Raw genomic sequence first — 57671 nt, forward strand, 5'->3', positions numbered from 1 at the left:
GGTGCGGGTGGCTAGCCGGCGCGGCTCAGGCACCAGCGCTTCGAACCCGCCACCGCGGTAACGCCGGATCCAGCGATCCAGCGTCGCGCGGGCGATCTGGACCTGGGAACCGAACGGATCGATATGGCGGCGTTCGGCGATCTCACGGACCACCCGGCCGCGCTGGCGGGTGGAGACGCCGTCTTCCAGCGCGGGGCAGATCACCTGATAGCGGAACAACCCGATCGCATTGGCCCGTTCCCGACGCTTGTGGTCCTCCAACGACACCGCAGTGCCCTCCTCGCAGTCGATGGCCCCACCCGAAACCGGTGCCGGACAGGCGCCCTGGCGAGGATCACCGATCACCTGACAGCGCGTCAGGGGCAACTGGTGTTGTGTGGCACCGCCGATGACATCGGCGGCCACCCGGGCGCCAACAACCGGCCGCCGCTGACGGCCACCATCACCAGCGCCGGCGTCACCACGCCCAGCAACCCGGCCGACCCGAACCGCTGCCCGATCGCCGACGCGGCGACCAAGACCGCCGCCTCGACGTCACGCCAACCACAGCCGAGTCCGTCGGGGATCGTCACATCGATCCCCGTACGCACCGCCACCGTGACAAACCACGCCCGCATCGACTCCAGACGCTGCCCAGCCCGCCGCAGCCAGCCCCGCACCGTTGACGGCGGTACCTGCAACCGGGCAGCGATCCCGCGATGCCCTACCCCTTCAGCCCGCGCCGACAGCGCCATCCAAATCCGCTCGGCTGCATATGCTCTGCGCAACAGCATGGTGACCGGCAACAACACATGAGTGACCAGACAAGAGCGGCACCGGGCCCGGCGCGGCCGCACCGGATCATCGAGCCCCTCGACGTGGCGGGCGCGGGCATACCCCCAGCCGCCGAGCACACCGTCCAGGCAAGCCGGACAGGCGATCGCCCCACCAGCCAGCCGGGACTCGACGCGGACAGAATCGACCTCTACCGTCACCATCAGTGCCTCCGAGCACTACAGCGCGGCACCTCGCAAGCCCGCCAAGACTTCAGCGAGGTGCCGCGCACCCATCAGTTCCTCGTCACACTGACGGTGCACACGAACAAGATCAATTCGACAACGGCGGCACAGGCCACATCAGCACGCTCAATGACGTCCACATACCCCGTGATCGTCATCCCGAGAGACGGTCAACAGTCGGGATGGCGGGCCAGGATCTCTCGCGGCTGTTCGGGACTCGCAAGGATCAGGCCCGCGAGTATCACCGGTTCGAACGGTGGCTCACCCGACGACTGAGCCCCCTGGACTCACAACCCGACCAGCCCGCCCGACGGATCTCCAATGCCGCCCACCGCGCCATCGTCAATAGCCGCACCCCACAGCAACACCAGGACAACGCCCAGGCCGCTGAGCGATTGCGCATCGTGATGAACAAAATGAACCGCCCCAGGTTCTCCGCCGCTTCTATACGGGTTGCGGCTCTCGGTTGAGGGTCGCGTAATGGGCTTGCTCGAACTCCACGGGGGTCATCATCTCAAGGCTGCTGTGCAGGCGCCTGGTGTTGTACCAGTCGACCCAGCCGGCGGTGGCGTACTCGACGTCTCCGATGTTGCGGTAGGGGCCGGCGTGGAAGATCGTGGTGCGGATGCACTCGGTCTTGTACAACCCGATTACGCACTCCATCAACGCGTTGTCGTAGGCTTGACCGGCTAATGCGGGCTCAGGGAGCTGTGTTGGCGTGCGGAGTGGTTCATTGTCGGGGTGGTGTGGTGAGTTTGCGGAGTTGTTCGTCGTGGCGTTTGACGCGTGCGGCGAGTGCTTCGACGGCGGTGCGTAGGTGGGCGACGTCGGTGGCCAGGCCGGTGAGGGTGCGGGCGTCGGTTTGTCGGGTGCGGTGTTCGTCGACGATGGCGCGGAGCTGGCGGTCGCGGTAGAGGGTGGCGCGGCTGATCTGGGCGTGCTCGGCGACGGCGGTGAAGGTGATGGGCTGGCCGGCGGTGGCGAGGTTGGCGCAGACCCGTTCGACGCGCAGCAGGGCGGGTTCGTTCATGCGGATGCCGCTGCGGTGATGAGCGCGTCGAGTCGGGAGACGAGCTTGCGGTGGCGGTCGGCTTCGTTGATCCATCCCCGTTTTTCTGCGTCTACGGCCAGATCGTGGGCGTCGATGCGTTGGGCGGCAAGGACAGCGAGGTGGGTGGCGTCGGTGTGGAAGCTGGGACAGTGTTCGCAGATGTTGGCATACGGGCAGGACCCTTGCGCGGGTGCGCGTAGGCAGTATCCGCCGGCCAGGCGGGATTTGATGGCCGGGGTGTCTTTCCAGCCGGTGCCGGTGATATCGGTCAGCGGCAACCCGACTGCGGTGGTGGTGGGCAGCGCTCCGATATGACTTTTGGCCAGGTCCAAGGCGCGTTCGTATTCGGTGCGTACGGTGTGGTCGAAGAGGTGGGCATATCGCAGACTCATCTGGGAGGAGACGTGGCCCAGCAGTGCCATGAGGGCCTGCAGCGATACTCCAGCGTTGATCAGTGCAGTGGCATAGGTGTGTCGCAGTTGATGCGGTGTGATGTGTCCTAGGCCAGCAGCTTGGGCTGCCCGGTTCAGTTCTTCGCGTATTGCGTTCTGGGACAGTCTTTTCCCGTGGTGAGTGAACAGGAAGTCGGCGGGGGCGCCGGTGCGGGGATGGATCATCGGTCGCCCGCAGGAGCGGGTTGTGGTGATGCGGTCCACGAGGGTGAGGACCTCGTCGTCGACGGGGATCATGCGTTCGGAGTTGAGCTTGCCGAGGGGAACTTTGAGCCACGATCCCTGGCCCGGGATCTCGTGGATGCAGTCGAGTTCGAGGTCGAGCAGTTCACCGATGCGCAGTCCGCAGGCCCGCTGCACCAGCAGGGCGTCAGCGGCGAGTCGGTAAGGTGATTTCGCCAGGGCGGCAGTGAGTGTGCGGTCTGCATCGACCGGTAGATATCGGGGCAGACAGCGGGGTGGCCGCGGCATGTCGGTGCGGAAGATCAGGCGCCGCGGTGGGGCGTCGTCCCATCCCCATTCGGTGATTTCGGCCAGGAAGTTGCCCACCGCGTGGATGCGTCGGATCCGGTCGGCGATGGTGATCGGCTCACCGGTGACGCTGTTGGTGGCGGTGGTCAGCGAGGTGATGAACGGCTCGATGTGCCGGCGGCGGTCCAGTTGGTTCAGCGAGGTCAGGCTGGGGTCGGTGGCGGCGAGGTAGCGGCCGAAATGTGCCAATCGGGTGGCCAGGGAGCTGACCGTTTTGGGCACGCAGGTGGCGTATTTGCGGTTCAGATAGGCCACGAACTCCGGCCGCAGCGCCGCCGGGACGTCGGCCATGCGCTCCTCGAGGGTCAACGGGGCGACCGCCGGAGGTGCTTGGTCGTCGAGGATGCCGAGGTGGAACAGGATCTGGCGGGCACTGTGGGTGGTGCTGCGATAGTGCCTGGCACCGCGGCCGGTGCGTTCCTGTCGGCTATCGCAAGCGTGCAGCAACTCTTGCAGATCATGTTCCCGCAGATCGGCCAGGGGGCGGGCGGTCTGGATCAGCAGGACGGGCGATGATCTGCGAGCCGATCGCCGAAGCGACCCGCTGACTGAAACCCAATTCGGCTGCTGCGCGCAGGAACTGATCGAGGTCGGGTTGCAGGCAGCTGTCGGTCAGCTCGTGCCAGAGGCTGCAGAGTTTGCGGTGCACGAGGTAGTCGTAACCCGGTTGCAGCCGTCGGCTGACCATCAGGAACGTGATAAACGGCCGCGTCGAACAGTTCGCCGCCAACTGCTGCTGCAGTGGGATGTCGGCCCAGGTCTGGACTCGGGGCCAGCGCCGTAGAAACGATCGGGCGGCTTGGGCATAAGCGGTGTTGCCGCGGTCCCGGCGTTGTAGGTGAACCAGGTAGGCAGCGTAGATCTGCGCCGGTGTTTCAGGGGCGGGAACGTAATCGTGTTCGGGCAGCATCGTATTCCGCCTTGACGTGGATGGGTGCCAGATGGATGTAGCGGGCTGTGGTGTCGATGTGGGAGTGCCCGAGCAGAGCTTGCATCACCGCCAGATCCACCCCGGCCTCGGCCATCGCGGTGCCGAAGGTATGTCGTAACGCATGCGGGTGACCCGCGAGCACCCCGGTCTTGGCTCGGTGATACCGGAAGATTGTGCGTAAACCGGCCGCGGTCAAGGGTTGGCCCCGATGCGGGCCTTTCGCGACCAGGAATAGGAGGTTGCTGTCCGATTCGGGTCTTTCAACGAGCAGATAGGTTTGGATCAGCCCGGCGACCTCCACATCGAGAGGCACGCGGCGCTCCTTGGCGCCTTTGCCCATCACCTTCACCCAGCGGGCACCGATATCGACATCGGTCACGTTGAGGGTCAGCAGTTCTCCAGATCGAAGCCCGGACAACAACATCAGCCCAGCCAGTGCCCGGTCACGCCACGTCCGCAGGCTCGATAACAGCTGAGCGGTCTCGTGACGATTCAAGGCCCGCGGCAGCCGACGCGGTTCGCGCAGCCGCAGCGCCGATCGGCGTTTGGGCCGGACCAAATGTCCAAGCAAGCCGGTGCGTTCCTCAGCGCTGACCCGACGGGCTTCGCGGCCACTAGGGATCGGGCTCCGCAGCCTGGGGTCACGCAGTTCGCGGAACTGGTACAGGCCGGTCAATGCGGCAAGGCGGTGGTTGATGGTCGTCGACGAGTAGTGGTCGTAGGCCGCGCCGGTCATCGACACCACATTGGCGGGGCGCCCCGCGATCGGAGTCTGCCGGCAGTGCCGCATGAAGTCCAGCACCGTCTCGGTGGTCACCGCACTCAATGTGACATCGACGTCGTCGAGCCAACGGCAGAATGCCAGCAGGTCATAGCCGTAGGCCCGCAGCGTGCGGGGAGAATAATTCCGGTCGGCCAAATACCCCAGGTACTCGTTGACCAACGCGTACTTCTCACAGCCCGGACCGGACAACACCCAGGCGACATCGGTGCCTGGGTGCAGACGCAGCTGATGCTGAATCGCCATAAGACAAGTGCAACCCCGCCGCCTACCGCCAGTCAAGCATTTTCCTTGCTGGCGTGTCGTTTACGTGCCTGCATTCTCCCGGATTAGCCGGTCAACAGGCAGTCGGCTACCGACCCGATCGAGGGCAAGATGCCCTCCTCGGCAAGGTGGTCGGTGAAAGTGATCGAGGTGTATTGCGACCCGGCATCGGCGTGACCGATGAGCTCTCCGCGGACCACGGGGTGACCCTCACGGTCGCGCTGCCACAAGGCCATGCGTAGCGGCACGTCGACCAGCTCGACCGCCTTAGCCTGGATACACCGATTAGGTGGCGGCCTGGGTGGGTTGAAACAGCGAAATGCCCTGTCGTGGTGGGAGAATGAGATTTGTTCAGGATCCAATTCAGCCACTACGAAGGGCATCTCGTAGATGCAACTATCTCACACTCGGCCCGTCGCGGCGGCCCGCTTCGATGATCCGAACCTGGTGTCGTGCGCCGGACTGGTCCCGATCACCGCGTTGGCGCAAGAATGCGGTCTGGCCGCGTTGGCTGATGAGCACCTCACGGTGCCCACGGACAAGGGCTCCAACGCGGGGGCGAAGGTGAGCGCGCTGGTCGCGGGGATGGTCGCTGGCGCGGACAGCATCGACGATATGCGCCTGCTGCGCCACGGCGCGATGCGCACGGTGTTCGACCGTCCGTATGCACCCTCGACGCTGGGCTCGTTCCTGCGGGAATTCAGCTTCGGCCACGTCCGCCAACTCGACGCCATCGCGGCGCGGGTGCTGGCGAGCCTGCACGAACGCACCCCGGTGCTGGCCGGCATCGACGGCCCCGTGCTGGTCGATCTCGACGACACCATCATCGAAGTCCACGGCTACAGCAAGCAAGGATCCGGTTACGGCTACTCCGGAGTCCGGGGTCTCAACGCCCTGCTGGCCACGGTCACCACCGGTCAGTGTGCTCCGGTGATCGCCGCCCAACGCCTGCGCAAAGGCTCGTGTGGCTCCCCACGCGGAGCTGCCCGCATGATCAGCGACACCCTGTCCACTGTGACACGGCTGCGCTCACCCGAGGCCACCAGCAAGCCGCTGGTCCGCGCCGATTCGGCGTTCTACGGTCACCGCAGCGTGGGCGCGGCGCTGCGCGGTGGCGCCGAGGTGTCGATCACCGTGCCCCTGGACTCGAAAGTCAAGGCTGCGATCGCGGCCATCAACGATGATGCGTGGACCTCGATCGAGTACACCGACGCCGTCTACGACGAAAACACCGGCCAATGGATCTCCCGGGCCGAGGTCGCCGAGATCGGATTCACCGCGTTCAGCTCCAAGAAAACCCACCAGCAGGTCCCGGGCCGCTTGGTGGTACGCCGCATCCCCGACCTGAACCCCACCAGCGATGGACAGGCCACCCTGTTCGACACCTGGCGGTTTCACGCCTTCTTTACGACCACCGATCTGGACACCGTCACCGCCGACAAGACTCACCGCGGCCACGCGATCATCGAACAGGTCCACGCCGACCTGAAAGCCTCCGCGCTGGCCCATCTACCGTCAGGCCGGTTCTCGGCCAATAGTGCATGGTTGGTGCTGGCGGTCATCGCGTTCAACCTCACCCGCGCCGCGGCCACCCTCACCGGCCCCACGCTGGCCAAGGCCCGCACCGCCACCATCCGCCGCACGCTGATCACCGTGCCCGCACGCATCGCCTCCTCGGCACGACGGCTGACGTTGCACCTGCCGCGCAACTGGCCCTGGGAACACGCATGGAACTTGCTGTTCGGCAACCTCTTCGGCCGATATCAGCCGCTCACGGCCTAATCAGACCACTCCCTACCGGCCTTCGACGCGAAACACCAACAGGAACAACCCGATACCGAGATCGGGCGATCAGCCACGCCCACTGGGACCTATACATCAGCTCAAAGCCTCACAACCAGATTCAACCCCACACCAACCGCCGATCGGTGTATCCAGGCTTAGTGGGTGCCACGTTCCACGCGATGATCTTCTGGGCGAACACGTCGAGGATGAACGCGACGTAGACAAATCCAACCCAGGTGCGGGCGTAGGTGAAGTCCATGACCCAGGTGCGGTTGGGTGCTTGGGCCGTGAAGTCCCGATCGAGGAGATCACCGGCGCGCTTACCGTCCTTGGCCGCGATAGTGGTCCGGATCCCCTTTGAGCGTCGGACACCCTGCAGGCCAAGCAATCTCATCGCTCGGTCCACGCTGCCCGGCGACGCGTTGGGGGTGGTGCGCTTCACGAGCGCTGTCATTTTCCGGCGGCCGTAGAGACCTTCTGGGGTCATCCGCCGCACTCCTGCGTGATCGACCGTCCAGACCAGGTCGCGAACCTGATTGGTGACCATGGCGTCGGTGATCGTCCGGTCAGCGACAGGCCGGTTGGCCCGTGCCCAGTCACGGTAGGTCCGCGCGGCGATCTGCGCGCCCTGCTCACGCAGGACTCGACAGATCGACTCGACCGCGTGGCCCTGGGCCCGCAGCTCGTCGATGAACGCGACGATCATCGGTTGCGGGGGTCGAGTTCCCCCGCGAAGAAAATCGAGGCCCGCCGCAGAATCTCGTTATCCTCCTCAAGCCGGCGCACCTTGGCCTTGAGCTCCTTGATCTCAGCGAGCTCCTCGCTCGTAGCGCCCTGACGCTGACCCCCGTCGATCTGAGCCTGCACGACCCAGCGGCGCACCGATTCCTTCCCAACGCCCTCACGCCGCGCGACGGCCTCACACGCGGCAGTCACCGACGGGTACAGCGGCAAGGTATCCAGCACCTGCCGCACACAGCGCTCCCTGACGTTCGGGTCGATCTTCTTCGGCATGGTTTGCATCCTTCCAACTCAGAAAGATGCGGCATCAAACCTGGGGCGCTTCAAAATCGTGGCCGGATCGATCCGCGACCCTCAACCCGAAGGAGCCTGCGGCGACATCGTCGCCGACGAAACGATCTTCGACCTCGCCGGACCGTCCAGCGGGCTGGGAGCCAAAGACCACCTCAAACGTGGCGCCTGCTACTGATCCGCCCCGGCGTGTCCGGAGAGTTCTTCTGTTGGGAAGGATGGGCACGTGGGAACGAAGTCATCGAAGCGGTATCCAGACGAGCTGAAGGCGCGAGCGGTGCAGATGGTGGCCGATCTGCGCAGCGACACGGTCTCGGAGTGGGAGGCGATGGGCCGGGTTGCTGATCTGCTGGGCGTCGGTACCGCCGAGACGGTGCGCAAATGGGTCCGCCAGGCCGAGATCGACGCCGGAGATCGGGCTGGGCAGACCAGCGAGGAATCCGAGGTCCTGCGCAAGCTGCGCCGGGAGAACGCCGAACTCAAGCGGGCCAACGCGATTTTGAAGGCGGCGTCGGTTTTCTTCGCTGCCGAGCTCGACCGGCCGTCTCAGTAGTCGTGGAGTTCATCAGCGCCCACCAGCACATGCGTGTGGGCGCTGATGGTCTCAAGTGGGGTGTCGAGTCGATGTGCGCCGTGCTCTCGGAGTTCGGCGTCGTGATCGCCCCGTCGACGTATTACGCCCACCGCGCCCGCCGTGGCCCCTCGAAGGCGGACTGGACTGATGCGCAGGTGATCGACGCCATCTGGCGGCTGCGCCGATCCAACAAGCTGTTCGCGGTTCTGGGTGCCCGTAAGACGTGGATTGTGTTGCGTACCAACGGACTCGATGTCTCACGGTGTGTTGTGGAGCGGGTCATGCGGGAGATGGGTTGGCGGGGTGCGTGCAAGCGCCGCCGGGTGCGCACCACCATTGCTGATCCGGCAGCAACGCGAGCTCCGGATCGGGTCGCGCGGCATTTCGTCGCCGGCGCGCCGGACCGTTTGTGGGTGGCCGATTTCACGTACTGCCGGACCCGTGCCGGCTGGGCCTACACAGCGTTCGTGACCGACGTCTACGCCCGCAAGATCGTAGGCTGGAAGGTGGCCACCGAGATGACCCAGAAGCTGGTGACCGATGCGATCAACCACGCCATAGATACCAGGAAGCGTTCTGGTGCAACATTTTTGGATGATCTGATCCATCACAGCGATGCGGGCTCTCAATATACGGCGGTAGCGTTCACTGAACACTTGGCCGCTGAAGGGATCCTGCCCTCAGTCGGATCGGTGGGCGATAGCTTCGACAACGCCTTGGCCGAATCGGTGAACAGCAGCTACAAGACCGAACTCATCGACCACCAGCCGCCGTATCCCGGTGCCGCCGACCTCTCGCTGGCAACCGCCGAATGGGTGGCTTTCTACAACCGGCAGCGACCGAATGGCTACTGCCAGGACCTGACTCCGGACCGGGCCGAAGCCCTCTATTACCATCGCCAACGGCACCCTCATACCGAGGAGGCACTCAGATAAGAGAACCTCCCGACATGCCGGGGTGGATCATACTTCGGGGCCTACTACGCCCGCGACGACAACGCCAAAGGCCCGTTCAGTGAAGACGCCAAAGGCACCGGCAAACGGGGATTCGGGGTCGGTGTCACCGTCGCGGTGCGCGTCGGACCACCACACAAACTGCACTCAGTCGCGCCGGTCATCGTCGGGATGGACATTCACGCTCCCACCTCGGGCAGCCCCGAAGCTCTCGGCACCTGTATCGAGCACATGAAAGCCAACGGCCTGGACACCCGAGCGACAGGCAAAGATACCTACCCACGCGTGACCGTCGACATGGGCTACAACCCCAAACGCGAATGGGTGCCGTTCCTGATCAAGCACGGTTACAGCCCCGTCGTGCGATACCCGAAGCACTGGACCCTGACCGAAGCCTCGACCAACCCACCCGGATCATCGGCGACCGCGCCACCAGGGCCGATCCAGTTCGCGGGCTCGTTCTACTGCCCGGCCGCTGAGCAGCTTCTCCGCGGTCACACGGTCCCCAAGACCCGAGAGCTGCTCATGAGCGGCCGCTGGGCCGAACACGACCGCAAGCTCGCCGCGGTGCTGCCGTTCCTCATGGGCACCAACTCGCGACCGATCGTTAACGGCCGACCCGGCCGCCCCCGCCTGGGCGATGAACCCGCAATGAACGTCAAAGCAGAGCTAGTCTGCCCTGCCGTCCAAATGCGCGTCCGATGCCCACTCAAACCCGCATCGATGCAAAGCGCCGCCTTCGGCGTCCCGCTAGCAACCCCGACCTGGCAAGCCGACGAGCGGACCTGCTGTCGGCAATCCACACTGCGCGTCACCCTTACCCAGCCGCAACTTCAGAAGGCAACATGGGGAGGACCGGTCGTCACCAGCTGGGAACACGCGCTGTACTTCGAGGCCGCCCGCAGCGCGACCGAGCAGCGTTTCTCGCTGCTGAAGTCGCCGCACATCACCAACCTCGTCCAGATGAAATCCGGGCCCAGGCGCGAACCCATGGTCAAGATCCTGCTCGCACTGGCCATCGCGGCGACCAACCACAACATCCAGCAGCACTACTCAGCCCCCAAGCTGCGCGAAGAATCGATCGACATCCGGATGAGACAACTGCGCAAGAGCCTGGGATACGAACCCACCCGAACACCACCGCGAACCTAAGGGAACCGTCTTCACGCGAGCGGGCCGACGCCAAGTGCGTCGGCCCGCTTCGCGCTGTGTGCACCCGAAGAAACTCTCTGGCAGAAATTCCCCATCACAGGTAAATCGCGCCACACGCCCCTCGGCGCCCCATCCGTGAGCGGCCCAGAGCAGTGCAGAACGCAGGACCGCCAAGCCCTCACCAGCTCCTGAGCGGCCTCCTACACGGGCACTAGGACCAGCACGATCAAGCCAAAAACTCTCTGGAGAATTCCGGGAAACTCTCTGGACGGCCCGGCAGATAACCTGGTCTGACCAGCCAAAATGAACCACACACAGTGAGCGGTTCTGCGAACTGCGACCGCAAAGGTCACGAACCAGAAATGGTCCGTGACCTTTGTGTTTGGTGGGGCTAGATCACACCAGTTCGACCTCGGCCGCTTTGGGACCGGATTGTCCAAGTCCCGACGGAGTCGAGGCGGACTTGGCAGGGGAGAAGTTGCTGATCGACCCGCGAACCAGACGCACGATCCCAGATTCGCGGCGTGTCATCTAGGGTCGTGCTTCACGGATTCCAATACGCACGCGGGGGCGAGATTTGTCGTACGAAACTGCAAAGGCGGTCGAACATGTCCTCCGGCAGATCCACGCTCGGACTTACCTCATGCCTGCCATCCAGAGGGAGTTCGTGTGGGGTCCGCGCCAAATCGTGAAGCTCGTCGACAGCCTAATGCGGGGATACCCAGTCGGCTCGTTCCTGTTCTGGAAGGTGGAGCCGCATACAGCCGCCGACTACACCTTTTACGAATTCCTTACGAGGTACCACGAGCGAGATCATCCATTTGCGCAGAAGGCCGCGGTTCCGTCTGGGCAGGGAATCACCGCGATCCTGGACGGACAGCAGCGGTTGACAGCACTGAACATCGCGCTTTACGGAACTTACGCGGACAAGAAGAAGGGAGCCTGGTGGAACAGCACCAACGCGTTCCCGGATCGTCGGCTGTACCTGAATCTTGCAGAGGACCCTCCCGAGGAAGAGCTCGGGCTGAAGTATGACCTCCAGTTCTTGACGGACGAAGATGCCAAAGCGTCTACGGGCGAGCCGGACAGGTGGTTCAAAGTCGGTGATGTCCTGAAGTTGGAGGACGATGCGGTCGGCTTCATCGATGTCATCAAGGCCCGTGGAATCGTCGATGACCGCGAGGGTGTGCGGCGCTTGGCCACACTCCGCAAGGCAATTCGTACAAGCCCCGTCCTCAATTACTTCGAGGTCACGGACCAGGATCCTGACAACGTGCTCGAGATCTTCGTTCGGGTGAATAGTGGTGGCACACAGCTGTCCTCGTCCGACTTGTTGCTCTCGATGGCGACCAATCAATGGAAGGACCTGGACGCACGTGAAGAGGTGCGGGACCTCGTGCGTGAGCTCAACAGCAATGGGCGGGATTTCAACTTCTCGAAGGACCTCGTCCTTAAGACGGCACTCGCGATCGCCGACGTCGATCTTCGCTTCAAGCTCACGAACTTCACTACAGAAAACATGGCGAAGGTTGAGAGCATGTGGGCCTCGATTGAAGACGCCCTCGTTCGGGCTGCATCCCTGCTGAAGAGCTTCGGATACACCGATCGAAATTTGACCGCCGACAGCGTTCTTCTCCCGATCGCGTTCTATCTTCACACCCGGGGTGTTTCAGACACCTACCTGACCTCTTCGAAGGACGCGGACGATCGGCTTGCAATCCAGCGATGGGTGGCGCGTTCTCTAATCAAGAGAGGTATCTGGGGTTCTGGTCTGGACACGGTTCTTGGACGGATACGAGAGGTGCTGAAAACCGCGTCTGCGGAAGGCTTTCCGGTTGCCGACGTCGAGAGGGAGATGGCTGCAGTTGGGAAATCTTTAGCGTTCGATGCGACTGAGATCGACGACCTGCTCGCCTTGGAATACGGCAAACCGCGCACTTTCACCGTGCTCTCGATTCTGTATCCCGGGCTCGACTTGAGTAACGAGTTCCACGAGGATCACATCTTCCCGAAATCGCGCTTCAGCAAGGCAAAGTTGAATGCTCAGGGTATCGCGAGCGAGAAGATCAGTGAGTATCTGAGCTCCTTCAACCTACTGCCTAACCTGCAACTTCTTGCAGGAGTTCCCAACGTCGAAAAGCGGGCGTCAATACCAGCGGACTGGGTGGCTTCCGACCGTGTCTTTCCGACGGAAGCCCGGAGAAAAACGTACGTCGACGCCAACGATCTCGCCGGACTCCCACTAGAAATGGATTCCTTCTTGGACTTCTTCGATGCGCGCAAATTGCGAATGCGTGAGCGACTCAAGCGGGAGTTGGGGGTGTAGAGCTCGGCGCAGACCCAAGGCTGTCCACAATTCTCATCGTCTCGACTGCGACCGTGGTGACTTTGGCGATAAGGTCGACAATATATCGAGGGTCTTCGTGCTCGTCGCACCAGTCATTCGGGTCGTTGATGAGGCCGGACGGCTTATCTGTCCTAATCTGGTATCGGTCGATGATCCAAGCCAGCGCCGAACGGGAGCCAATCATGTACCGCTCAGCGGCCTCGGGGATGTCTGCGATGGTCACCTTCTGGTTGTAAATTAGCTGAGTGACGTCGTCGACGCTCTTGCCGGTCGACGGGTCCTTCTTTTTCGCCCACCTCATCCTCTTGTCCGTCACACGCCAGGTTTGGGGGTCGTGATAATCCGCGCCGGGCTTGAGCTGTACATCAACGGGGAACGGCGAGGCGGACTCGTAGTTGACGTGGAGATCACTAGGGCGTGTCTGCTTAATGTGAACGATGTTGTGCCTGATGCTGTTTAAGTGTTACGGACTGATGTGATTTCTGATGACTTGTGGTCGGTGATTGAGCCGGTACTGCCTTCGGGTCGACGGCGCGGGCGGCCGTGGAACGATCATCGGGTGACGCTGGAAGGAATTATCTGGCGTTACCGGACTGGATCTCCGTGGCGCGATCTGCCCGCGCAGTTCGGCGCCTGGCAGTCGGTGGCTGAACGTCACCTGCGGTGGTCCACCGACGGCACCTACGCGCAGATCTTCGCAGCGATCTCCCGTGACATCGATGTCGATGACGCTGACGCTGAGCTGGTCGAACTGCTGCTGGCGGTGGATTCGACCAGCGTGCGTGTACATCAGCATGCCGCTGGTGCCCGCCCTGGTCGCCACACAGGGGGATCTGTCGAATTACAACAAACACCCCGATGAGCCCGATGACCATGCCATCGGCCGTTCACGCGGCGGGCTGACAACGAAGATCCACGCGCTGGCCGATCAACGCTGCAGCGCGGTCACCATGGCACTGTCGCCGGGGCAAGCCGGCGACAACCCGATGCTGTGGCCACTGCTGACTGCCCATCAGGGCCCAAAGTTTCGGCTACTCGCCGATAAGGCGTACTCCCATGACTCGACCCGAGCCCGACTGCGCCAGCTCAAAATCGCCCACACCATTCCCGAGCGCAGCGACCAGATCGCCCGCCGAAAGAGCCGGGGAAGCAAAGGCGGACGGCCACCGGCGTTCTCCGGGCGAATCTATAAGCACCGCAACACCGTCGAGCGATCCTTCAACCGCTTCAAGCACTGGCGAGGTATCGCCACCCGATACGACAAATACGCGCTGAGCTACCTCGGGGGCGTCACCCTAGCTGCGATCATCATCTATCACCGCGTCCGCAATTAACAGACACTACCTAAGCGCTCTGCCGGCAGCGCCGATCTGATCGAAGCGCTCCCCCGACTCGGGGACGATGATGTGCGGCAGCATCTTCTTAAGGTCTGCCGCGAAGGTCTCACGATAATGCGGGTCGTGTAAGAGTCCGTAGACGTAGAAGAAGATGTCGTCTTTGGTGACCTGATCGCCGATCGTATCCCGGAACAACCCGAGCAATTCGCCGGTGATGTTGTCCACGCGGCGGTAGCCGTGCTCGTCAATCTCCTCCAACCCGTGGGGCCCGGTATCCAGGTCGAGCGCGGGAGCCCCCACGCTTTTAGCCGCAACCTTTTCGTAAGTCCAACGCGGGAAGAACTGGCCGCCGCTGCCTGCTCCCGTAAGGTGCAGATCGGGGATTCGGTTCACCATGAGTACGGAGAACGGGACGGCCGATCCGAATCCGACGACATACATCCCGATGTTCTGATGACGGGCGGTCGGGAAGATCCGATCCAGAGTCCCCCTACGGTGAATCAGTGTCGGACCAAAGTACGCATGCTGGGCGAAAAACGGACGGTACATGCTCGATTGGAATGCCTCCTCGACCGTCGACTTCTTAAGGCGCGCGAGCTGCTGCTTGAGGCTGGATGACCATTTGAGATAGCTGGCAGCGGTCGTTTCGGGATGCTCGCCGAGGTATTTATCGGCATCCGCCTCGTCCAACTTGGTCAAGCCGCGCTTTGCAGAGTAGTCAGCGAAGCGATCGACTTCGTCGTTGTAGTGAGCGACGAACTGCTCAATCGACCGCCGTAACTTTTCCGCGGAAGAGTTGTAAATCCACAAGTCACGACTTGTGTTGAGCCCCAACGAATGAACCGAGAACACCTTGGTCACGCCTGCCGCCGGCTTCTTGTCTCCGATGACTGGCAACGCCGCGAAGTCGCCGCTTCGCTGATGTACCCAATCTCCATGTTCGTTCGGCGTAATTACCTGCCATTCAACCGTTTCAAGGTCGCCTCCCGCGACGATCTCCAGCTTCTGCTCGCGGGTCAGATAGTCGCCGACGTCGCGATAGAGGATTCTGCATGGTTCGCTGCTGGCGGGGTCCTTCACTCCGATGAGGATCGCGACGGTGCTGCGGCTCCCGGAACCGAACACCTTGCCGCCCTCCTTGCGGGACAGCTCGCCGGCAGTGCGCTGGTTGCCTCGGAGGTTGTAGACGTAAATCCGGCTGTACTCGCCAGCGAGGGTCAGGCGAATGCCGTCGGCGGTGTTGCCGTCGATCCATCCGCCATTGGAGACGAACGCCACGACCCCGTGATCACCAACTCGATCGGTTGCCCACCGGAAAGCCCGCAGGTAGGAGTCGTAGAGGGTCCGCTGCGTCTTTGCCGTCGACAGCTTTGCGTACGTGTCCGCGATCCGCTTGTCTAGGGTGGGGTAAGCCATATTGGCGTTCAGGTCGTTGGCTGATTCTTGACCCACAGAGTACGGGGGGTTCCCGACGATTACGTGGATCGGTGCGGCCAGCTGCCTCACGATCCGAGAATTGTTCTGCGGGAATATCTCCGCATCCATCGAGTCGTCGTCTTCGGTCATCTGAAAGGTGTCGGTCAGCACGATGCCCTCAAACGGGCTGTACTCAGCTTCAGTCGCGAGTGCGTGGTACGTGCTCTCAATATTCACCGCGGCGATGTAGTACGCAAGCAGCATAATCTCGTTCGCGTGCAACTCGTTCGCGTACTTGCGGGCCAAGTCTTCTGGCCGGACGAGACCCGACTGCATCAGTCGGGTGATGAAGGTGCCCGTCCCGGTAAACGGATCGAGGATGTGAACTGCATCGTCAGTAAGGCCGCGACCGAATGCTTCCCGGGATGCCTGGTCGGCGGCACGGAGGATGAAGTCAACGATCTCGACGGGGGTGTAGACGATGCCCAGCGCCTCGGCCTGCTTCGCGAACCCCACTTTGAAGAACTTCTCGTACAGCTCAGCTATCACCTGCTGCTTGCCGTCCGCGGTGGTGACCTCCGAGGCGCGGATCCGCACCGAGTCGTAAAAATCTTCAAGGTGCAAGGTCTCGGCCTCCAGACCGGCCCCGCCGAGCTGTTCGACCATCGCCTGCATAGTGCGTGACACGGGGTTGTGCGCGGCGAACTCGTGGCCGGCAAACAACGCGTCGAACACGGGCGCCGTGATGAGATGCTGGGCGAGCATCGAAATCGCATCATCACGAGTGATGGAATCGTTGAGGTTGTCACGCAAGCCCTGGAGGAACTTGTCGAACGCCGTTCCAACCTTGGGATCGGCGCCATCGAGGAGCGCTCTGATGCGCGTTATCAGTGCCGCGGCGATGTCGGCGACGTCTTTGGCCCAGTCCTCCCAGTATGTGCGGGTGCCAACCTTGTCCACGATGCGGGTGTAGATCGCTTCCTGCCACTCCGACAGGGAGAACAGCGCCATTTGTGACGCCAGGCCACCACCGTCAGATCCATCGCCGTCAGCGATACCGGCCGCAGGGGCCCCGGGGGCAGTCGCTGTGGATGTTGAGCTGGCAGCGGCGAGCGTCTCCGGGTTGTCGGTGGTGGGGCCGATGTGTGCACCGAGCAACCGGTCCGAACCCTGTCCGGTGACTGCGCCGGGGTTCGCGGCGTTCAAGGCGATTGAGTTCACCATGGCGTTGAACCGGTCATCGTGAGCGCGGAGGGCGTTGAGGACCTGCCACACGACCTTGAATCGGCGGTTATCGCCGAGGGCCTGTGACGGCGAGATCCCAGCCGGTACGGCGACCGGCAGGATGATGTACCCGTAGTCCTTATCCGGGGCCTTACGCATCACGCGACCGACGGACTGGACAACATCGACGACGCTGTTGCGCGGGTGCAGGAACATCACCGCGTCAAGGGCGGGGACGTCCACGCCCTCTGACAGACACCGCGCGTTGGACAGGATTCGGCACTCGCTCTCCGGCAGCGGGGCCTTGAGCCACTGCAACTCGCGGTTGCGTTCCAGGGCGTTGAAGGTGCCGTCGACGTGACGGACCTGCACAGCGAGGTCGAGGTTCGTTTCGTTGATGTCGACACCGTCGTCTTGGCTTTCGGTGAGCATTTCGCGGTATGCGTCAACGACTTTCGGGAAGAGCTCGGCGACCTTCTTGGACGCGGCGATGTCTTTGGCGAAGGCGACGGCTCGGCGCATGGGGGCCTCGCCGGGCACGAAGCCCTGCCCGTCGGGGGTCTTGCCGGCGCGTTTGGCCAGACCGTTCCAGCAGCCGACGATCTTCGTGGCGTCGTCGAGGCGAAGCTCGCCGTCACCGCCAGCGAGCTGGGTCTGCAGGGGAGCGGCGACCATTTCCTCATCTACGGTGAGGACGAGGACCTTGTAGTCGGTGAGGAGGCCGCGCTCAACCGCTTCCCCGAAGGACAGGCGGTGGAACTCGGGGCCGAACTTTGTCTCGTCGTCCATCGACGTGATCTCGGCGGAATGCTCGTCGGCCTTCGCCTTGACGGTCTCGTCGTAGATTCGCGGTGTGGCCGTCATGTACAGGCGGCGGTCGGCGTGCAGGTAGGCGGCGTCGTGGACCTTCACGAAGTTCGACTCGTCGACACCTTCCAAGGTCACGCCGGTGGTTCGGTGCGCCTCGTCGCAGATCACAAGATTGAAGGGAGCTACCCCGAGGTTCTGGGCGTCGGCGACGACCGGCAGCGACTGGTAGGTGGTGAACACCACCGTCAGGCCCTTCGCACGCTTGCGGTGCTCCATCTCGTGCACCAGCTTGGCGGCGTTCGCTGTCACCGGGATCGCCACGTCGTAGGTGTTGATGTCCTCGGCTGCGCGGGACACCTTTGTGTCCGAGCAGACGGCGAAGGCTCGCAGGTCGAACTGAGTCTGGGCGGTCCACTCTCGCAACGTCTGGCTCAGCAGGGATATCGACGGTACTGCGAACAGGATGCGGGCGCTGCCGCCCTTCTCGGCGGCCGTGCGCTCCGCGATTTTCAAGGCGGTGAACGTCTTGCCGGTGCCGCAGGCCATGATCAGCTTGCCGCGGTCGTTGCCGGCGGCGAAACCGGCGAAGACCTTGTCGATCGCGGTTGCCTGATGCGGGCGTGGTTCGTGACGGGTCGCTTCGGAGACGTCGATCCGCAAGTCGCCGTCGACCCAGGCGATATCCCAGTCGATCGGCGAGTCTGCGATCTCGGCCAGGCCGATCCGCTGGACCGGCACGGACTGATCCTCGAGGGCGTCCTCGGCGTTGCGGCCCCACCGGTCGGTGGTTGAGATGATGATCCGGTTGGTAAATGGGTTTTTGCCCGACGCGGTGAAGAACGAGTCGATGTCCTCTTTGCGGAGCTGGTGTGTCGGTTCGTAGAACTTGCACTGGATCGCTGTGTACTCACCGCTGTCGCGTTCGCGGGCAACGAGGTCGATGCCGGTGTCGGGTTTGCCCTTTCGGCCGGGCCAGTCGATCCACCGCCATACCTCGTCGTACTGCTGCGACAGCAGTGGGTCCAGGTCGAAATAGCGCACCATCAGCTTCTCGAATTTCGTCCCACGCTCGGAATTCGAGGGTGCTTTTCGGAACGCCTCCATCACCTCGTGGATCGAACCCATGCTGTGCCCCTGTCCGTCAACGCACGTGTCAGACGAGCGTAGGCGTCGGCGAAGTTGAGGTGCTTGCTGGTCCGTATGCGTGTTGTCACACACGGGGGCTACCTGTCCAGAAGCTCCCACCGCCTCTCCGGAGCCGCGGCGAGGTGACCATCCGTGTCTGTCCTGGTCGATACGCTGCGCATTGAGGGGGAGGAGCGCCAAATGATGCACGTGACCGCCGTCGGCCATCGGGTGAGATGGAGGCCTTGAGATGACTCGCAAGGAGGAATTGCGCAAGCAGGTCGACTACCAGTCGGACCCCCACACCCGACTCAAGCACGCGTTCTATCGGCGGTACATCGCGTGTTGGATGGGCAAGGTCCTGCAGGGCAGGTGGGCAAAGCCAGCGACGATCATCGACGGGTTCGCCGGTTCGGGCATGTACTCCGACGGCCTCGACGGCAGCGCGATCATGATCGCCAAGCTGTACCGCGATCACATCTGCCGCCCGAACTTCCAACCGCTCACCCACGTGACAAACGACCTAGATCAGCGGCGTACCGAAGCTTTGGACGAGCGAATGAAGGCTCTTCCCGCAGATGACCGAATCAGTCACGTTTCCCTCGGGCCGAAGAAGTTCGAGGACGTCGCGGGCGAGGTGCGCCAGAAGCACGCACCGCCGGGAAAACAGACGCTATGGATTATCGACCCATACGGGCTCAAGCAAATCCCGTGGTCCGTCGTCTCGGAGGTCGTGAAGCTCCGCAAGAACGACGCGGTGATCACGTTAATGGTCGACGAAGCCCACCGGTACCGCACCAACCCCGCGATGGTGTCGGTGATGAATAGCTTGTATGGGGACGACTCCTGGAAGGACATTGGTGCCGAACTCAACACCGCGCGGTCCAAGGCTGCGCTCGTTAAGCTCTACTGCGACCAACTCGAGGCGCTTGGTTGCCACACCTCGTCGTTCGACGTGGATGTTGCACGTCGGTACACCCGGTACTCGCTGATTTTCGCGACACATCATCAGGCTGGCCTTGAATGCTGGAACTCTGCCAAGTGGTCAGCGGACCCTACGAGCGGCCGCGGGGCCAGTGCTGCCACTGCTTTTCAACCCAGCCTGCTCGAGCCCGACATCCAGCCGTTGATCGAGGACTTCCGCAAGCGCATCGGCACCCACGACTTCACGACCTTGGCCAAGCAGGCGCAGGTCGCCGGGTATACGGAACCGCACGTGCGGACCGCGCTGACCGAGTTGTTCCACGAAGGGTTGGTCGTCCGACTGTCGCCACCCACCTCGCCGAAGAACTCACCGTGGCCGACCAGCAGTCGCATCCAAATCTTCGCGGCAGGCCCGGATGAAGCTGACGACGACTGAGTCGGAGTTCAACCGGTAGCCGCGGTAGGCATCTCGTCCCACAGCTGGCCGTCGAGCTCGCGACCGGAAGCCTTCGGGGTGCGGCCACCCCACTGTTTGAAGAAGAACGGCACACCCTCGTCGCGGCAGGCATCTCGGATACCGCGCGCCCAAGACAACTCCATCGGCCGATACCGGGGACCGGACTCGCCGCCGGCAATTACCCAGCCGATTCCGGTGAGGTCGATTCCGTCGAGCGGTCCGAGCAGCGGCTCACAGGACAAGAACCTCACAGCGGCCGGCACTTCGCGCAAGTGCTCCACCCGCGGCAGTGCATCAGCGTTCTCGACGGATACACCCATCCAGACGTTGTTCGGCCAGTCGAGTTTGTCCGCGACGCGGCGCAAGCGCAGGCTGCGTTTGGTCAGCACCTGGTAAGTGTGGTGCGGGGTGTCGCGGCAGACGGCGAAGACGTCACGGATGAAGTCCAATGGCACCCTCGCGTGGAACAGGTCGCTCATCGAGTTTACGAACACCACCCGCGGGTTCTTCCACCTCAGCGGTTCGCTGAGTGCCTGGGGGTGCACTGTCACACCGAAGCCGGGGCCTGAGGTGCGCGGATCGCCGTCGACCTGATATTTCGCCGAGCCCATTGCCTTGAGCCGCTTGGCTAGCGTCATCGCGTAGCAGTGATCGCAACCGGCCGATACGCGATCGCAGCCGGTGACGGGGTTCCAGGTGGCCTCGGTCCACTCGATCGCCGAACGATCCGCCAACGGAGCCTCCCCACCTGCGGTTTCCTACTGGTTGTTGCCACTCTATGGTCCGCCACCGACATGAATAACATCAATGTAATTCGCGATGGCGTGTCGTGTGCCGCCTGTTCAACCAGTGTGCGTTGACCGCTAGTACCCCCGTTGAATGACGGCGCCGTGTGCGAGGCTGCGTCCAAATCATGTTTTCGCGGACACTTTCGCTGCGGCCCTGCAAACGAATGTTCAATGGCACTAGTCCTGTTTTGCTCGCTGATCAGCTCGATGAGCGCAATCGTCAGCAAGCATCTGCTGGCGGATCTGGGCGACGCGTTCCGCGCGTTCGGGATCAGCTAGAACTCGATCGAGGTAGGCACTACCGCGGTCTTGGAACTCCATTGCTGCTTGCCTTTCCATGGCAAGCCCACCCTTTCGCGCGAGCCGCCGGGGACGGGGGTATCACATCGCATCGTTTCTCTACGGCGCCCTCTGTGCAAGCTCGTAGTTTTTGACGTCGGCAAGACTCCATGAGTAGCGGCCTGCGCGACACAGCACTGTCGTAGATGGGAACGCATTCAGATGGCAGAACAATCGGCTGAGCGGGCCTCCGAGATGTCCGACGATGACCTGCGTCAGGTTCGGACGTGGATGCTGGATACGTTCATGTTGACTGTTGAGGATTGTCAACGGCGGCCGAAAATTGACCCCTTTTCGTCGGTTGAAAATTGACCCCCTTGGTGTTCATTCTTCGGTTGTCGATCCCGGGACTCTCCCGAGGTCGCGGTCTTTGATGCGGTAGGAGTCGCCCTTGAGGGCGATGACTTCGGCGTGGTGGACCAGGCGGTCGATCATGGCTGCAGCAACGACGTCGTCGCCGAAGACTTCGCCCCAGCGGCCGAAGGGTTTGTTGGAGGTGACGATCAGGGAGGCACGTTCGTAGCGGCTGGAGACCAGCTGGAAGAACAGGTTGGCCGCTTCGGGTTCGAACGGGATGTAGCCGACCTCATCGATAACGAGCAGCGGGTAGCGCCCGAGCCGGACGAGTTCTTGTTGCAGCCGCCCGGCGTGATGAGCCTCCGCCAGGCGGGCCACCCATTCCGAGGCGGTGGCGAATAAGGTTCGGTGGCCGGCCTGGCAGGCCCGGATCGCGATCCCGATCGCCAGATGGGTCTTGCCGGTGCCCGGTGGGCCGAGGAACACGACGTTGTCCTTGGCGGCGACGAAGTCCAGGGTGCCCAGATGGGCGATCAGGTCCCGTTTGAGGCCACGGGCATGGTCGAAGTCGAACTCCTCGAGAGACTTTCGTGACGGAAATCGCGCGGCCCGGATGCGGCCCTCCCCGCCATGGGACTCCCGGGCGGAGACTTCGCGCTGCAGACAGGCCACCAGGAATTCCTCATGGGTCCACGATTCGGTTCGGGCCCGCTCGGCCAGCCGTGACACCGCTTCGCGCATCGTGGGTGCCTTCAAGGCGCGGGTCAGGTAGGCGATCTCGGCGGTCAGATCCCGGTTGGTCGATGTCGCGGCCCGGGTGGTCTTGGCGGTCATGAGGCGAACCCGCCGTCACCGAGGTCGATACCCAGGGCGGTGTCGTAGTCAGTCAGCGACCGCTGCTCGACACACAACGGGTCATCGTGTTCCCGGTTTGGGCGCAAGGCACTGACCCTGTTGTGCTGCAACTGGTTCGCTGCCTCACGGTGCTCGGGGTCGGTGATCGTCTGATGCCACGCCCACACCCGTTCGTGCTCGGCGACGGTCTTGCCGTCACAGAACACGACCACCCGGTCCAGGTCGGCGATCACCTCGATGCGCCGCCCGATCACCGCGGGGTGCACCGAGTAGTCGTTGGAGTCCAGCCGGATGTAGTGATCGCGGGCCAACCGGGTCGAGTTGCGCCAGCCCACCTCCGGAGCCACCGGCGGCAACGTGAGCATGGCCGCCAGGTCTGCTCCGATCCGATCGGTCGGCGCAACTGGCTGTGACAGCCTGATTTGGCCCCGGGTGGGCGGCTGAAAGTGGCCCCACCTGTGTGGTCGCGGGTGTGCTGTTGTGACGGTCTGAGTTAGCCCCACCTTGACGACACTCCGCGTCGGTTAGGACGACGTGAATTGGCCCCACCTGACAGTGATCACAGGCGGTTCCGGATGGCCCGGATCGCTGGTGAAGGGTTGGTGGCTGGAAAGGTGAGGACACGGGTGGAGCAGTTCGCAGCGATCCGCCGGGATCGTCGGGTTGAGGGTTTGTCGATCCGGGCGCTGGCAGATAAGTACCGGGTGCATCGACGCACGGTGCGCCAAGCGTTGGATTCGGCGGTGCCGCCGCCGCGCAAGACCGGGCCGCGAGCGGCGCCGCGGTTGGAGCCGTTCAAGGCGGCCATCGATGAGATGCTGCGTTCGGATCTGGATGCCCCGACAAAGCAACGCCATACCGCGCGACGGGTGTTGGCGCGGCTGGTCGATGAGCATGACGCTGCCGGGTTGTCGTATTCGACGGTGCGCGACCACATCCGCAAACGTCGCCCGCAGATCGCTGCGGAGGCGGGCCGGGCGCTGGAGGCGGGATTTGTGCCGCAGACCTACCGCCCGGGCGCTGAAGCCGAGGTCGACTTCCACGATCTGTGGGTGGTGCTGGCCGGGGTGAAAACCAAGACCGCACTGTTTACGATGCGGTTGTCGTTCTCGGGTCGAGCAGCGCATCGGGCGTTCGCCACCCAGGGCCAGGAAGCGTTCCTGGAGGGCCACGTTCATGGGTTCAACCGCCTGGGCGGGGTGCCGGTTGACAAGATCCGTTACGACAATCTCAATAGTGCGGTCAAGCAGGTGTTGTTCGGACGGTCCCGTCAGGAGAATGAACGCTGGATCGCGTTCCGCTCGCACTACGGCTTTGAAGCGTGGTATTGCCAGCCCGGTCACGACGGCAGCCACGAAAAGGGCGGCGTCGAAGGCGAAGGTGGCCGGTTCCGCCGCAATCACTGCGTGCCGATGCCGGTGGTGGACTCCCCGCGACGAGCTCAACGCGTTGTTGGCCGCTGCTGACGACGCCGACGATCGTCGTCGGATCGCCGACCGCGCCAACAGTGTTGGCCAGGACTGGGAAACCGAGCGGCAGTTCCTGCAGCCTGTTGCTGATCAGCCGTTTGAGACGGCGTTGACGCTGACTCCGCGGGTGGATCGGTACGCCCAGATCATGGTGCGCTGCAATCAGTATTCGGTGCCGGCCCGGTTCATCGGGCATCGGGTGCGGGTGAAACTGTCGGCGTCGCATGTCACCGTGTATGACCGCACCACGGTGGTGGCACGTCATCCCCGGGCAGTCGGCAAAGGCACCAAGGTGCTGGACTTGGACCACTATCTGGAGATCCTGGCCCGCAAACCCGGCGCGTTGCCGGGGGCCACCGCACTGGCTCAAGCGCGGGCGGCCAAACTGTTCACCGCCGAACACGACGCGTGGTGGACTGCAGCCCGGCGGGTTCATGGGGATGCTGGCGGAACGCGTGTGCTGGTTGAAGTCCTGTTGCTGCACCGTCACCTCGACCGCGCTGATGTGCTGGCCGGTATCAGCGCTGCGCTGTCGGTGGGCTCGGTCAATGCCGATGTGGTGGCGCTGGAAGCCCGCCGGGCCGCCGAACAGCGCGCCGGCCTCGGTTCAGCACCCGGCTGTGACGGCACCCAGGTGCTCCGGCTGGCTGGGCACCGCCTGATCGCCGACGAGCGGCCGTTGCCGTCGGTGGCCCACTATGACACTCTGCTGGGTCAGCAGAGCTCATGACCAACACGACACGTCACACCGTCACCGATCAGGCCGCGGTCGCGGCCATCGAACAAGGTGCCCGGATGTTGCGGCTGCCCACCATCCGTGACCGCTTCGCCGAGATCGCCGCCGCGGCCGAACGTGAACAGCAGTCCTATCTGGGGTTCTTATCGGAGCTGATGATCGCCGAATGCGAGGACCGGGATCGCCGCCGGGCGCAGCGCCGCATTCATGACGCCGGGTTCCCTCGGCCAAAGCGGCTCGACGAGTTCAGCTTTGAGGCCAACCCCGCGATCAACCCCGCAGTCATCGGCACCCTGGCCACCTGCGCCTGGGTCAAAGCCGGGGAACCCTTGTGCTTGATCGGCGACTCCGGGACCGGCAAAACTCACCTGCTGATCGGATTGGGAACCACCGCCGCCGAAGCCGGCTACCGCGTCCGCTACACCCTGGCCAGCAAGCTGGTCAATGAACTCGTCGAGGCCGCCGACGAGGCCCACCTGAGTAAGTTGATCACCCGCTACGGTCGGGTGGATCTGCTGCTCATCGATGAGCTGGGCTATCTGCAATTGGACCGCCGCGGTGCGGAGTTGCTGTTCCAGGTGCTCACCGAGCGCGAGGAACGCGCCTCGGTGGCGATCGCGTCCAACGAGCCGTTCTCCGCGTGGACCAAGACCTTCACCGACCCGCGACTGTGTGCGGCCATCGTCGACCGGTTGACCTTCGCCGGGCAGATCATCGAAACCGGCACCACCTCCTACCGACTCGCCCATGCCCGCACCCGCCGCACCAGCACCGCGCAGTAACTCACACGCCGCTGATGCTGCCTGCAGCCGATACAGTGACCAGGTCATGTTGGTCGCCGATCTGCAGCACTTCCTCGACGTGGGCCCCGAGACCCCGGGCCGGCCCGTGCGCTCGCCGAGCACCTGGGCAGCATCGTTTCCGCAGCATCGGCCGGCGACGCTCACACCCGGTGGGAAACCGCGCTGCCGTGTCGGCGCCGACCCGCCAACCGCCGCTGCCCGGGCCGCATCACGGTCGTCCGCGGCGATGCTGAGCAACCCATCGGCTGGCAATGCAGCCACTGTGGCGACGACGGCACCATCAGCAACTGGGCAGCATCAATCTACGATCTGCGTCGCCAGCAACTGACCGCAGCCCAACCGCTGCGCGACATTCCCATCGACGCTGACACCGCAGCGATCCTGCGCACCCTGCCCTTCCTCGACAGCGACTGTCAGAGAGCGGTTTTCGCGGTGTTCGCCCACGGTGGCGAGCTTCACCTCACGATGACCGGCGACGAACTCGATGATCTGATCGATGCGGTGGCTGCCGAGTCCAATCATGAACCCAACCGCCGCCGTCAACGCCAACTCGACACCGCTTACGACACCTTGACCGCCGCCACCAACTCGCCCCGGTGGTGACCCGATGGCCCTACCCGAACTCGATGTCGCACGCGTGCAACAGTGGTGCGCGGCCAGAGTGCCCGAACATGCGCGTCACCAAGTCCGCGTCGAATGCGACGTCGCTGCCCGGCACCTGACCATCGTCGAACGACGAGCGCCGTGGCGCGCAGACTACGGTCCGGACTGGACCAGTTTCCCGATCGCACGACTGCGCTACACCGCCACCACCAACACCTGGACCCTGTACTGGCGAGACCGACACCTCAAATTTCACCGCTACGACATGATCGACCCCACACCGCACATCCACGATGTGCTCACCGAAATCGACCACAACCCCTCAGGCATCTTCTGGGGCTAAACGCCAACCCCCAACGCACCGCGAAGTGGGGCCGAAACTGGCCGTCACAGTGGGGCCACTACAAGTTGACATTGCCAGGCGCACACCCCAACACGCGACGCCGACGGGTGTTGACCACATTCAGCCACTTCTGCAGCTGATAGTTGAAGTCCCCGGGCCCGGTGAAACTGCGACCCGGCAGAAACGACCTCTCCAAGTAGTCGTGGCTGCGCTCGACGATGCCCTTGTGCTCGGGCTCTCCGCCCTTGAGCACGATGACCTTGGTGCCCAGGACCCCGCGGAATGCCTGGCAGTCCCGGGTTAGTTCGGTCCTTCCGGCTCGCCACCGCCCGACCGCGCCCTCGCCGTCCCAGACCAGGGTGCGGGGCACCGCACCCAGCGCGGCGATCAGGTTCCACCAGCCGGCGAACAGGTCCTCGGCCCGCCGCGACGGGATCAGGATCGCCGAGAGCCACCGCGAGTACCCCAGCACCATCGTCAGCACCGGCAACTGCAACGCGGTCCGGGTCTGCCCATAGCCGACCGGAAGCGTCGTGGGTGGGAACCACAGGTCGCACTGCGCGATATCCCCGGCGTCATAGGACGTGCGCCCGGCAGGGTCCGGGGGCAGATACGCCGGGCGCAGCTCCCGGACCCGTTCCTTGAACACCGTGATGCCCCGCGTCCAGCCGACCCGCTCGGCGATCACCGTGGCCGGCATCGTCGGCACCGCTGCTAGCTGCGCCCGGATCGCGTCCTCGAACGCATCCACCGCTGACCCCGCCGGCCTGCGCACGTACTTCGGCGGCCCGTCGGAGGCCACCGCCGCCCGCACCGTGTTGCGCGAGATCCCCAACGTCCTGGCAATCAACTTGATCGGCAACCCCTCGGTCTTATGCAACCGGCGGATCTCAGCCCAATCCTCCACTGACAACACTCCCTTCTCCTCTCGGCTCGTAAGCCGAGACTCAGACGAAGGGGGTCAAAATTCACCCGCCGACACGGGGTTAGTTTTCAGGCGACGCCGACAGAGGATCTCGTCAGGGCGGCGACGGCTGCAGCCGATGTTGATGATCCGGCGATCGCGGACGGCGCGTGGCGGTAGCACGGGGTGACGTGTTGCTCGCCAAATTAAATGCTTTGTCCTGCAGATCGGTGAGGCGACGGCAGTCTTGTTTTCCATGGCGTAGGCATCCGTGCATCTTGAATTGCCGCGACCACAGCCTACGGGTAGGCGACACGCCGAAGGACGATTCTTTCTGTCGAAGGCACAGATGCCGTGCAGCGCGCACAAGCAGTCAATCCACAGAAACGCGCATGAAAAGTGTTTGCGCACAACGCTTGTACATATGTCGGCACTCGAAATTTGGATGCCGATTTATGACCCAAAGCTCTTGAGAAGCAACGGATTACAGTGCCGATCGATATTGCCGGAAACGGGTGCAGCCAAAGTTCGGCTATATTCGCGCCACGAGATCTTTCGGCCTCCTCCGGAGTGATCCGGACCTCCACAGCAGAGGTGGTTTCCATGGCTCGACCGGTAATGAAACGCCGCGAGCGCGTGCGCGTGGAGTTCAGCTTAACCCCCGAGCTGGCCGCCCGAATCTATGACTACGCCGATGCCCAAGGTCTGACGCTGTCCCAGACGGGGGAGCGTCTCCTCGGCGGAGCACTGCCTGACCAAACAGATACCTGTTTCGCGCAGGGCACTGCCGCGGACTCGCCGGCACCGGCAGACGAGGCGTAGACGGCGCCGCTTCAATGGACCGCTGCACGATGACCACAATCAAGGGGAGGACGCCCGAATAGGTAGCTCTTAGAACGGTTCTCGCGCCGAAACGCGAACATTCACCTTTCTCGGCTGTGCCGAGCCCAGAAATGCCAAAAGCTGGGGGGCAACCCAGCTTCGGCGTTCATCAAGAGTCTCTCGGCTCTAGACCCCTCAAGGAGGGATAGGTGTATTCCACCGTGCACGAACAAACCTGTCAACCGTCCACGCCGGATTGTCTCGACCGAATCCTGGGGCCGAGGTGGCTAGGCGTGAAGACGCCCAACCGAAACCGTGCAGGCCGACCAGCTTGCGACTGTTGGTCAATCGGGGCGAGGACGGCCCGCTGATGGCGCGGTTCAAGAAGATGACCATCGCGGCCAGCCCACCGGTCAGCCCTCAGGCGGCTGCTCACGGTCCCGCCGCGGAGTCAGCGGCGAAGGCAACAATGCTCGTCGCTCAATCCGCGGTGAGGGAGCTTCCCGCGCTGCCACCGTCGGAGCATGACCGGCTGGCCACACTGCTGCGCCAGACCGTCGGTGCCGACGATCCGGAGGTGGCGCGCGCAGCGATCACGGCGGCCGCGACCCTGCGGTGTCAGGTGCCGTTCACCAGCGCCGAACAAGACCGCAAAGATGTCGGACACGTAGCTCGTTTCTTGGTGTGGGCGGCGTTCGGCGATGTGGTCGACCCGGTACGGGCGTTTACCAGGGCCAACGTCGACGAACACCTGGCCGCCACTGCCACCGCCAGCAAGCGATCCGCTGACCAGCGCCGCTACATCCTGTACCGGACGGGCCGTCGTCTACATCCACAGCAGTTCCCAGCCAAGATCGGTACGAATGCGCTTGCGCGGCATCGGCATCCGGTGGCTAGCCATGCCGAGATCGCGCGCCTGCGGACGCTGATCCCTCGGCTGCCGGCACGCCTATCACAACGGACGCAAGCACTGCTAGACCTCAGCTACGGTGCAGGCGCCCGGCCGGCGGACTTCCGGAGCCTGCGCGGCACCGCGATCACGACCACCACCGTCGACGGTCGTGCAGTCGCGGTTGTGGCGTTGCCGAATCTTGGCGGAGGTGTGCGCCAGGTGCCGGTCTGGGACCGCGAGATCGGTGCCCGGCTCGTGGGACTTGCGGCAGGCCTCGGCGACCGCCTCATCTTGGCCCCACACGCCGTTGCCGCTGAGCGCAACATCGTCAACCGGGTCGGTGAGCAACTGCGCAACCACGGCCACCCCACCATCGATCCGATTGCGTTGCGGAATCGGTGGGTGCTGGATCTGGCCGAACGCATCCCGGCAGTACTGCTGCAACAACTCGCCGACCTGTGCGAACTGCGGATCCTCGTCGATGAACGCAGCCTGGTGACACAGTACAAGCTGCGCCACGCCATCACCATCCTCGACGAGGCACGGCGATGATCCGGAACCGACAGCAGTTGTGCACGATCGCCGACGATGTATTCGCCACTGCGCTGGAGACGATCGTGAAATCCGTTGCAGCACAGAGCATCGAAGACTATTACCGCCACACCGCACAGCCGGGCGGCCGCAAGCCCGTAGGGATTACCTACACCGTGACCGGGGTGCTCGTCGCGCTGCTTGTGCGATTCATCATCGGGCGCCCGTACAGTCTGCGGGGCACCATGGACACCCTCGGCGAATTCAGCGCCAATCAGCTCGTCGCGGTCGGCATGGCAGGACAAGACTGCACCGCCATCAGCACCATGGCAGACACCGAGTACAAACGCTTCCACCGGTTCTGGAGCTTGCGCATGCAACCCCTGGACCCTGACTCAGATCTGCCCGCCCGGCGGATGACCAACGCCGAATACACCGCCCGCCTACACGCCCGCAGCCCCGAGGACCATGCCCGCAGCGCCGCGGCCAATCAACGACTGACCGCAGTGATCAACGATCTGCTCTACGGGTCGATCAGGACCGTTGCCCCACCCGACTGCCACGGCGACGTTGTTGTCGACGAAACAATTATCAACACCGCGGCACCCGACGGCATGTTGGGCACCCGTCCAGAGCGCTACCGCGGAGCATCCTCGGTAGCGCGGTACTGGGCCCGCGACAAGCGCGGCCAAATCAAACAACCCGGCATCCCAGGAGAGATCAAATCCAGCGGATTCGGCATCGGAGCCACCTTCGTGTCCCGGGTCGCGCGCCGCGACGCCCTGCACGCCCAGCCCGCCCTGTTCGTCGGTATGGACGTCCACGCCCCGACCAGCGGCAGCGTCGAGGGCCTAGCGACCGCGTTGACCCACGCTCGCCGCAACGGTGTCGATGGCCGCCGCGAAGGTAGGAGCGGCCGATCCCGGCGACCGCTGCTCACCGCCGACATGGGCTACAACCCCAAGAACGGGTTCGCGCAACTGATGCTCAAACACGGCTTCTCACCGGTGGTGCGCTACCCGAAACACTGGACAGTCGAGTACCCGAGCGCCTCACCGCCGGGCGCACCCGACGGACCCGAACCCGGACCCCTGCAGTACGCCGGCGCGTTCTACTGTCCTGCGGTGATCAAACGGATCACCGGTCACCGCACTCCCAGCACCGAAGAACTCCTTGCACAGGACAATTTCGGAGCCCACGATCGCCGCTTGCAAGCCATCTATCCCTTCCTGATGGGGCTGCATTCAAGACCGGTAATGACTGACTGCCGATTCGGTCGGCCAGCCATCGCCGCCACACCTCCGAAGCGGGTCAAGATCCGGCAAGTCTGCCCGGCAGCACTGGGGACCGTCATGTGCCCGCATAAACCCGAATCGATGCACACCGAGGTCATCGGGCTGCCGATGGCCGAACCGGACTGGCCTGCCGACGCTATGGCGTGCTGCAGTAACTCCAGCATCACGGTCTACCTCACCGATGGCCAGCTCAAGATGGCCCAGTGGGACCTCGTCCCCGGCTCCTGGGAGCACACCCTCTACTTCGAAGCCGCGCGAGCACTCACCGAACAACGATTCAGCCAGCTCAAGTCTCGCCACGTCGCCGGCCTGGACTCATTGACTACCGGGCCACGCAGGACGCCGATGATCAAGATCGCCATCGCGTTGGCCGCCGCAACCGTCAACATCCGCGCCCAACAGAACCACGACCCCAGGATGGGGCGCACCGAAGCCATCGACATCCGGCTGCGCCAACTTGCCGCCGACCTCGGACACCAACCCACACCGATGCCCCGACGCAGCTGACAAACCCTTCTCGCAGGTAAGCGGGCTGGCTCCTTCGGTCAGCCCTCCTATCGGTGTGCTTACCGCCGGAAAGATTGTGGAAATTTCGGCCGCGATACAGCAACTCCGGGCAGAACCGGCAACGCGACGTCGGCCCGCGTTCTTCAGCATCCGACAAGCAGCCGATCCCGCGGCCCCCCGAGGGGCACACCAGGCATAAAGAGGCCGTAGGCAGACCGGCCTTTGCGCATCGGAAAAGCTGTGGAAAAACCCGTATAACCCAGTGGAAGCGGCCGCAGAAACCCATGCTGACCAGCACAGCTGAACTGCCCACCACGAGCGGTTCTACGTAACCGCGGCGCTTAGGTCACGAACTCGAAAGAGGTCGTGACCTTTGTGTTTGGAGCGTCCGCAGGTCCGATGACGTGTGCTAGATCGTGTTTGGGGACCTGGTTGCGTAAGTCCCTGAAGCGAGGTCGCGCCACGGGTATGGCAGTACCGGCGCTAGCTCCTCATCGAGACCGCAACGCGGCGACGACGCCGCGCCGCCGGGGGCGCGTCAGGCGCTTGACGCTCGATGAGCGCCAGGCGTCCACGGCGCAGGACCCGTGAGCCGCCAAGCTAGTGCTGGCTTCGATTGCTATTCGGTAGACCACCGCGGAAGTCCTGACGCTCACACCCGGAGTGTCATCAAGTGGCACTTGGCGATAATTCCTGGACGCCTCTACGACAACGCTTGCAAGAACCGATTGCACCGCTGTGTCGGCTCCTGCGTTTGGTGGTCACGCACGTTCGAGTTCTCTAACGTGTAGGCCTTGCTACCTCTGTCGGTGGCAGCGCTCATGATGATCGTGAACATAGGGGGTACGTTGGCGCCTGATCTCATTACTCTGCCAGAGCTTGAGCAGTACCTCGCGAGAGCGGCTGATTTGCTGCGCGGGAGTATTGATCAGGCGGACTTCAAGGCCTACATCTTTCCGCTGATGTTCTTCAAGCGGATCAGTGACGTGTACGCAGAGGAGTTCGCGGAGTCCCTCGCCGAGTCCGGGGGAGATTATGAATTCGCGGCGTTCGCCGAGAATCACCGCTTCGCCATCCCCGACGGCAATGCTTGGTCCGACGTGCGTAACCACACCGAGAACATCGGGAGCGCGCTGCAGACCGCGTTCCGAGAAATCGAGAAGGCCAACCCCGAAACGCTGTACGGCATCTTCGGCAACGCGAACTGGACCAATAAGGACAAGCTTCCCGACCGCAAGCTCGCCGACCTAGTCGAACACTTCTCCACGAAGACACTGTCCAACGGGAACGTCGCGCCCGACGTGTTCGGCAACGCCTACGAGTACCTAATCAAGCGGTTCGCCGACCAGTCGAACAAAAAAGCGGGCGAGTACTACACACCGCGTTCGGTGGTCGGCTTGCTGATCAACATCCTTGATCCGCAGGAGGGTGAGAGGATCTACGATCCCGCGTGTGGGACCGGCGGCATGCTGATCGAGGTCATCGAGCACGTGAAGTCGGTCGGCGGCAGTCCTAAAACCTTGTGGGGCAAGCTTTATGGACAAGAGAAGGTGTTGGCGACGTCCGCGATCGCCCGGATGAACCTACTGCTACACGGCGTGGAAGACTTCAAGATCATTCGTGAGGACACCCTGCGCAACCCGGCGTTCTACACCGGGAATCACCTGGCCCAGTTCGACTGCGTCGTCGCCAACCCGCCGTTCTCACTGAAGAACTGGGGCGAGGCCGAGTGGGCGAGCGACAAGTGGGGCCGCAACCAGCTCGGCGGCGTCCCCCCGAAGGGGTACGCCGACTGGGCCTGGATTCAGCACATGCTTACCTCCGCCGACCCCAAAACTGGACGAGTCGCTGTGGTCCTCCCGCAGGGCGCCCTGTTCCGCCAAGGCGCCGAAGCGCGTATCCGAGCCCACGTGCTCATGGCCGATAGAATCGAGGCGGTCATCGGACTTGCCCCGAACCTGTTCTACGGCGCCGGTCTTGCTGCGTGTGTGCTGATCCTTCGCCACGACAAGCCGGCAAGCTGCAAGGGCAAGGTCCTCTTCATCAACGGCGAGAACCTGATGAAGAAGGGCCGCAGCCAGAACAGCCTGGAGCCCGAGCACTCCCAGGCGCTATTCGAGGCATACCAGGGCTTTGCGGATATCGACGGTCGTGCCCGCGTCGTTGGCCTTGATGAGATCCAAGCTAACGAATTCAACCTGAGTATCCCGCTGTACGTCACCCCCGCAGAGACCGGCGAGAAGCTGACACTCGCCGAAGCACTCGCCAACCTCGAAAACGCCCGTGCCCGGGCCACGAAGACTCGCGCGGCACTGGAAGCGGAGCTGGCCAAGTGGGGGTTGAGCGCATGACAAAGCAGATCAGCCAAAGGGAGCTGGAGTCCTACCTGTGGGGTGCGGCCATCGTGCTGCGAGGCCTCATCGACGCCGGCGACTACAAGCAGTACATCTTCCCGCTCGTCTTCCTGAAACGGATCTCCGACGTCTACGACGAGGAGCACGGCGCCGCGTTGGAGACCTACGGAGACGAGGAATTCGCCGACCTCCCGGAGAACCACCGCTTCGCCATCCCCGACGGCTGCCACTGGGACGACATCCGCTCTGTCACAGAGAACATCGGCGTGACCGTTCTCCAAGCGATGCGGGCGATCGAATCCGCCAACCCGGACACCCTGCCTGGTGTCTTCGGCGACGGGGATTGGGGCAATAAGAACCTCCTGCCCGACCCCACCCTGGCGGACCTGATCGAGCATTTCTCCACCAAAACGTTGTCGATTGGAAACCTGCCCGAGGACGAACTCGGCAACGGCTACGAGTACCTGATCAAGAGATTCGCCGACGACTCCGGCCACACCGCCCAGGAGTTTTACACCAACCGCACGCTCGTGCATCTGATGACCCTCATGCTCGAACCCCAGCCCAGCGAGTCGATATACGATCCGACCTGCGGCACCGGCGGCATGCTCATCTCCACCGTCGCCGAGCTCAAACGCCACGGAGAGGAGTGGCGCAGCGTCCGGCTCTACGGCCAGGAAATCAACTACGGCACCTCGGCGATCGCGCGGATGAACCTGTTCCTGCACGGCATAACCGACGGCCACATCACCCACGGCGACACCCTGACCCGGCCGGCGTTCCTCAACACAAAAGGCGCCCTTGAGACTTTCGATGTCGTGCTCGCCAACCCGCCGTACTCCATCAAGGCCTGGAACCGCGAGGCCTTTGCCAAGGACCCCTACGGCCGCAACATGTGGGGAATTCCGCCGCAGGGCCGCGCCGACTACGCCTTCTTCCAACACATCGCCAAGAGCCTCAATCCCACGACCGGCCGCGCCGCCATCCTCTTCCCCCACGGAGTGCTCTTCCGTCGTGAGGAGGCGGTGATGCGCGAGGCGCTGGTGAAGTCCGACCTTGTCGAGTGCGTCCTCGGCTTGGGCGCGGGCCTGTTCTACAACAGCCCGATGGAAGCCGTCGTCGTCACGCTGCGCGCTAACAAGCCCGCCGAGCATAGCGGCAAGGTGTTGTTCATCAACGCGGTCAACGAGGTAGCGCGAGAGCAGGCGCAGTCGTTCCTTCGCGACAGCCACCAGCAGAAGATTCTCGACGCCTACCGCGGCTTCACCGACATCGAGCAGTTCGCAGCCGTTGCGACGCTGGATGAGATCGCAGGCAAGGGCCACAGCCTCGCGATCCCGCTTTACGTAGCGGGAGCCAAGGCTGCTGGCGCGGGCGAGCAGGCCGAGGTTGTCGATGCCGTCGCAGACTGGCGAGCCGCGGCCGAGGCATCCGACACCACCACGGACGAGGTACTTGCCCTGCTCCGGACGGCGGTGGCGGTGTGAGTCTCAACCTCGACAAGTCGGCCTGGAAGCGAGTCACCTTCGGCGATGTCGTGCGCAACGTCAACGAGACTGTGCGGAATCCCGATGAGGCCGGCATCGACCGGATTATCGCGATGGAGCACATGGACCCAGGTGAGCTGAAGATCAGCCGTTGGGGATCATCCGAGGACGGCACCACTTTCACACGGCGCATGAAACCGGGCCAGACGCTGTTCGGCAAGCGTCGCGCCTACCAGCGGAAGGTCGCCTACGCCGAGTTCGACGCCATCTGCTCCGGCGACATCTACACCTTCGAGGCCGACGAGAACCAGATGCTCGGCGAATTTCTGCCGTTCCTCGTCCAGTCGAACGAGTTTTTCGACCACGCCCTGGGCACGTCAGCCGGCTCCCTGTCGCCCCGTACCAACTGGCGCGACCTCGCCGACTTCGTGTTCGATCTCCCACCCCTCGACGAGCAGAAACGCATCGCTGAACTTCTATGGGCCATCGAGCTCCATCGTCGCGAGTTGCAGGACCTCCTTCAAACCACGCTGACGGAGTTTGAATTGGCGCGTCTCGCGCTTCTTACTGTCGGCCCGCGAGGCGCATGGTTCGCTGCCGAGCTCCACCCGGAATGTGTGAACTCGTGGACTGACGACGTTCCCCACGGATGGACGGCTGAGACTATTGCGTCGGTTGGGCGAGTGCGCTCAGGGGCCACCCCGAGTCGGTCAAAGCAAGGAAGGTATTTCGATGGCGGTGAGATTCGATGGGTCAAGACTCTCGACCTGAACGAGGATCTGCTAACGGAAACCGATGAAACGATCACCGAAGTCGCGGTAGCCGAGACGTCCGCAAAAGTTGTTCCTGCCGGCACCGTGCTTGTGGCCATGTACGGAGGGTTCGGCCAGATCGGTCGAACCGCAAGACTTGGCGTCGACGCTGCAACGAATCAAGCTGTCAGTGCAGTACTCGATTTGCGGCCTGAAGTAGACGCTCGATTCTTGCACGAAGTTCTGAAGGCTGGTCGACCCAAATGGCGCAGGGTAGCAGCGAGTTCTCGAAAGGACCCGAATATCACAAAGACGGACGTCGAGAACTTCGATTTCCCGTTGCCGCCGTTAGAGGAACAGGGGGAAATCCTGTCCCACCTCGAAGTGATCTCGACGCTAGTAGACGCGTTGACGGAAGAATCTGACGCTGTCGGCACGGTTCGGGACTCGATGCTTGCCGAGATATTCGGGGGCAACTGATGGCTCAGTTCAACGAGGCGAACTCCGTCCGGGATTTCGTCCGCGACCTGGTGCAGTCCACCGACATCCCGTTCGTGCCCGGCAACGAGTTGCCGCGACGCACCGACGAGGCGCTGTTGGAGGGCGCGGCCAAGGCGGCACTGATCCGGTTGAACCCCGAGATCGAAGCTGACCCGCGTAAGGCAGATGAGGTCATCCACACGTTGCGGGCGATCCTCATCTCGGCGCGCACGACTCCGCATCCGGTCGTCGCCAACGAGGAGTTCATGGCGTGGCTGACCGGGCACAAGTCGATGCCGTTCGGTCCCAACGGTGAGCACACAACGGTCCGCCTGATCGACCTCGACCATCCCGATGAAGACTCCTCGAACCAGTGGGCGATCTCGACCGAGGTGACCTTCCAGATCGGGCGGGTCAACAAACGCTTCGATCTGGTGTTGTGGTGCAACGGTTTTCCCCTCGTCGTCGGAGAAGCAAAGACCCCGATCCGGGCGGCGTACTCGTGGATCGACGGAGCAGCGCAGGTGCACGACGACTACGAGGCCAGCGTGCCGCAGTTCTTCGTGCCGAACGTGTTCTCGTTTGCCACCGAGGGGAAGGACTTTCGCTACGGCACGGTCGGGATGCCGGTGGAACTGTGGGGTCCGTGGCGCGAGGAGGAGACGGACCCCAACGCGCCGGCCAAGGTCGGACTCGAGGTCGTCAAGGACGCAGTCAACGGTGTGCTCAAGCCGGCGGCGGTGCTGGACTTCCTGCGGTTCTTCACCATCTATGCGACCGACTCCAAGCACCGCAAGATCAAGGTCATCGCCCGATTCCAGCAGTTCCAAGCGACCAACCTGATCGTGAAGCGCGTACTGCATGGCAAGACCAAGCAGGGACTGATCTGGCACTTTCAGGGCTCAGGCAAGTCACTGCTGATGGTGTTCACCGCGTTGAAGCTCCGGGCGATGGCCGAGCTGACCAACCCGACGATCCTGATCGTCGTCGACCGCATCGACCTCGACACCCAGATCACCGGGACCTTCAACGCCTCCGACGTGCCCGGACTCGTGTCGACGGACTCCCGCAAGGAGCTGCAGACGTTGCTCAGCCAGGGGGCGCGCAGGATCATCATCACGACGATCCACAAGTTCGGTGAAACCGACGGCGTGCTCGACGACCGTCACAACATAATCGCGATGGTCGACGAAGCCCACCGATCCCAAGAAGGCGACTATGGACAAAAGATGCGCGAGGCGCTGCCCAACGCATTCTTGTTCGGCCTGACCGGTACGCCGATCAACAAACGCGACCGCAATACCTTCATGTGGTTCGGCTCTCCAGAAGACGAGGGCGGCTACCTGTCGCGGTATACGTTCCAAGACTCCATCCGCGACGGCGCCACTCTCCCTCTGCATTTCGAGCCGCGCCTGTCTGAGATCCATCTCGACCGGGAGAAGATCGACGCCGCTTTCGAGGAGCTCGCGACCGAACGCAATCTGACCGAGGGCGAGAAGATCACGCTCTCAAAGAAGGCGGCCTCCATCGAGGTGCTCATCAAAGCGCCCGACCGCATCCGCCATATTGCCGCCGACGTAGTCGAGCACTTCACCACCAAGGTCTCGCCCGAAGGCTTCAAGGCACAGCTTGTCGCCTACGACAAAGCGTCATGCGTGGCCTACAAGGAGGCCATCGACACCATGCTTCCGGACGAGGCTTCCACCATCGTCATGTCGAAGTCACGCACCGATCCGGCAGCGTGGGCGAAGTGGACGCCCGGTGCTGAGGAACTGGAACAAGTCGTCGCCCGCTTTAACGACCCGACTGATCCGCTGAGGATCATCATCGTCACCGCGAAGCTGCTCACCGGTTTCGATGCCCCGATCCTGCAGACGCAGTACCTGGACAAGCCGCTCAAGGAGCACACGCTCCTGCAAGCCATCACCCGCACTAACCGCGTCTACCCGCCCAACAAGACCCACGGCCTAATCGTGGACTACCTCGGCATCTTTGACGACGTCGCCAAGTCTCTCGCGTTCGACGAGGCAGCAATCCAGAAGGTCGTCAGCAACATTGAGGAACTGAAGGATCAACTGGCCCCCGCAATGGCGGCCGCTGTCGCATTCTTTCCAGGGGTCGACCGTTCCGTGGGTGGGTACGAAGGGCTGATCCAGGCGCAAGCTGCAATCGCGGATGAAGCCACCAAGGATGCCTTTGGGCTCGCATATAGCGTGGTGTCACAGTTGTGGGAGGCGCTCAGTCCCGATCCGATGCTCAAGGCATTCCGCGACGACTACAGATGGCTCACTGATGTGTATGAGTCGGTACGGCCGGCCGACATCACGGGGAGACTTGTGTGGCACGCGTTGGGTGCCAAGACAATTGAACTGATCAACGAAAGTATTCAGGTTGAGATCCCCGAAGGGGACGAGACCATCGTGCTCGACGCGCCGACGATCGAGGACTTGATGACGGGAAAGCGGAAAGACATCCCGATCAAGGAGATCGAGAAGCAGATCACGGCTCGGATTGCTCGCCATCTCAATAATCCGGTCTTTATCGAGTTAGGGCAGCGCCTGAATGCACTGCGCGAAAAGTACTCGGGCATACAGCAATCCAGCCTAGATTTCCTCCGCGAGCTCTTGGAACTGGCCAAAGATGCAGTCGCGGCAGAGAAGGCTGTAGCTGAAATCGCGCCAGAGGAGCAGGGCAAAGCAGCGCTGACGGAACTTTTTGAAGCGCTTAAGACTGACGAAACCCCGATCATCGTGGAGAACATCGTCAACCGTATCGATGAAGTTGTGCGCGGGGTTCGGTTTGTCGGCTGGCAATCGACCATCCGAGGTGACCAAGAAGTACGCCAAGCCCTGCGTAAGACGCTCTACGTGCAGTTCAAGATTCGGGACAATGACGTGTTTGAGAAGGCACTGGGATACGTGCGTGAGTATTACTGAATCATCACGGCCCGCGCCAGTCGGGTTGGCGCCACGGGACAGCTTCAAGCTACATGCTGCGGTGTGAAGAGTTCGACGTGAGCGGAAAGAGGCGGGTACACGAGCTTGCCACGAAACTGGGCTTCACGGCCGGCATAGACTCGGCGAGCTTCGCGATGTCGGGGCGAAACCGTCAGGTCCGGGGTTTGTACAGAAATGCTCCGCCCGATCGGTATGTCACTCGGAGGGGCTGATCCCTACTGGAGGCCGTCCGGCTCGCTCGGTGCTTCACCACTAGGCCCATCGAGTGACGTGACGCCCCCCCGCCGTTGTTGGTTCTCTTCGGCGTTACGCAAGGCCTCGCAGAACCCCGGAACACCACGCATCCTGGAAAGAAACTCGCCCACCGCGAGGCCAACGGTGTCCTGCAGCGATTGGGTCCCAACGAAGGCCGCGGCCATCTGCATCTCAAAACGCGTGCGAGCGTCAATCCGGTAGCCAGATGGAGTGCCGCGGTTCGGGTTCGGCTTAGGGCCGCGACGCGTCTGGCGTGTCGAGGCGGCCATCGGTGTCAACTCCTCTATCCTCAAACTAGGAAACATAGTTTCTCAGTTTGTCGGCGGAAAGGCCACAATGTTCGGCGGAGGTTGTGGTGGGGGTTAGGACGAATCCTTGGCAGTCGGGGGCTGAGCCCGCTACCGCGGCACCAGAGATTGAAGCCTACGGGCAGCGTTCGGCTGGCCGGAAGACGTACGGTTCGCAAGCTGTTATCTTCCGGACGGGGATGTTGACTTCGCATTGGTATCGAACGTATGTTCGATACCAATGGTGCCGCACCCCGAACTTGTCGGTACCTATGGTTTCAATGGGAATCGAAATGAAGGATGCGTAAGAGTGGAAGCGTTGTTGATGGGCTCGCCTGACGGGCGGCAAGCAGCATGCGCGACCTGCGGGTTTGCGCTGTGGACTCCGATTGCGGATCTCAGTGTGTCCCGAGTCGGGTTGTATGACGATGCACGATTCCCGGGCCGGCTGATCGTGAGTCTCAATGAGCATGTGGAGCATTTCGACCAAGCTGACGCGGATGTCATGGCTTCATTCATTGCGGATCTGCAGGTGGCATCCGTCGTCCTGCGAAAGATGGGCGATGTGGACCGGGTGAACGTTGCCATCCTGGGCAACAAGGACCCGCACGTGCACGCTCATGTAATTCCGCGCCGCGTCACTGACGCTAACTTTGGGGTCGCCCCATGGGAGGACGCCGATCCGCATTCCAAGCTGATACCGGGCGATCGCATCACGATCGTCGATTTGTTGCGACAGGGATTCGAAACGGTAGTGCCCGCACACCGCTAGAAGACGATGTAGCGGCGTGTTTTGGTCGTTACCTCCGTCCACTCGCCCATGAAGATGTTCTCGAAGGCATCCTGTAATCGATTGGCGGCTTCCTTCATCTCGTTGTAGCCGGCGTTGTCCTTACGGGACTCCCACGTGATGGCCTCGAACTGAGCCCGTTTCTCCTTGCTGTCGGTGCGCTGCACAAAGAGATCAATTGTCTCGAAAACCGTCCGCACAGCTTCTCGAACGTACTCGGGCGCCGACTGCGTCACGGTGGCGAGTCGAGCGAGCGGGGGAAGGGCGTAGACCTCGTTGAGGTATTCGTTCCACGGAATGGCGTTGTCGCGCGGAGCAATCAACGGCAGGACTGAACTTGCGAAGAGATTCTTTCGGGTGGTCAGAAGCTTGAGATATCGCAACACGGCTTTAGGCTCTTGGCCACGCGCGGGGGCTTTCGCTTGATAGTCGATCGTGATCTGCCGCCAGTAGCGGAGCATGTCATTGAGCAAGAATCGTGGAGGGCGATCTGGTGATGCCTCGACGAGGGCGAGATACCGACGGATGGTGCGGCTTAGAATTTGAGTGTGTAGGTCTGGGTCGAGCAGGCTCACCGATTCCTGCACAATCTCCATTCTGCGGGTGTGAGTGTGGTTCGTGTCGCCTTCCAGCCCGACCTGATCGACGATATCGAAGATCCCAGCCGCGGTGCCGAAGAGCCCACTGGTACCGGGTGCTTTTGATGTGGCTTTTGCGAAGTCGGCCTCAGCGGCAATTAACTCGTTGACCCTCTGCACCAGGGCGCGGGGCGCCGCTGGATCGTCGGGCATGGCGTTGACGATTACCAGATAGTCGACGTCGCTTGCGTCGGTGTACTCGCGACGAGCCAGTGAGCCAAACGCAACTACGTCCAGTTGGCCGTCGGCTCCGTGCCCAGCCAGACCGCTGCGCATGCGTTCGATCAGCTCGTTCGATCGAGCGGCGGAGGCGGTCAAACCTGGTGTGGAACCCGTCAGGCCAAGGTGCGAGATTGACTCAATCAGGTTCACGGCAGAACCTGTCGCTGTCGAGCATGTGTCTCCTACATGTACCGCGGGTTGGCCCGTTTTCTACTCTATTGCGGTACCAACCAGCATGGATGCTTTCACAAGCATCTACGGTCGCCGAGAATCGGCGTATCGTCTCATGTGACCGGGGGTCCGCCCAGAAAAATGGAACGGCGTCAGCTCGCCGATGTCCCCGGCTTCGTGGCCCAGACGATCAATTCGGCGACCACCTTTTGCATGGACGGCAACTCGACTCCTGCGAGATCGAGGGTTCGGACCAGGGACCGGACTCCGGTTGTCGTCGTGAGCGGCAATCCGTAGTGGGTCTCGCCGTAGGTCTTCCAGTCAGCAGAGTCGGAAGGTCCCAGACCTTCGGCTGCACGGCATTCGTCGCGCAATTCGTGCCAGCCAGGAAAAGAGCTTTGGAGATGGTCCTGTATCGCACCAGTCGGAAGTACGAATAGCAGATCGTCTTCGGGCACGCCGAATAAATCTGGCGTCGGCAGCCCTCGATCCTGAAATCTGTTGACAAGTCTGACGAGCTTGACTTCCTCGCTCGACCGCTTTCTGTTGGACCGATCCCAGATCGTGTCGGTGCGGGTGCTATCAGTCAATATGCCGACCTTGATGCCGAGACGGGCGGTGAACTCGCCGTCGATCAACCCCTCGAGGTTCTTGGTTCCATGAATCGGAATCAGTAGGACACCGGCAGCGTCGAGTTGGGAGCCGGCGTATTCGTCAAGCATTGCTTCGTCGAGCGGGCCCTCCACGAACAGCACAGCTTTGTGCAGCGACAGCGCAGATGCGGGATGTAGACCGACCTCCTCGGCTAGTTCAAGCAGTACGGGAGTTGTTGCACTCGACAGGGTGCGGACACGGGTGCGTAGAAGAGTCTCGGTGTCCCCGGTGTATTCGTTCGCCCACGTCTCGACGCCACGGCTGACTTGGACGAGCCGAACTTCGTCCCCGGCTGCTCGCAGAAACTCCTCATGGTGTGACGCCGCGACGACCTGCATCCCGCAGCCCACCATCCTCTGGCACCACCGCACAACGCTGGCCACCGCGGACGGGTGCAGGTGAGCTTCGGGTTCATCGACGAACAACACGTTTCCGGACAGTTTTCTGTCCCGGCCTCCTCCAAGCTCGGTGAGCTGGCCGTCATCCTCCATAAGATGCAAGGCGACCTGGACCGCGATGGACGACCAGCGTGAAGCGCCGCGTCCGAGATCGTTGAGGGGGCGTGGAACCCCTCCTCGTTCCTTGTACTTCAAACTCACCCTGGGTGGGTCGGTCCAGTTCTTGGACACGTCGACGTCGACCTCGAACGCGCCGTCGAGGAAGTCGGGGAGCAGGTCAGTGGCCAGGATCGCCAGTTGGTTGAGGCGGTACCGGACATCGGGACGGACCCGCCACGCGACGATGGGCTCGGCGTGGTCGACGGGCTCGAGAAGGAGCGGACCGTAGCCAGTGTTGGTGAGCTCGGCCACCGCTGAAGTCACCCATTCGTCGACGTTGCCGAAGTCCCAGCCAAGGAAGAGGGGACGTACCCGCGGATTGCTGCCGACCAGGCGGGTCCGTTCTCCGACAACATGGATCTCGTCGAGGTCGTCGTCGACGATCATCCCGTGCGCTTCTACGGTTGCCCAGTAATTGTGTAGGTCGACGAACCACAGTTCTTGTTCCCAGTCGGGATTGGGCAGACTGTCGTTGTCCCCCGTGCTTGCGAAGCACACCTGGTCGGGCGGAAGCTTCTGGAGCCGAAGGTAGCCCTCATCGACGTCCGCCGGGATCAATGAGAGGACTGCATCATCGAACGCCAGGCCTCGCTCCAAGTCGACGTAGACCGCCCCGTAGCCGCCGTCGTCCCCGCGGAGGTCGCGAATCCGTGGACTCCCATCGAGGAAGAGCTGCGGCGCAAGCACGCTGTAAATCGCTTCGAGCAGGTAGGTCTTACCTACATTGTTCTTCCCGAACAGCACGGTGAACGGGCCGACGTCGAACTCTTGGGTCGGAACCGTCCGGTAACCGTTGAGGTAGATCCTGGACATGCGCACAGCCGAAAACCTACCGCCAGCGATGGTGCCGCAGAATGGCATCCTCGATGCCGTGGATAGTGATGTGGTGTCAGTGCGACTCGTCGAGTGGAACGTCGCGATGTCCCTCCACAGAAAGGCCGGCCTCCTCGCGTCGCTCAATCCGACGGTCGCCGTTCTGCCTGAATCCGCGTGCACCGACAAGACGAGGCCGGCGCTGGAGGAGGTAGGCGCGACCTCGATGCAGTGGATTGGCGGAAACCCGAATAAGGGACTCTCCGTCGTGGTTTTTGGGGGCTGGCAACTGCGTATCGACGACAGCTTCGACCCCGGGTATCAGTGGGTCATGCCAGTCCACTTGACCGGACCGGCACACGTTCGACTGCTCGCGGTCTGGGATATGAACCACCGGGGAAACGGCCACCAGTCGGCGAGGCGGTACGGGGCATGTCGCGCGTCGATGGGGCATTACCAAGAGTTCCTGAGCGGCGCCGCTGACCTGGTCTTGATCAGCGGGGACTTCAACAACTCGGTCCGCTGGGACGCCCCTACTAAGAGCGCAAAATTCGGTGACTTCATGGACCAGCTCGAAACCCGCGGGTTCGTCAGCGCCTACCACTACCACCGCACATCCGAGCGGGGTAACGAGCCGGACCCGACGCTATGGTGGACCAGAAGCATCAACCGGCCGTACCACATCGACTACACCTTCGTATCCCGGCCCGAGTCGATCCAAGCCGTCACCGTGGGAACGCATGTCGACTGGATCGCCTACAGCGATCACAGCCCTATGACACTCGATCTGCGCATTCCGGCCCGGCACCAAGTGGCATCCGAGAACGAGATCCGCGAGCCCGGAAGCTGAGTCTGAGCGATAAGCCTGACGAGCCGTGATCTGCGTCGCGATGAACCGCTCCGACGGGAGCCTCAGCACCAGGCCGCTGCGGAACTGTCAGACGCATCTGGCATCGTCCTTCGGCAGGTCAGCATTCCGAGAAGGGATCTCTAGTTTGACGTCAGCGCAGCCGCGCCGGAGTTACTGCCAGATGGAGGGGCGTTCCGCGGAATGGGGCATCGCCTTCGAACGCAATGAGCGTGTACCGCACGGACGAGCGCTCCTGGTCTGTGATGCCCGCGCGGCCTGCATCATGACTTCCCATGCCACCGCGGAACGGCTGCACTACCGCGAGGACACCGCGGCGCTCTGGATTGCGATGTCGTGGGCCAAGGCGGGCCAGCCCGTGCTGGTTGGACTGCCTGCGTTCGGCGGCGACCCGCGAGACGCCCAGTCGTTGCCGCGCGAGCTGCGCGACCTCGGAGAAACCGCCGCTACGCTTGCCACGTCCTTTCGCCCACCCGACCCCTGGGGTGAAGACGAAGACTATGGCGAAGACGGCGATCATGACGAGGACGACGACGACGAGGACGACGACGAGGAGTACGAGGAAACCCACTATCAGTGGTTCATGCAGGAGCAGGCTCGAGGAGTCCGCTGGCTCAGTACTTTCCGAACGGCTCTGATTCGCGAATTGGTCACGCGATCGGCAGCCAACGCAGACCGCCCCTCCCGCGCCGAGATGAAAGCCACGCGCCAAGGGCGATTCGCGTTCGTGAAGAACGCAGCAGGCGGACAGCTCGGCAAAGTCCAACAGGCAGTGCGACTTCCGCCCGGCAAGAAGGTCCGCGATTACGACAAACCTGACTATGTGGACGTCCTGGTGCTTGCCTGCGAGCACGACCGACCCGCGGCCGTCGCCGCCTTCGAGAAGGTCGGAATCACCCTACCGTTCGACCCCGCCCCCGGATGGCTGGACGCCGTGGTGGAGCCTGGCGTACATGGGCAGCTCGACATCACTTGGCGAGGCACAGTACGGGGCGTGTCGATCAAATTGGAGCTTGCGACCCTCCACATCTATACGGGAAGGCTCGCGGTTGCCGCAGCGGAGCTGTCTGAACCCATAGACATACTTCTGCGCCGCAGCGGTTTCCACGTCAACGAGGTTCAGGCAGCGCTGTTCCCGAGGTACGCCGATGATCTCTATGGGATGGAACTGGACAGCCTGACCACACTGATGCACGATGCCGTCCACAGCGGTCCGCTCATCGACACAGTTGAGGCGACAACTTCGGCACGCCCACGACCGCTGCTGGACCCCAACAGCTTCGAGTCGCTGCACCGGCGCAATCGACGCCGGCAGAACCGCAGGCTCCGATCAGCCGCGAGATCGCTGCTGCCGGCACCGTGGGCGCAGGAGATCGAGGCCGTTTGGCGCCCCGGCCTGCCTACCGGCGCAGCGGTCGGCGGCGAACTACCCACGATCGACAAGATCGCACCCGGAACCGGAATGCGGCAAGTGTCCTGCCGACTGTGCGACGCGACAGTCGTCCAGCGCACCCCCGACACCCACGTCTACTGTCACGACTGCTGCACCGACGCTCGTGAGGGCCTCTTCTACGACCGCGGGTTCGACGAACCCTGGGTGGCAGCCGCCGTGTGGTCGTTGAGAACGCTCGCAGAAATCGAGTTCGGCGGCCCGCCAGCCAAACCGCAACTGGCCCAGTTGCCCGAGTACGGGCCGCAATCTGACCTGCTCATGCTGTGCCGCATGCTGACCGCCAGAGTGCATCACACCGAACTCGGTGCGGAGCGAAAGAGTTACGCGTGGACCGACTGGCTGTCGCAGGCCCAGCTGCTGACTGATGGTGTTCGTACCGGCCGCGGAGTCACCGTCGTCGCAAAAGACGGGCACCTGTGTAGGTCGCTACTGGAGCGGCAGGTCGACGACTTCTTCCACGACCACGAGGTGGCTCACGAACCTGAACCGCACTATCCGTTCGACGCGAGAGACAATCCGAACGGCTATCGCGCAGACTGGAGACTCAGCGACGGAACATTCGTTGAGGCGCTCGGGTTCCCGAACGATCCGGCGTACATGGCGAAGGCCAACCGAAAGATGAAGCTGGCGGCGCGCTACAACATCCCAGTGGTAACTCTCACGCACGCGGATACTTCCAACCTCCCTGGAATATTCAGCAAGTGGCTTTGACAGGTGCTGCGACTCGGTGAACTGCTCGGGGCAGCATCGGCGCCGCCGGCTGGGGTTCCGGGTCAAGAACTACCGGTGCCAGCGGTTGCAGCATCGATAAGACGTGAGGAATGTCAATCACGACGACGGGTCTGCTGCTCGAATAGGTGACATCTGAGTTGGCTTGCCCACAGGGGCGAGCTGGAAGGATGTCCTTGTGCCCAGGCCCTACCCCCGTGAGTTCCGCGACGATGTTGTGCGGGTCGCTCGCAACCGCGATGACGGTGTGACGATCGAGCAGATCGCCAACGATTTCGGTGTACACCCGATGACGTTGCATAAGTGGATGCGCCAAGCCGATATCGACGAAGGCGCCAAGCCCGGCAAGAGCACTGGTGAGTCCGGTGAGCTGCGTGAGGCGCGGCGTCGGATCAAGTTGTTGGAGCAGGAGAATGAGGTCCTGCGCCGGGCCACGGCGTATCTGTCGCAGGCCAATCTGCCGGGAAAAGGACGCTTCTATGGGTCCCTGTCAAGCTGCGGCTTGCAGATGCCGAAACACTGATCGGCAGACGTAGCGTTTGAGGCAGCGTCGCGTTTCGCGGGTGGACATGCCTTCCGCGGTGCGCCGGGCAACGTAAGCGCGGGTAGTAGGGTCGCTGGTCATTCGGGTGCGGACGATGATGTCGAAGGCGCGGTTGAGTTGGCGGTCCCCGGCGCGGGAAAGTCGGTGCCGTGTGGTGTTTCCTGATGACGCTGGAATTGGCGCCACGCCGCCCAGGGCGGCGAACGCCGCTTCTGAGCGGATGCGCCCGCGGTGGGAATAGGCGCAGATGATGATGGCAGCGGTGACTGGTCCGACTCCGGAGAGCTCTTGGAGGCCGGGGGCCGCATGGGCGGCCAGGGCGCGCAGTTGCTGGTGATTGTCCTGCAGTTGTGTGGTGTGTTCCAGGACCGCTTTCGCCAGTCGACGCGCTTCTCGACGTGCCACTACATGGTTGCTCATGGCGGCTTGCTTCTGGTTGATCCGCCAGACAGCGATTGCTCGGATCTGGTTGTCGTGCAGCGGTTTGCGCGCATCAACTCCGAGGTCGACTGTTCGCAGCAGGGCAGTCAATGCGTTGCGGTTCGCGGTGCGCTGTTGATCGAGAATCCTGCGTGCTGCCAACAGAATCCGAAGATCTTCAAGCTCTGCGCCTCGACGGGGAGCCGGTATGCGGTCACGTTCGATGCCCAGTACCGAGCGTGCCGCGAGCTCAGCGTCGATGACATCCGACTTGCCCGCGCGGTCGCGGCGCCGGCCAACCGGGCGCGATTCAGTGACCTCGATGCCGGCAGTCCCTAGTGCCGCGGTAATCCCTGCGCCGTAGGAACTGGTGCCTTCGACCGCGGCCAGGACGCTCATCGCTGGGGTATGTCGGTGGATCCAGGACAGCGCCCGGCTGTGCCCGGGGTTGGTGTTCGGGAAGGTGGCGCCAGCGACGACCGCGCCGGTGCGCGAGTCGATGACGCAGAAGGTGTGGGTACGGGCGTGAGTGTCGATACCCACAATCCGTTCGAAGGCTTCGGCGACGATCATTTTTTGTTCCTCTCGGGTCGAGTGCTGCATGGATTGCTCGGCCGCCGAGGGTCGTTCGGAGTCACAACTGTAATGAGTCACACCCAACGGGCGGACAGGCTTCTAATCAGGACACCCGTACGCAGAGGCCGAACCTGACTCGTTCTCGGACGTGTCCTTTTCCAGACACCACGTGCGTGGGTCCGCTCTACCGAGAGTCACGAGCAACGAGCCAGGTCCAGCTTCTCAGCCAGCCGCGGGCCGGCCACACTCATTACAGATCTACCCGCTCGTAAGTGAGCTCGCCGCCGATGGGATCCCCGTCGCGGTGACGTGCCGGGTTCTCAAGCTCGCTCGCCAGCCGTACTACCGCTGGCGGGCCAATCCCATTACCGACGCGGAGGTTATCGAGGCCTATCGCGCCAATGCCCTTTTCGACGCGCACAACGACGACCCGGAGTTCGGCTACCGCTATCTGGTCGAGGAGGCCCGCGAGGCCGGCGAGTCGATGGCTGAGCGCACCGGCTGGCGGATCTGCTCGCAGCATCGGTTGTGGAGCGTGTTCGGCAAGAAGCGCGGTAAGAACGGCAAGGTCGGTCCGCCGGTACATGATGATCTTGTCGAGCGCGACTTCACCGCTGGTGGTCCAAATCAGCTGTGGCTCAGCGATATCACTGAGCATCGCACCGATGAGGGCAAGCTCTATCTCTGTGCGATCAAGGACGTGTTCTCCAACCGCATCGTCGGGTACTCGATCGACTCCCGGATGAAGTCCCGGCTGGCCACTACAGCGCTCAGTAGTGCGGTGGCACGCCGCGGTGAGGTGGCCGGTTGCATTCTGCACTCCGACCGCGGATCTCAGTTCAGGTCAAGACGATTCGTCCACGCCCTCAGCCGTTACGAAATGGTCGGATCGATGGGCCGCGTCGGAGCGGCCGGCGACAACGCGGCCATGGAGAGCTTCTTCGCGCTACTGCAGAAGAACGTGCTCGATCGCCGCCGCTGGAGCACCCGAGAAGAGCTGCGGATCGCGATCGTCACCTGGATCGAACGGACCTACCATCGACGCCGGCGCCAAGCCGGACTCGGGCGGTTGACCCCGATCGAATTCGAAGCGATTATGACCACACCGGCCAGTCAGGCCGCGTGACCGAAACTGTCACCTGATCGTGCAGCAGACCCGACCTTTGTGCCGGTCAAGTGGCGTCGCCGAGATGATTGACCTGCGAGCATCGTTCGACGAGTGCGCTCAGTCGTGGGTGGTTGAGCAGAGCGTCGAGAACCTTGGCCTCGGGAACACCGAGTTCCTCCAAGGCAACCAGATAGGTCACGAGGTGAACCGACTCGGCGACCGGATGAAGTTGAAAGCTGTCACTGTGCGGGCGCCACGCATGGGTTCCGCCATGTGCAACGTGGTTGCGTGCCCACACCGCCCAGCTTGCCCAATGAGCGACGTCGAGGCCGAGTGCCGCCTGAACGTCAGAGGCGAGCCTGTCGTGCAGTGCCTGCAGTCGGGTGTTCAACGTGACGTTGCTTCCGCCGCCGAGGCACCAGCGGTGGAAGCCCTCGGCTGCAGCCAACGCCTGGCTCACGTACTCCTCGACGATGCGTGATGAATGTCCGCAGAGGCCCACGACGACGCTCCATGCATAGCTTGACTGGAGACTGTCGGTGAAGCGTTGCCGCGTCTGAAGGTATGCCTCGAGTGTGACATCGGCGAGGGTGAACACGATGGCCGTCGGCTTGTGCGGATCATCGGGACGAGCAGTTCGGCCGGTATGCATCAGCAGGGAGATACTGTCATCGCTGGCGGTCTGAAGAGAGATCTTTGAGGTACCGCAGGACTCGAATGTAGCCAGTTGAACGAGGTCGTCGACGGCTGGCTTCCGATCCGCGAAGTCGGCCACCGACCCAGGTACTTTGTCCGGCAGCTCAATACAGGCGTGAGCACTGATCTGTAGAAGAACCTGTGGGCCGCTGCGGAGGTTGGTCGTCATCATGTCGAGCTTCAGGCCCGGCATGGCCTCTGTCGCTGGACTTATCCATGGTCGCGTCGCGGTGGTTGCGATCGCATACGACGCGTCTGAGGTGTCAGCTCGCGCGTACTCAGCTCGGTAACCGCCGATGACAGGGAGAATGTACGGGGTCAACAGTGTGCCGTCGGGCTGCTTTTCACCCGGATTTTCAAGTTCCAGTCCTTCGATTGTGGCCCACTGCGGTGCGCAGAACCTACCGTCGTCGGTGAGGTAGTAAAGCTCATCGATGGTGATGGTGGCTTTGACCAATGCCGGTTCCTGCGGGCTGATGATGTGCGCCCCGACGCACATCCACGAGGAATGCCAGAACTCTTCACGCACTGCGCCGTCAAAGCCTGCGGTGTGACTGCCCCGCTGAGCGTCCCAGACAGAAATCTGTTTTCCAGCAACTGTTTCACCGTAGACGGTCCCCGGCCGCACGTCGCCAACGAAGTTAGTAGCGACCCGTCCGCCGGTCGGATTCCGGCGGAACTCGGGTCCCGGAGAGAAACCGCCGATCAGCTCCAGGGTTGCACCGTTGTCCGGTTCCCAGGTCAGCACTCCCGGCACACGGTTGCTGTGATCCTCGGGGAGGTAGAACCAACCCGTGATCCGTTGCGGCTCAGACTGTCTCATGACCGGCCTCCGCCTGCTGTCGAGTGATCATCGGAATCGGTTCCCCCGTTGCTGGTGCAGGTAGGCCGTATCGGTCTGCCCACAGCGACACTGTCGGGTCCAGATGGTCGGGGTAATTCTTGCGGCGCACTCGCGCTCGGGCGGAGTGCGTCGCCTGGGCCTCGTATAGCGCCACCGCGCACTCGGTCATGATGACCGCCGCGGCAAGACTCTCAGCGAGTTGGGTGAGGACGTTCTCTTCGGTGCCAAGATAGGCGGTCATCCATTTGTATCCGTGTACGAAGCTCGAACCGACGGTGTAGAAGCGCTCGGCCCCGATCGACATCCCGTGCGGCAATCCGTCGGCATCAGTGATGTGCGGGGGCGGATTCTGGTCGATCCACTCCCCGGCCCAACGGACAAAGAACTCATAGTCTGAGGGCGGCCGCTGTCGGGCTGCCTTCGGTAGCGACGTCAGGAAGTTCAACCGCTCACGAAATTGCTGCTCCGTCTCGGCGAAACTCTGGCGCGCGGCGTCGCGGCGCTCGTCAGTGCGCACCTCGAGAAAGCGCGTCTCGACGGCGATGTACTTCTTCTGGTAGCCGATCTCGCGCTCGGTGTAGCCCAGTGAGCGAGCGCGCCGGACGGCGCGGTTGGGATCGGCGAGAAGCCAGATGGTCTTGGCGGCGCTCTCGATGGCGCTGCGGCACAGGATCCCGGTCGACAGTGTGCTCGTGCGTTTCTGCTCCAACGATGCCCCGAACGCCTGGGATGCCCCAACAAGACACTCGGCCGCGTTCATCACAGGAAACCGCGCCGTCGAGCTGACTAAGTTCGCGCCAAGCTCGGGTAAGAAGTGTCTGTCATCGAGGTCGAGGCTGCTTCCCCGGTCCGGAGCAAAACGGGACGGATCCCGGGGCTTGCTGCTGCCGTCGGCGCGGACCTGGTGTAGCAGCGCCCACTCGCCCATCCGCCACGCTCGACCGGCTCGGTCGGCATTACTCCACATCAAGACCGCCATCCGCAGAAAGCGCTCCCTTGGGTCGGTCGTCACAGCCAGCCAGGGTATTCCCCGGCTGTGACACGCCTCGCCCGCTGCGGCGAGCGGGTATGCGAGGAGGCCGGCTCCTGTAGCGCGCATCGCGGACCCCGGTCCTCCAGCCTGCAAGCCGCAGTGGTTGCTGACATGCAATCATTTCGCCCATGACAGCAGGACTCGCCATCCCTTCGGTGCACGCGATCCGAGCGGCTTTGGAGGGCGTAGATGGAGCGATTCGCGACAACCCCTTGCCGGAGGATGCGCACGACGGAACCGATCCTGCCGTCGAAATCTGGATGTCCGAGCCCGACGTCGGTAGGGAGTTCGCTGGCTTGGACAACCCCGATCCGACGATCGATGACGACGTCATCGCATCAGATGGGCCAGCCGTCATCTTCGAAATTCCGCCCGAGGTGACCGACGCTGATATCGAACACGTTCTTGGACAAGACACGCTCACCGAGATGAGTCGCCTGCATGAAATCCGGGGTATCGACGCGTACGGCTGGTACGTCACCTTCCACCAGCGCACAGCGCAGCACGGCGTTCACATTCCCCTCGAAGGTGCGCTGCTCATGGCCGCCCGGGTATTTCATCATCTGCCCATAGCGGACGAGCGGAAGGTCAATCTCGCCTTCCACGCCATCCTGCGCCACGAACTGTTCCATTTCGCCGCGGACTGCATGGCGGCCAACTGGGAACTCGCCACGGGCACGGCGATGTACTGGAAGGCAAAGGAAAAGCACCGCAACGCACACGGGTACGTCGAGCACGAAGAAGCTATGGCAAACGCCTACATGCTCCGCGGTTTCCAGCACCCACGCCGCTTGCTTGCCAACTCTGGCGGCGCATCACCTGCGTTGAAGGGCTTCACCAGGCAGCAACCCGCGGGATACAAAGAGGCCTACATGTACGCCGGGTCGCGGGCGGCCTACATGAGAGGCTGTCGTGACCTGTCCACACAGGTTCAGCACGCCTCTGCTCTGCCGCCGGTGCCTGCGGCGATGGATACTCTTCTGCTCTATGCAGATCCGTTCCGCATTGACTGGACTCGATGCCCGATCATGATCAGCGATCGGTTTGATCTTCGGCGCTTGCTCGGAATCAGCATCGATTTCTTTACCTGTATCCCGGCGGTCACCGAAACGCCGAAGTTCGAGAAATCCCTCAATAAGCTCGGCCCAACGGTGCAGGAGAAGTGGCTGGAGCAGAAAAGCAAACTGGCACAGAGCACGTCCCTAAACAGCCTGGGTTTCCAGCAATGGACAAAAGGTGGGGCTGACTGCTACTCGGTCAACGTGGGAAGTCACCGAGCGCACCTGCGCCTCGATCGCGGTCAATCGACATGGTCGGCCCTCGATATCGGTACCCACCTCGCCATGGGCCATGGCAGCTAGGTCCATAATGAAAAGTGTTGCAGCAATGACGATCCCGGAAGACCTTTGTTCGCGCGGGGGTGTCCAAGCGTGGGCGCCACCCAGGCAGCGGCGAGGCGGGAGGGCCGGATGTTTCCTCCTCCTCCTCTTCATCGGCGCTGTGTGCAGTGGTCAAGGTCTACCTCGCAATGCGGTAGCGCCCAAGTGCGCAGCCCCTTGGCACGGCGAGATAGTTTTGGCGCCGCACCACTCAGCGCGCAATCGCGCCCTCCGGCGAGCAAGACACATGGCCGACCCGGCGTCGGTGGCGGGCAGTACGCTCGGCGTCAGCAGCGCCCCGTGTCGGAGACGCGCAGTAACTCCGGGGGAAGCAGCCAAATGACAACCCGCAAGGACTCGGAGGGCTCCCTCCAGCAGCGGAAGAACCTACTCGACGACGAGATCCGCAGTTGTTCGCGCTGCGCGGGTATGAACAAGGAAGGCGTGACACAGGCTGCACCTGGCTGGGGCAATCTGTATTCCCCGGTCGTGATTGTGGGTCAAAGCCTCTGCGAGCAGTGCATGAAGCCGCAGGAGCCCTTCTTCGAGGGAAGCGGAAGCTTGCTCAACGAAAGTCTGAGGCGTGCCGACCGCGCCAAGAGCGAGACATTCATCAGCAACGTGGTGCATTGTCACCCGCCCAAGAACCGTGGGTCCTATGAGCACGAGATAGTGAACTGCTCGTCATATCTGCATCGCGAGCTCGAAATGGTCCGTCCACGATTGGTCATCGCGCTAGGCGTCGACGCCAAACGTGTTCTGTCATTCTTCTACCCCTCGGCGCGGGTATCTCCGTGGCCGTTCCGTGCGCCGAGCGGTCGGCAGCCGCGCTCGCCCTACTTGCTTTTCGCCAAGCATCCCGCCTGGATCAAGCGCCAGCACGACAGCGCACTCGAACAGGAGTACGTCCACAGTTTGGCCGACGCCTTGCGGTGGGCCTTTCACGGTGCTGCCCTCGGTCTTGAGCCCACGTGCGCTGGAATGGCCGACGTCAACGCAACGGACTGACGAACGGCCGTGACACCATCTTCGCGTCACCCAACACGATTAAGTGCCGCTTCGATGGTCGCTATCTGGATCGCGGATGTCGTGCTCAACTCGGCCTTGGTCCGCGTTCCAGCCGGGATCCCCTGGCCCATCGAATAATTCGGCTATGTCAGGCCATGTCCGCCACTCGCGTGATGTCGGGGGTGTTTCGGACGCCATCGTCCCCACCCCCTCTGACCTAGCCCTGACCTAGCCCGTGACTGCCTCAACCGACACCCAGGGTACCGGCGTCGGTCGCGCGAGGCGGTCGTTGCCGTGTGCTACCGCCCTTAGGTAACCGGACGGGGATAGACCATCGCGACAGGCCAGGCGAATATCCCGCTGTGAGAGTGGGAGATACGAGTCAAATATTCAGATCGTGCCGTGAGCCCGGATCGCGAACAGCAGGGGCTGCGGCCGCTGCCTTTCACGTGTCACCCCTGCGGGTGAGACTGACGCATGTGAGTGACAGCGAACCGCAGTGGCGGCACATCTGCGAAGTATGCGGAGTCGAGGAAATCCTGACCCCGAGTGATGCATTCAACCTCGGGTGGGACTATCCACCGAGGATGGGCCAGTTCGGCGTCGTCGGCCCCCGCTGTTGCCCGAATTGCCCCAACGTCGGAACGGTCTGGTGGGCTCTCGCGATCGACGGCTATACCGAGGACATGCTGACCGAAGCGCAGCGGGCGACGGTCAGACGCATCGCCGGTGAGCCGCAATCCATTGCGGTGCTCAGTGAGTGACTCGTATTGAGTCCTTGACGAGTGCCGTCGGGCAGCGGGGCTCGTTCGCGAGGGGTAACGTCGGCTCTCCCTACTGACTCACAGAGGTGTTGTGTGGCACAACGAACACCGAAAAAGGTGGTCGTGTCGGACGGGGCCCTTCGGAACGCTGGCCGCCGAGCCACGAAAGCCTCGGCCAAGCTGGCAGGCAGGGTAGTTCCGGACGACCATCGTCGTAGTGCAGCAGTCACGGCATATCTCGCAAAGCAGCAACCGCGCCAAAGCTGAGCTCGGAGATCTGTCGGTCCTGGCCGGCACGGTGCCCGATGCGGTCACTGGGGAAACGAGGCGCCGATGCGGGATGACTGGAGCGCCGCACGACGGTTGGTGTCGGCATTTCATTGCGGTGCTGTGGACAACTTCGTCGCCGTCGTCGACGAGATAGACACTGCTGGACGGTGGAAAGCGGTGGCGCTGGCATTATTGGGCGAGGTGGCTGCGATCGCCAACCATGTACGCGGATCAGCAGCCCAACATTTCCTGGACCAGCGATTAGCGGCTGCGCTTGACCGCGATCGGCAGACAGGGGAACCCTTAAGTGAAACCCCGGTGATATCGGATCGAGTGGTTCAGCATCGCCCGTGGCCGTTGATCTTCGTGAACTGACGCTGTTCGTCAGCGACGTCGATGCGGCCGCACGCTTCTACGAAGCGATCGGATTGGCGTTGTACTGCATCGAGGAGCCGGAACATCCACGCCATTACGACGGCGACCGCGCGGCGCCCAGTCAGCTATCTGCAACTCGGCTGCGTGGTCGAGGATATTTCGGCCACCGTTACGCGGCTCGACGCCGTCGGAGCGCCGTGGACCTGCGACCTGCCGAACTTCGTGCGCACCTCGGACCCCGAGGGCAACAAAATCACCTTGACGCAGCGCCGATGGGAAAAGACCCGGCAATGTCGGCCCGCCGTGGTTACCTATGAGTGTGGTCACCTGACTTGGCCCCACTTTGGTCGGTGTTCGTCACCAATTTTGGCCCCGGTGGGTGGGTGAGCGTTTCCGGCCGGGTGGGGCGGTGTGTCGTCACGAATTTTGGCCCCACCCTCGTTCAGATCTTTCCTGTCGCACCGTCGTCCCTGGCGGTCGTCAGGGAGGTCGGTCAGGATGCGGTCACGCGTGGAGCTGTTCGAGAAGATCAGGAAGGACCGGCGGCGCGAGGGCTTGTCGATCCGTGAGTTAGCAGATCGCCATGGCACCCATCGGCGGACGGTGCGCCAGGCACTCGCTGATGCGGTGCCCCCGCCGCGCAAGGCCTATCCGGCGCGGCCCCGGCCGGCGATCGATGAGTGGGTGTCGGTGATCGACGCCTGGCTGATCGCCGACAAGCAGGCTCCGCGCAAGCAACGCCACACCGCTCGGCGGATCTGGCAGCGTCTGGTCGCCGAGCATGGGGCTACGTGTGCGGAGGTGACGGTGTCGCGGTATGTCGCGCGTCGGCGGGTCGAGTTGGGCCTGGACCAGCAGGAGGTGTCGGTCCCGCAGGCCCATGAGGCCGGTGCCGAGGCGGAGGTCGATTTCGGTGAGTTCTACGCCACGATCGCCGGTCTGGTGGTGAAGTGCTGGATGTTCGTGATGCGACTGTCCCACTCGGGCAAAGCATTTCACGTCGCGTTCGCCACCCAGGCCCAGGAGGCGTTCCTGGAGGGCCACGTCCTGGCGTTCGAGTACTTCGGTGGGGTGCCGGCCCGGATCCGGTATGACAACCTCAAACCGGCGGTGATCCGGGTCCTCAAAGGTCGCGACCGTACCGAGTCTGAACGGTTCACCGCGCTGCGCAGTCACTACGGGTTCGACTCGTTCTTCTGCCGCCCAGGCGTCGAGGGAGCGCATGAGAAGGGCGGTGTGGAAGGTGAGATCGGCCGGTTCCGGCGACGCCACCTCGTCCCGGTCCCCACGGTCGCCTCCCTGGCCGAGCTCAACGAGGTGATCGCCGCTGCCGACGTCCTCGACGACGACCGGGTGATTACCGGGCGCCCGATCACTGTCGGGGCGGCGTTCGCCGCCGAGGCCGCTGCGTTGATGGGGCTGCCGGCTGAGGGGTTCGACTGCGCGAGGCTGCTGCACGCGCGGGTTGATAATCGGGCCAGAGTGTCTGTGCGGCAATGCTTCTACTCCGTGCCGGCCCGCTACGCCGGGCGGCGTCTACCGGTGCGTCTGGCCGCCCGCAGCGTCGAGATCTATGACGGTCCCCGGTTGGTGGCCCGCCACGAACGTGCCGCCGGACGCTACGTCGAAGTCCTCGCCCTGGACCACTACCTGGAGGTCCTGGCCACCAAACCTGGGGCGCTGCCCGGGGCGACCGCCCTGGCCCAGGCCAAGGCCCGCGGCGTGTTCACCACCAGCCATCAGCGGTACTGGGATGCCGCCCGCACCGCCCGCGGCGACGCCAAGGGCACCCGCGCTCTGATCACCGTGCTGCTGGCGCACCGCAGCCTGCCGACGGCCGCGCTGATCACCGCGATGGA

Annotated in this window: 40 protein-coding genes, 9 pseudogenes and 1 other annotated feature (2 of these 50 cut by a window edge); of the genes and pseudogenes, 28 read left to right on the top strand and 21 right to left on the bottom strand. The window is 63.0% G+C overall.

Annotated elements, in window-relative coordinates:
- The 8 genes and pseudogenes from KXD97_RS32760 to KXD97_RS32795 form a co-directional block, all read right to left on the bottom strand.
- On the bottom strand, positions 1-267 hold the start of the coding sequence (locus KXD97_RS32760) for a DDE-type integrase/transposase/recombinase (protein ID WP_260758606.1). Its footprint begins 1224 nt before the window's first position; the window shows 267 of its 1491 coding nt (coding positions 1-267); it begins with the start codon at positions 265-267; its stop codon lies off the left edge, out of view.
- 89 nt (positions 268-356) lie between these two features.
- Positions 357-977, bottom strand: coding sequence for a helix-turn-helix domain-containing protein (locus tag KXD97_RS32765; protein ID WP_260755034.1), 621 nt, complete (start codon positions 975-977; stop codon positions 357-359).
- A 465-nt stretch (positions 978-1442) separates the two neighbouring features.
- A pseudogene (locus tag KXD97_RS32770) lies at positions 1443-1685 on the bottom strand (integrase core domain-containing protein); the annotation flags it as partial.
- 43 nt (positions 1686-1728) lie between these two features.
- Positions 1729-2028 (bottom strand): hypothetical protein, encoded by a 300-nt coding sequence (locus KXD97_RS32775; RefSeq protein ID WP_260754051.1) that lies wholly within the window; start codon positions 2026-2028, stop codon positions 1729-1731.
- Entirely contained in the window at positions 2025-3479 is a 1455-nt protein-coding gene (locus KXD97_RS32780) for a site-specific integrase (protein ID WP_260758607.1), read from the bottom strand. The genes KXD97_RS32775 and KXD97_RS32780 overlap by 4 nt, the downstream gene beginning before the upstream one ends.
- A 10-nt stretch (positions 3480-3489) precedes the next feature.
- Entirely contained in the window at positions 3490-3942 is a 453-nt protein-coding gene (locus KXD97_RS32785) for a hypothetical protein (protein WP_260758608.1), read from the bottom strand.
- Positions 3908-4990, bottom strand: coding sequence for a tyrosine-type recombinase/integrase (locus KXD97_RS32790; protein WP_260754055.1), 1083 nt, complete (start codon positions 4988-4990; stop codon positions 3908-3910). The genes KXD97_RS32785 and KXD97_RS32790 overlap by 35 nt, the downstream gene beginning before the upstream one ends.
- 101 nt (positions 4991-5091) lie before the next feature.
- Positions 5092-5280, bottom strand: a pseudogene (locus KXD97_RS32795) (IS3 family transposase); the annotation flags it as partial.
- Positions 5281-5398: 118 nt separating this feature from the next.
- On the opposite strand from KXD97_RS32795, the gene KXD97_RS32800 reads away from it, so the two are divergent.
- A complete protein-coding gene (locus KXD97_RS32800) occupies positions 5399-6790 on the top strand; it encodes an IS1380 family transposase (RefSeq protein ID WP_260752049.1) in 1392 nt (463 codons plus the stop codon).
- A 157-nt stretch (positions 6791-6947) separates the two neighbouring features.
- On the opposite strand, the pseudogene KXD97_RS32805 reads toward KXD97_RS32800, so the two are convergent.
- Positions 6948-7807 (bottom strand): annotated as a pseudogene (locus tag KXD97_RS32805) (IS3 family transposase); the annotation flags it as partial.
- Positions 7404-7538 (bottom strand) — a sequence feature (AL1L pseudoknot). (Overlaps the previous pseudogene by 135 nt.)
- A 58-nt stretch (positions 7808-7865) precedes the next feature.
- On the opposite strand from KXD97_RS32805, the gene KXD97_RS32810 reads away from it, so the two are divergent.
- The 4 genes from KXD97_RS32810 to KXD97_RS32825 all read left to right on the top strand — a co-directional run bounded on the left by KXD97_RS32810 (position 7866) and on the right by KXD97_RS32825 (position 12830).
- Entirely contained in the window at positions 7866-8003 is a 138-nt protein-coding gene (locus KXD97_RS32810; protein WP_260758514.1) for a hypothetical protein, read from the top strand.
- 105 nt (positions 8004-8108) lie between these two features.
- A protein-coding gene (locus KXD97_RS32815) for an IS3 family transposase (RefSeq protein WP_260757937.1) occupies positions 8109-9334 on the top strand; the annotation gives its coding sequence in 2 pieces (ribosomal slippage) (positions 8109-8340 and positions 8340-9334; 1227 coding nt in all).
- Between the two features lie 189 nt (positions 9335-9523).
- A complete protein-coding gene (locus KXD97_RS32820) occupies positions 9524-10504 on the top strand; it encodes a hypothetical protein (RefSeq protein WP_260758517.1) in 981 nt (326 codons plus the stop codon).
- Between the two features lie 577 nt (positions 10505-11081).
- Positions 11082-12830: a DUF262 domain-containing protein gene (locus KXD97_RS32825; RefSeq protein ID WP_260758518.1), complete on the top strand. Its 1749-nt coding sequence runs from the start codon at positions 11082-11084 to the stop codon at positions 12828-12830.
- Here the strand turns inward: KXD97_RS32825 and KXD97_RS32830 are convergent.
- Positions 12808-13263, bottom strand: a pseudogene (locus tag KXD97_RS32830) (type ISP restriction/modification enzyme); the annotation flags it as partial. The gene KXD97_RS32825 and the pseudogene KXD97_RS32830 sit on opposite strands and share 23 nt — an antisense overlap.
- Before the next feature lie 48 nt (positions 13264-13311).
- Here KXD97_RS32830 and KXD97_RS32835 point away from each other — a divergent pair.
- Positions 13312-14185, top strand: a protein-coding gene (locus KXD97_RS32835; RefSeq protein ID WP_396885702.1) for an IS5 family transposase whose coding sequence is annotated in 2 segments (ribosomal slippage) — positions 13312-13668 and positions 13670-14185 — 873 coding nt in all. Because the reading frame shifts where the segments join, the coding sequence is not laid out codon by codon here.
- Positions 14186-14203: 18 nt separating this feature from the next.
- Here the strand turns inward: KXD97_RS32835 and KXD97_RS32840 are convergent.
- Positions 14204-18763 (bottom strand): annotated as a pseudogene (locus tag KXD97_RS32840) (DEAD/DEAH box helicase); the annotation flags it as partial.
- 250 nt (positions 18764-19013) lie between these two features.
- Here KXD97_RS32840 and tcmP point away from each other — a divergent pair.
- Complete coding sequence (gene tcmP / locus KXD97_RS32845) at positions 19014-20123, top strand: three-Cys-motif partner protein TcmP (RefSeq protein ID WP_260758521.1); 1110 nt, start codon at positions 19014-19016, stop codon at positions 20121-20123.
- Between the two features lie 8 nt (positions 20124-20131).
- On the opposite strand, the gene KXD97_RS32850 is transcribed toward tcmP, so the two are convergent.
- The 3 genes and pseudogenes from KXD97_RS32850 to KXD97_RS32860 form a co-directional block, all read right to left on the bottom strand.
- A complete protein-coding gene (locus tag KXD97_RS32850) occupies positions 20132-20878 on the bottom strand; it encodes a DUF5131 family protein (protein ID WP_260758524.1) in 747 nt (248 codons plus the stop codon).
- A 717-nt stretch (positions 20879-21595) separates the two neighbouring features.
- Positions 21596-22402 (bottom strand): IS21-like element helper ATPase IstB, encoded by an 807-nt coding sequence (gene istB / locus KXD97_RS32855; protein WP_260758525.1) that lies wholly within the window; start codon positions 22400-22402, stop codon positions 21596-21598.
- Positions 22399-22824, bottom strand: a pseudogene (locus tag KXD97_RS32860) (Mu transposase domain-containing protein); the annotation flags it as partial. The gene istB (KXD97_RS32855) and the pseudogene KXD97_RS32860, both read right to left, overlap by 4 nt.
- Before the next feature lie 213 nt (positions 22825-23037).
- On the opposite strand from KXD97_RS32860, the pseudogene istA (KXD97_RS32865) reads away from it, so the two are divergent.
- Positions 23038-24622, top strand: a pseudogene (gene istA / locus KXD97_RS32865) (IS21 family transposase).
- Positions 24619-25410, top strand: coding sequence for an IS21-like element helper ATPase IstB (gene istB, locus KXD97_RS32870; protein WP_073683276.1), 792 nt, complete (start codon positions 24619-24621; stop codon positions 25408-25410). Before istA (KXD97_RS32865) ends, istB (KXD97_RS32870) begins: the two are co-directional and overlap by 4 nt.
- 318 nt (positions 25411-25728) lie before the next feature.
- Here the strand turns inward: istB (KXD97_RS32870) and KXD97_RS32875 are convergent, their stop codons facing one another.
- Positions 25729-25980: a hypothetical protein gene (locus KXD97_RS32875; protein WP_260752518.1), complete on the bottom strand. Its 252-nt coding sequence runs from the start codon at positions 25978-25980 to the stop codon at positions 25729-25731.
- A gap of 58 nt (positions 25981-26038) precedes the next feature.
- Between KXD97_RS32875 and KXD97_RS32880 the strand changes: the two genes are divergently transcribed.
- Positions 26039-26377, top strand: coding sequence for a DUF3024 domain-containing protein (locus KXD97_RS32880; protein ID WP_073683274.1), 339 nt, complete (start codon positions 26039-26041; stop codon positions 26375-26377).
- A 76-nt stretch (positions 26378-26453) separates the two neighbouring features.
- Here the strand turns inward: KXD97_RS32880 and istA (KXD97_RS32885) are convergent.
- Positions 26454-27293, bottom strand: a pseudogene (istA, locus tag KXD97_RS32885) (IS21 family transposase); the annotation flags it as partial.
- Positions 27294-27884: 591 nt separating this feature from the next.
- Here istA (KXD97_RS32885) and KXD97_RS32890 point away from each other — a divergent pair.
- The 8 genes from KXD97_RS32890 (at position 27885) to KXD97_RS32925 (ending at position 40672) form a co-directional block, all read left to right on the top strand.
- Positions 27885-28103, top strand: a complete 219-nt coding sequence (locus tag KXD97_RS32890) for a hypothetical protein (RefSeq protein ID WP_260758527.1) — start codon at positions 27885-27887, stop codon at positions 28101-28103.
- 340 nt (positions 28104-28443) lie between these two features.
- A complete protein-coding gene (locus tag KXD97_RS32895; protein ID WP_260758528.1) occupies positions 28444-29547 on the top strand; it encodes a hypothetical protein in 1104 nt (367 codons plus the stop codon).
- Positions 29544-31328, top strand: coding sequence for a hypothetical protein (locus KXD97_RS32900; RefSeq protein WP_260758531.1), 1785 nt, complete (start codon positions 29544-29546; stop codon positions 31326-31328). The genes KXD97_RS32895 and KXD97_RS32900 overlap by 4 nt, the downstream gene beginning before the upstream one ends.
- An 824-nt stretch (positions 31329-32152) precedes the next feature.
- Positions 32153-33679 (top strand): class I SAM-dependent DNA methyltransferase, encoded by a 1527-nt coding sequence (locus KXD97_RS32905; protein WP_260758610.1) that lies wholly within the window; start codon positions 32153-32155, stop codon positions 33677-33679.
- Positions 33676-35169, top strand: coding sequence for a class I SAM-dependent DNA methyltransferase (locus tag KXD97_RS32910; protein WP_260758533.1), 1494 nt, complete (start codon positions 33676-33678; stop codon positions 35167-35169). The genes KXD97_RS32905 and KXD97_RS32910 overlap by 4 nt, the downstream gene beginning before the upstream one ends.
- Complete coding sequence (locus tag KXD97_RS32915) at positions 35166-36401, top strand: restriction endonuclease subunit S (RefSeq protein ID WP_260758534.1); 1236 nt, start codon at positions 35166-35168, stop codon at positions 36399-36401. Before KXD97_RS32910 ends, KXD97_RS32915 begins: the two co-directional genes overlap by 4 nt.
- Positions 36401-39337, top strand: a complete 2937-nt coding sequence (locus KXD97_RS32920) for a type I restriction endonuclease subunit R (protein ID WP_260758537.1) — start codon at positions 36401-36403, stop codon at positions 39335-39337. The genes KXD97_RS32915 and KXD97_RS32920 overlap by 1 nt, the downstream gene beginning before the upstream one ends.
- Positions 39338-40210: 873 nt before the next feature.
- Positions 40211-40672: an HIT family protein gene (locus tag KXD97_RS32925; protein WP_260758538.1), complete on the top strand. Its 462-nt coding sequence runs from the start codon at positions 40211-40213 to the stop codon at positions 40670-40672.
- Here the strand turns inward: KXD97_RS32925 and KXD97_RS32930 are convergent.
- Positions 40669-41700, bottom strand: coding sequence for a nucleotidyltransferase domain-containing protein (locus KXD97_RS32930; protein WP_260758540.1), 1032 nt, complete (start codon positions 41698-41700; stop codon positions 40669-40671). The genes KXD97_RS32925 and KXD97_RS32930 overlap by 4 nt on opposite strands.
- Before the next feature lie 173 nt (positions 41701-41873).
- The gene (locus tag KXD97_RS32935) at positions 41874-43676 is read right to left on the bottom strand and encodes an AAA family ATPase (protein WP_260758541.1); all 1803 of its coding nucleotides are present in this window, start codon (positions 43674-43676) and stop codon (positions 41874-41876) included.
- Between the two features lie 67 nt (positions 43677-43743).
- Between KXD97_RS32935 and KXD97_RS32940 the strand changes: the two genes are divergently transcribed.
- The 3 genes from KXD97_RS32940 to KXD97_RS32950 all read left to right on the top strand — a co-directional run bounded on the left by KXD97_RS32940 (position 43744) and on the right by KXD97_RS32950 (position 47318).
- On the top strand, positions 43744-44595 hold the full coding sequence (locus KXD97_RS32940; RefSeq protein WP_260758542.1) for an endonuclease/exonuclease/phosphatase family protein: 852 nt from the start codon (positions 43744-43746) through the stop codon (positions 44593-44595).
- Positions 44596-44776: 181 nt separating this feature from the next.
- Positions 44777-46777, top strand: coding sequence for a hypothetical protein (locus KXD97_RS32945; RefSeq protein ID WP_260758543.1), 2001 nt, complete (start codon positions 44777-44779; stop codon positions 46775-46777).
- A gap of 196 nt (positions 46778-46973) precedes the next feature.
- Positions 46974-47318, top strand: a complete 345-nt coding sequence (locus KXD97_RS32950; protein ID WP_260758544.1) for a transposase — start codon at positions 46974-46976, stop codon at positions 47316-47318.
- Here KXD97_RS32950 and KXD97_RS32955 read toward each other — a convergent pair.
- Entirely contained in the window at positions 47286-48332 is a 1047-nt protein-coding gene (locus tag KXD97_RS32955) for an IS110 family transposase (RefSeq protein WP_260758545.1), read from the bottom strand. The genes KXD97_RS32950 and KXD97_RS32955 overlap by 33 nt on opposite strands.
- Before the next feature lie 259 nt (positions 48333-48591).
- On the opposite strand from KXD97_RS32955, the pseudogene KXD97_RS32960 reads away from it, so the two are divergent.
- Positions 48592-49461, top strand: a pseudogene (locus KXD97_RS32960) (IS3 family transposase); the annotation flags it as partial.
- Between the two features lie 46 nt (positions 49462-49507).
- Here the strand turns inward: KXD97_RS32960 and KXD97_RS32965 are convergent.
- Together KXD97_RS32965 and KXD97_RS32970 are read right to left on the bottom strand one after the other, a co-directional pair.
- Positions 49508-50962: a HEPN domain-containing protein gene (locus KXD97_RS32965; RefSeq protein WP_260758546.1), complete on the bottom strand. Its 1455-nt coding sequence runs from the start codon at positions 50960-50962 to the stop codon at positions 49508-49510.
- Positions 50949-51995, bottom strand: coding sequence for a hypothetical protein (locus KXD97_RS32970; RefSeq protein ID WP_260758547.1), 1047 nt, complete (start codon positions 51993-51995; stop codon positions 50949-50951). The genes KXD97_RS32965 and KXD97_RS32970 overlap by 14 nt, the downstream gene beginning before the upstream one ends.
- 149 nt (positions 51996-52144) lie before the next feature.
- Here KXD97_RS32970 and KXD97_RS32975 point away from each other — a divergent pair, with 149 nt between their 5' ends.
- The 6 genes from KXD97_RS32975 to istA (KXD97_RS33000) form a co-directional block, all read left to right on the top strand.
- Positions 52145-53377: a hypothetical protein gene (locus tag KXD97_RS32975; protein ID WP_260758548.1), complete on the top strand. Its 1233-nt coding sequence runs from the start codon at positions 52145-52147 to the stop codon at positions 53375-53377.
- A gap of 357 nt (positions 53378-53734) precedes the next feature.
- Positions 53735-54403 (top strand): uracil-DNA glycosylase family protein, encoded by a 669-nt coding sequence (locus tag KXD97_RS32980; protein WP_260758549.1) that lies wholly within the window; start codon positions 53735-53737, stop codon positions 54401-54403.
- Positions 54404-54882: 479 nt separating this feature from the next.
- Entirely contained in the window at positions 54883-55167 is a 285-nt protein-coding gene (locus tag KXD97_RS32985) for a hypothetical protein (protein ID WP_260758551.1), read from the top strand.
- 333 nt (positions 55168-55500) lie between these two features.
- Positions 55501-55812, top strand: a complete 312-nt coding sequence (locus KXD97_RS32990; protein ID WP_260758552.1) for a hypothetical protein — start codon at positions 55501-55503, stop codon at positions 55810-55812.
- A complete protein-coding gene (locus KXD97_RS32995; RefSeq protein WP_260758553.1) occupies positions 55788-56129 on the top strand; it encodes a hypothetical protein in 342 nt (113 codons plus the stop codon). The genes KXD97_RS32990 and KXD97_RS32995 overlap by 25 nt, the downstream gene beginning before the upstream one ends.
- 181 nt (positions 56130-56310) lie before the next feature.
- On the top strand, positions 56311-57671 hold the 5' portion of the coding sequence (gene istA, locus KXD97_RS33000; RefSeq protein WP_260751889.1) for an IS21 family transposase. 169 nt of this gene lie beyond the right edge of the window; only the first 1361 of its 1530 coding nucleotides appear in the window; it begins with the start codon at positions 56311-56313; its stop codon lies off the right edge, out of view.

The sequence above is a fragment of the Mycobacterium sp. SMC-8 genome (assembly GCF_025263565.1).
Lineage (GTDB): Bacteria > Actinomycetota > Actinomycetes > Mycobacteriales > Mycobacteriaceae > Mycobacterium.

Bases quoted from the DNA above. Each gene is read 5' to 3' on its own strand.
- KXD97_RS32765 (WP_260755034.1), bottom strand. From the start codon at position 977: ATGGTGACGGTAGAGGTCGATTCTGTCCGCGTCGAGTCCCGGCTGGCT.
- KXD97_RS32775 (WP_260754051.1), bottom strand. From the start codon at position 2,028: ATGAACGAACCCGCCCTGCTGCGCGTCGAACGGGTCTGCGCCAACCTC.
- KXD97_RS32785 (WP_260758608.1), bottom strand. From the start codon at position 3,942: ATGCTGCCCGAACACGATTACGTTCCCGCCCCTGAAACACCGGCGCAG.
- KXD97_RS32790 (WP_260754055.1), bottom strand. From the start codon at position 4,990: ATGGCGATTCAGCATCAGCTGCGTCTGCACCCAGGCACCGATGTCGCC.
- KXD97_RS32800 (WP_260752049.1), top strand. From the start codon at position 5,399: ATGCAACTATCTCACACTCGGCCCGTCGCGGCGGCCCGCTTCGATGAT.
- KXD97_RS32820 (WP_260758517.1), top strand. From the start codon at position 9,524: ATGGACATTCACGCTCCCACCTCGGGCAGCCCCGAAGCTCTCGGCACC.
- tcmP (WP_260758521.1), top strand. From the start codon at position 19,014: ATGACTCGCAAGGAGGAATTGCGCAAGCAGGTCGACTACCAGTCGGAC.
- istB (WP_260758525.1), bottom strand. From the start codon at position 22,402: ATGACCGCCAAGACCACCCGGGCCGCGACATCGACCAACCGGGATCTG.
- istB (WP_073683276.1), top strand. From the start codon at position 24,619: ATGACCAACACGACACGTCACACCGTCACCGATCAGGCCGCGGTCGCG.
- KXD97_RS32880 (WP_073683274.1), top strand. From the start codon at position 26,039: ATGGCCCTACCCGAACTCGATGTCGCACGCGTGCAACAGTGGTGCGCG.
- KXD97_RS32890 (WP_260758527.1), top strand. From the start codon at position 27,885: ATGGCTCGACCGGTAATGAAACGCCGCGAGCGCGTGCGCGTGGAGTTC.
- KXD97_RS32900 (WP_260758531.1), top strand. From the start codon at position 29,544: ATGATCCGGAACCGACAGCAGTTGTGCACGATCGCCGACGATGTATTC.
- KXD97_RS32905 (WP_260758610.1), top strand. From the start codon at position 32,153: ATGATCGTGAACATAGGGGGTACGTTGGCGCCTGATCTCATTACTCTG.
- KXD97_RS32910 (WP_260758533.1), top strand. From the start codon at position 33,676: ATGACAAAGCAGATCAGCCAAAGGGAGCTGGAGTCCTACCTGTGGGGT.
- KXD97_RS32920 (WP_260758537.1), top strand. From the start codon at position 36,401: ATGGCTCAGTTCAACGAGGCGAACTCCGTCCGGGATTTCGTCCGCGAC.
- KXD97_RS32940 (WP_260758542.1), top strand. From the start codon at position 43,744: ATGCGCACAGCCGAAAACCTACCGCCAGCGATGGTGCCGCAGAATGGC.
- KXD97_RS32945 (WP_260758543.1), top strand. From the start codon at position 44,777: ATGGAGGGGCGTTCCGCGGAATGGGGCATCGCCTTCGAACGCAATGAG.
- KXD97_RS32955 (WP_260758545.1), bottom strand. From the start codon at position 48,332: ATGATCGTCGCCGAAGCCTTCGAACGGATTGTGGGTATCGACACTCAC.
- KXD97_RS32965 (WP_260758546.1), bottom strand. From the start codon at position 50,962: ATGAGACAGTCTGAGCCGCAACGGATCACGGGTTGGTTCTACCTCCCC.
- KXD97_RS32975 (WP_260758548.1), top strand. From the start codon at position 52,145: ATGACAGCAGGACTCGCCATCCCTTCGGTGCACGCGATCCGAGCGGCT.
- KXD97_RS32980 (WP_260758549.1), top strand. From the start codon at position 53,735: ATGACAACCCGCAAGGACTCGGAGGGCTCCCTCCAGCAGCGGAAGAAC.
- KXD97_RS32990 (WP_260758552.1), top strand. From the start codon at position 55,501: ATGCGGGATGACTGGAGCGCCGCACGACGGTTGGTGTCGGCATTTCAT.